Below are 57,671 nucleotides of genomic sequence, written 5' to 3' on the forward strand. Positions count from 1 at the left end.
CAAAAACAAAGATTAGTAACATAAAGATGATAAAGAAAACAACAAAAGTCATACTCATTTTATACTCCTTTTTAAATTGGTTAGAAAGCAAGGACATTTCACCACCCTTACTTCTGATTGATGTTCTTAGTTACGGTAAAACTGGTTATCTTTGTCGCTTACAGATTGACCGATAGACAAGACATCTTGGCTACCGTCTGTACCTGTCACTTCGTTTTGGACTCCGGCTGGGGTAAAGATCAGTCGTGCCCCTTGTCCACCACCGACAAGATGAATACCTGTTGAGTAGTAGCCATCTTTTTCCTCTACTTGACCCATCTCGTATTTAAAGGTTCCATTTGCACTTTGGATTGTTACAATTCCATCTGCTGTGACTGTTGCAGTTGTTCCCGCGTAGTTTTCCCAAGTTCCTACAAATTTAGCGTAAGCCTCTAGTGATTTTTGCTTATCTTCCTTTTGTTCTGCTTGAGTACTTGTAGCTTCTGTCGCACTATTTGTTTCTGACTTCTGCTCCTCTTTTTGGCTTGCTTCAGTTTTACTTGCGGACTCTGTAGTCACCTTGCTTGTTGTTTCCTTTTGGTTTGAAGCTGAAGTGTTCTTGTTAGTCTTTCCACCACAGGCAGACAAAGTCAAGGCAGCCAATAAGGTTAGGACTGATAGGCTCGTATAGCGCAATGTTTTGTTTTTCATAAAAATCTCCTTTGAAATAGACACAGATAAAAGTAGCTCGTCAGATTTTGCATATATTTGACGGCTATCTCGTAGTCTTCAGTGTATCATTTATTCGGCTTTAATTCAATAGCTATCTGATATCAAAAAAAAAGGCTAATCCAATCAGGAATTAGCCCTTTTATTTCTAGTTTTGATTTGCTCGTTTTTTAGTAGATAAACATGGCATCGCCAAAGCTAAAGAAACGGTATTTTTGATCGATAGCATGCTGGTAGGCTTGGAGGACCAATTCACGGCCTGCAAAAGCTGAGACAAGCATGACCAAGGTAGACTTCGGTAGGTGGAAATTAGTAGAAAAAGCATCCACCACTTTCCAGTCATAGCCTGGCTTGATAAAGATATTGGTCCAGCCAGAATCGGCTTGAATTTGCCCGTCAAACTTGCTTCCGATGGTTTCGAGCGTACGGATAGAGGTAGTTCCCACAGCAATCACGCGACCACCATTTTCCTTGACCTGACGCAAGGTCGCTGCGGCTTCCTCAGACAATTGGTAAAACTCAGAGTGCATCTCATGTTCATCTAGATTATCGACTGAAACAGGTCTAAAGGTTCCAAGACCAACGTGCAAGGTCAAGTAGACTAGGTGAACTCCTTTTTGCTGGATCTCTTCTAGTAGTTCTTTTGTAAAATGCAGACCAGCAGTTGGTGCTGCAGCTGAGCCACTCTCCTTGGCATAGACGGTCTGGTAACGTTCACGGTCATCCAACTTTTCGTGGATATAAGGAGGCAAAGGCATTTCTCCCAGGCTTTCAAGCACTTCTAGGAAAATCCCCTCATACTCAAAGCGAACAATACGGCCACCATGGGTTAATTCCTCGGTAACGACTGCGCTTAGGCGACCATCCCCAAAGACAACACGGGTACCAACCTTGAGACGCTTAGCTGGCTTTGCCAAGACTTCCCATTCGTCTCCTGCTATATTTTTCAAAAGTAAGAGTTCAACGTGACCCCCTGTTTCTTCCTTTTGGCCATGAAGTCGAGCTGGCAAAACGCGGGTATCATTCATAACCAGGGCATCCCCTGGCTCTAGCATTTCAATAATAGAGTGAAAATGGCGATCTTGAAATTCCCCTGTTTTGCGATTGACCATCAAGAGTTTAGAGGCATCGCGCTTTTCCAGAGGTGTTTGTGCAATCAATTCCTCTGGCAAGTGGAAATCAAAATCATTGGTATTCATTGGTGTCATTTTTCCTTTTCTTTTCTAATAGAATTCATTAGCTGTCAAAGCGAACTTCTTCAAGTAGGTACTCGATGAAACGCTCACCCATCTTAGACAAGCTAGTCTTTTCATGCTGGATATAAACCAACTCAATCGGATCATCAATATCAAGTGGAATCGAAACGATATTGTCCCCATTAAGATTACTATTGAGGATACCAGTCGCGATGGTATAGCCATCCAAACCAATCAAGAGATTGAACAAGGTTGCACGGTCACTAACAACGATGGATTTCTTGTGGTGTTCCTGTGACAAGATTTCTTCTGAGAAGTAGAAGGAATTATGGGTCCCTTGGTCATAGCTCAAATATGGGAAGTCTTCTAGATCTGCCAACTGCACCTTGTCTCTTTTGGCAAGAGGGTTGGACTTGCTGACAAAGATATGGGGTTGGGCTGTAAAGAGATGGTGGGCAACGAGATGGTTGTCATCCAACATCTTCGAAAGTACGTCCCGGTTATAGCTATTTAAAAAGAGGACTCCGACTTCACTGCGGAAGTTCTTGACGTCGTCAATGATTTCCCAGGTTCTGGTTTCACGCAAAAAAAGCTCGTACTTTTCCATATCGCTCTTCTTGAGCAAGGAAACAAAGGCATTAACTACGAAGGCATAGTGTTGCGAAGACACACTAAAAAGCTCGCGATGTGCAATGGGATTTTTATAGCGTTCTTCTAGGAGTTGGGTTTGTTCGACAACCTGACGGGCATAGGACAAAAACTCCATCCCATCACGTGTGAGGGTAATTCCCTTAGGATTTCGGATAAAAATCTCAATTCCCATCTCATTTTCTAGGTCACGAACTGCATTTGATAGACTCGGTTGCGTAATGAAGAGTTGTTTGGCAGCCTCATTCATGGAACCAGTCTCTACAATTTTGATAATATAGTGTAATTGTTGAATTCTCATGCTTTTATTGTACCATACTTGACGCAATATAAAAAGAACCAGTCACTGCAAGTCCCATTATCCTCTGTAAATGTTAAAAGAGGTTGGAACTCTTCCAACCTCTTTTTATCTTTATTGTTAAACAAGCTTTTAAATCGAAACTTAGCTTCCTCTTTTCCAGAAGATGGCTAACAAAATCATGGCACCGAGAACTGATGGGATAATGGCTGTACCGTTTAGGCTTGGTCCCCAAGCACCAAAGAGTAATTGTCCTAAAAAGGCACCAATCCAGCCAAGAAACATTTTCCCGAAGCATCCCATATGTTCTCCACGATTGGTGATAGCTCCTGCCAGTAGTCCGATTAAAAGTCCGACAAACATACTTCCAATCATAGCTTCTCCTTAAATTGCCCAATCTCCATTGCGGAAGAGTGGAACGCGTGTTCCATCCTCACGGATACCATCGATATCCATTTGGTTAGAACCAATCATAAAGTCAACGTGAACATCGGAACGGTTAAGCCCTGCAGCTTCAAGTTCTTCTTCGCTCATCTCTGCTCCACCAACAACGCTAGTTGCATAGGCTGCACCAATAGCCAAGTGGTTTGAAGCATTTTCATCAAAAAGAGTATTAAAGAAGGTAATACCTGACTGAGAAATTGGGCTTGGATCTGGTACCAAGGCACATTCACCCAAGGCACGCGCACCAGCATTCTTAAAGACAAGGTCCTTCATAACTTGATCACCCTTTTCAGCTGTGATATCAACGATTTGACCATTTTCAAAGGTTACCTTGATACCTTCGATGATGTTTCCATTATAGCTAAGTGGTTTTGTAGATGTTACATAACCATCTGCACGACGGAAGTCAGGTGCTGTAAAGACTTCTTCTGTTGGCATATTTGGCAAGAATCCTTCACCTTGGGCATTAACTGCACCAGCTGATTCCCAAACGTGGTTCTTAGGCAAGCCAAGTGTCAAATCAGTTCCAGGCGCTGTGTAGTGAAGGGCTGAGAATTGTTCTTTGTTCAGCATTTCCGCCTTGCTCTTCAAGATAGCTGCATGTTCTTCCCAAGCCTTAACTGGATCTTCTTCGTAGATACGGCAAGTCTTGAAGATTTGGTCCCAAAGGAGGTCCACTGCTTCTTCATCGCTCGCCGCATTTGGAAAGACCTTCTTAGCCCACTCGAGTCCAGCTGCAGCAGCAACTGTCCAGCTAACCTTGTTAGATTGAGTTGCGATACGCATCGGCTTCATGGCGATTCCCATCGCTTTTGCAGAAGCAGAAAGTTTTTCAGCGTCCACTCCGTTCAAGGCACCTGGGTCAGAAGAACGGACACCGAGACGACTTGCTTTGTTTTCAAGGAGGTAGTTCATCTCAGCAATCTTGTATTCAGGCACATTGCCCAAACGCTCCATCGGCGCGTGAAGGAATTTCTCACGGTTTACAAAGTCGTCAGCCCATTGAACGATAACTTCGTGGGCTCCAAGTGCATAGGCTTCTTTGACGATTAAGTGAGCCAACTCGTGTTGCTCCACATCGATAGAGAGAGCCAAAGTGTGACCAGGTTGCACGTTAACTCCGTTTGCAACCAAAAGCTTAGCGTATTTTTCTAGATTTTCTTTAAAATTTGGTAAAACCATTTGTGTTTCCCTTTTCTATTTTTATTTTTCTTTCAAAGCAGAAAATAATCCTGCTAAAGCAATAGCACCAGACAAGAGTGCTGTCGATAGAAGAATTGTCTGATCAGCAAGCTCTAATTGATACTCAAACACCTTCTCAGCCGGCTTGTCTTCCGCAAAAATTCTGAGTTTCATCAAATGTCCCCCGTTACTAGTCCCTAAAATAAATCATCAAACAAACTCAACTGATTATCCTCTGGCATATTGCCGAGAATACCCATTTCATCCATCTTTTCAACCAAGGTTGATGAGAGTCCACCACGCTTGCGGAGTTCTGTTTTAGAGAGAAACTCACCTTCTTGACGAGCTCGCACCAATTGCTTGGCAACGTTCTCTCCTAGACCATCCATAGCGACAAATGGTGGGATGAGGGTGTCTCCGTCAATGATAAATTCAGTCGCATCACTGCGATAGAGGTCCAACTTGCCAAATTTGAAGCCACGTTCCCACATCTCATTAACGATTTCAAGCGTTGTATAGAGGTCAATTTCTACGTTGGAAGCTTCATTATTCTTGCGCTTCTCAGCAATTTCTTGCATCTTGCGTTTGATAGCATCCAAGCCTGCACCCATGGTCTTGATATCAAAGGCCTTGGCACGGATGGAGAAGTAAGCACAGTAATAATAAATCGGATGGTGAACCTTGAAGTAGGCCACACGAAGGGCCATCATAACGTAGGCAGCCGCGTGGGCTTTAGGGAACATGTACTTGATTTTCCCACAAGATTCGATATACCATTCAGGGACATTATTAGCCTTCATGGCTTCGATATAACCGTTACGCTCTTCTTCAGAGATTTTGAGCCACATTCCCTTACGTACACGTTCCATGATGGTAAAGGCCATCTTTGGATCTAGGCCAGCGTGCATGAGGTAAACCATGATATCATCCCGACATCCGATAACGGTTGACAGGTCCGCAATTCCAGCCTTAATCAAGTCCTGGGCATTCCCCAACCATACGTCGGTACCGTGAGACAATCCAGAAAGCTGTAGCAACTCGGCAAAGGTCGTCGGATGGGTTTCATCCACCATTCCGCGAACAAAGTTGGTCCCAAACTCTGGAATTCCAAGCATACCAGTTGAAGTCCCGATTTGTTCAGGTGTCACTCCCAGGATATCTGTACCCGAGAAGAGGGCCATGACACCAGGATCATCCATAGGGATATCATTTGGATCAATGCCTGATAAGTCCTGGAGCTTGCGAATCATGGTCGGATCATCATGACCAAGAACATCGAGCTTGAGGACGTTCTCATCGATATCGTGGAAGTTAAAGTGAGTGGTTTGCCATTCAGCAGTCACATCATCTGCAGGATACTGCACTGGAGTAAAGTCATAGACATCCATATAGTTTGGGATAACAACGATTCCCCCTGGGTGCTGACCAGTCGTCCGTTTAACACCGGCAGCTCCTTGGGCTAGGCGCTCTACTTCGGCTTCACGGTAGAACTTGCCATAGTCACGCTCGTAACCCTTGACAAATCCATAGGCTGTTTTAGCAGCCACCGTACCAACCGTTCCTGCACGGAAGGCATATTCTTCCCCAAAGATATCACGAACATCCAAGTGGGCACTCGGCTGATCCTCCCCTGAGAAGTTCAAATCGATATCAGGTACCTTATCCCCATCAAAACCAAGGAAGGTCTCGAAAGGAATATCCTGTCCATTCTTGCTGAGCTTGTGGCCACAGTTTGGACAGTCTTTATCTGGCATATCAAAACCTGAACCGTAGGAACCATCCGTGATAAATTCACTGTACTGACACTGACCACAGACATAGTGAGGAGAGAGAGGATTGACCTCGGTAATTCCAATCATGGTCGCAACGAAACTGGATCCAACAGACCCACGGGAACCGACCAAATAGCCTCGTTCATTGGAGCGCTGCACTAGCATTTGCGAAGCCAGATAAATCACGGCGAACCCATTCCCCAAGATAGAGGTTAGTTCCTTTTCAATCCGTAAATCAACGATATCAGGGAGTGGATTTCCATAGATTTCAAAAGCTTTTTTATAGGTCAACTCGGCGACCGTTTCCTCGGCCTTGTTAATGAAAGGTGTATACAAGTCGCCTTTAACGACCTCAACAGGCTCAAAGATTTCTGCCAAGGCATTGGTATTTTCAATGACAATCTTGCGAGCCAAGCCTTCTCCTAGAAAAGCAAATTCATCCAACATTTCATTAGTTGTTCTAAAGTGTGCCTTTGGTAGCGGAGCAGGCTGGGCAGCTTCTCCATGGCCGATAGTTCGGTTAATCATGGCACCCTGACCGAGACTTCGCACGATGATCTCCCGATAAATCTCATCCTCAGGTTCGATATAGTGGACGTTTCCTGTCGCAAGAACTGGCTTACCGAGACGGTCTCCGACCTCAATCAAGCTCTTGATAATGGTCTGAAGCTCCTCCATGTCCTTAACCTGCTCTTTGGCAATCAGAGGTGCATAGATAGCCGGAGGCATGACCTCGATAAAGTCATAGTATTTAGCTACTTCGACTGCCGCATCTACACCTTGTGATACGACTGCATCAAAGACTTCCCCTTCTGTACAAGCCGAGCCCAAGATCAAACCTTCTCGATGGGCATCTAGTACCGTACGTGGAATCCGTGGAACTCCTTCAAAATACTGGGTATTAGAGAGAGATACCAGCTTAAAGATATTTTTTAAGCCCACTTGATTTTTCACATAGATGGTCGCATGCTTGACACGAGCTTTTTTATATGAATCTGGACTGATTAAATCAAGGTTTAATCGTGCTAAGTCCGTCACACCATGTTTTTCTGCTACTTCTTTGATAAAGATAAAGAGCAGACGGCCAGTTGCTTCCGCATCATAGTTGGCCATATGGTGGTGTTCTAGAGCTACACCAAAACGTTTGGTCAAGGGTCCCAAACCATGTCGCTTGTACTCTGGATAGAGATTTCTAGCGAACTCTAGCGTATCGATGACAGGTTGAGTAATTTTTGGAAGACCGTGACGCTCATAGTTGGCATTCATAAAACCAACGTCAAAGCTTGCATTATGGGCTACAAGAACTGTATCTTTGCAGAATTCTTGGAATTCTTTCAGAACTTGAATCAAGGGTTTAGCGTTTTTTACATGATCATCAGTAATCCCTGTCAATTCAGTTGTAAAGGCTGATAAGGGGTGCCCAGGATTGATAAATTCATCAAACTCAGCAATGATATTGCCCTTATACATCTTGGAAGCCGCCACCTGAATCAAGTCATTATAGATAGCTGATAGACCTGTCGTTTCCACGTCAAAGACTACATAGGTTGCTTCAGAAAGATCCTTCTCCACTTCGTTATAGACGATAGGAACACGGTCTTCTACGATATTGGCTTCCATTCCATAAATGAGCTGAATACCAGCTTTCTTGGCTGCCTTATATCCATGAGGGAAAGACTGAACATTTCCATGGTCTGTGATTGCCACTGCTTTGTGGCCCCATTTTGCTGCTGTTCCAACGATTTCCTCAACCTCAGGAAGAGCATCCATAGTCGACATGTTGGTATGGGCATGAAACTCAACGCGACGCTCACCTTCTGGCATCAGATCCTTACGCTCATAGTGGACAACTTCCTGCACATCTTGCACATTCATGGTCAAGTCTCTCGTGAAATTATTCATTTCAACATTCCCACGAACACGAAGCCAAGAGTTTTTCTTGATCATGTCAAACTTCTGAGCTTCCTCTTCATTTTTGACCCATTTTTGCATGGAGAAACTAGACGTATAGTCCGTCATCTTAAAATTAATCAAGACACGACCCGTTCTAGTCACTTTATGCTCCACATCAAAGACAACCCCTTCAAATACCAAACGGTTCTCCTCAGTATTGACCTCAATCATTGGAGTAATTTCTGCCTTGTCTAGTTTTGGCTTGGCAGCTGCCTTCTTAGCTTGAAAATCAAAGACAGGCTTGTCCTCTACTGGAGGTGGTGGCGCCATCTGTTCCAACTGTTCCATAGTCCGAAGAGTTTCTTCATTGGCAGCCTGAACAATCATTTGATTTTCCAAATGGAAAGCTTCTTGCTCTTCCTTGGTCAAATCTTCATTTTTCTCTAAAACACAAGTGAATTTAGGAAAGCCAAAAAGTTCCAGCTGTTTACTGAGATTTGGTAGGTGGTTTTTTCTAAAATGTTCTGTATCTGCTGCTTCAGAAGCTTCAATAATCAACTGATCATTCTCAACTCGAACCTGACAGTTTTGATACATGGAACGAAATCCCTGACTAGCACAAGGTCCACCTGAAAAAACTTCTTGATAGTAGGCTTGTAGAAGCTCTTTTGTAAAGTCTTGATGGCGAGTTTTTATCTCAAAGGTTGCTTGATTTCCTGTTTTTGAAAACTCTTCTTTCAGACCTTTCTTCAACGCTAAAAAGAGTTCAAAAGGCAGGATATTCTCAAAGACAAAGCGAAACTCCCAAATTTTACTTTGTTTGTGTACAATAACTTGTTCAATTTCTGCCTGGGAGAAGGCTTCATGATTTCTTATCTCAGCGGGGATTCCCAACTGATTCATTAAAATTTCAAAAGTGGTTGACATCCATTTTCCTCACAATATACTCCTTCTATTTTACCATATTTGAAGCAATTTTAGCTATTTCTACCAAACAGAAAAAGAAGCCACAAAGTGACTTCTTTTTAGTGTGACGGTGAATTAATCTTCACCTTTGTTTTTCTTAATGATTTCTTCTTGTACTGACTTAGGTACATCTTCGTAGTGGTCGAATACCATCATGAATGTACCACGTCCTTGTGATGCAGAACGAAGAACTGTTGCGTAACCGAACATTTCAGCAAGTGGAACGTAAGCACGAACGATTTGGCTGTTACCGTGTGCTTCCATACCATCTACACGTCCACGACGAGCAGTTACGTGACCCATAACATCACCAAGGTTTTCTTCTGGAACAGTGATTGTTACAAGCATCATTGGTTCAAGGATAGCTGGTTGTGCAGTCTTAGCAGCTTCTTTAAGTGCAAGAGATGCAGCGATCTTGAAGGCAGTTTCAGATGAGTCGACATCGTGGTATGAACCATCGTAAAGCTTAGCTTTAACGTCAACCATTGGGTAACCAGCAAGAACACCGTTAGCCATAGATTCTACTAAACCTTTTTCAACCGCTGGGATAAATTCACGAGGAACCACACCACCGACGATTGCGTTTTCGAATTCGAATCCTTTACCTTCTTCGTTTGGAGTAAATTCAATCCATACATCACCGAATTGACCTTTACCACCAGACTGACGTTTGAAGAATCCACGTGCTTGAGTAGGAGCGCGGAATGTTTCACGGTAAGATACTTGAGGAGCACCTACATTCGCTTCAACTTTGAATTCACGACGCATACGGTCAACAAGGACGTCAAGGTGAAGCTCACCCATACCAGAGATAACTGTTTCACCAGTTTCAACGTTTGTTTCAACGCGGAATGTTGGATCTTCTTCAGCCAATTTTTGAAGGGCGATACCCATCTTGTCTTGGTCTGCTTTAGATTTTGGCTCAACCATCAATTGGATAACTGGTTCTGGAACGTTGATTGACTCAAGGATGATTTTCGCTTTTTCATCTGTCAATGAGTCACCAGTTGTAGTATCTTTCAAACCAACGGCAGCAGCGATGTCACCTGAGTAAACAGTGTCGATTTCTTGACGGCTGTTAGCATGCATTTGAAGGATACGTCCGATACGTTCACGTTTACCTTTAGAAGTGTTCAATACGTAAGAACCTGATTGAAGAACACCTGAGTAAACACGGAAGAATGTCAAACGACCTACGAATGGGTCAGTCATGATCTTGAAGGCAAGAGCTGCAAATGGCTCTTCGTCAGATGCTGGACGAGTTTCTTCTTCATCTGTATCTGGGTTGATACCTTTAATTGCTGGGATATCAAGTGGGCTTGGAAGGTAGTCGATAACCGCATCAAGCATCAATTGAACACCTTTGTTCTTGAAGGCAGAACCACACAATACTGGGAAGAATTCAACGTTGATAGTTGCTTTACGGATAGCAGCTTTCAATTCTTCGTTAGTGATTTCTTCACCTTCAAGGTATTTCATCATCAAGTCTTCGTCAGTTTCAGCAACTGCTTCAACCAATTTTTCACGGTATTCTTGAGCTTGGTCAAGGTATTCAGCTGGAATATCTTCTTCAAGGATATCTGTACCAAGGTCGTTAGTATAGATTTCAGCTTTCATCTTGATCAAGTCGATGATACCACGGAAGTCATCTTCAGATCCGATTGGCAATTGAATTGGGTGTGCGTTCGCTTGAAGACGATCGTGAAGTGTGCTTACTGAGTAAAGGAAGTCAGCACCGATTTTGTCCATTTTGTTGGCAAATACGATACGTGGAACTCCGTACTCAGTTGCTTGACGCCAAACTGTTTCAGTTTGAGGCTCAACACCTGATTGTGAGTCAAGAACTGTAACCGCACCGTCCAATACACGAAGAGAACGTTGTACTTCGATTGTGAAGTCCACGTGTCCTGGTGTGTCGATGATGTTTACGCGGTGGTTGTTCCATTGAGCTGTTGTCGCAGCAGATGTGATAGTGATACCACGTTCTTGCTCTTGCTCCATCCAGTCCATTTGTGACGCACCTTCGTGAGTTTCACCGATTTTGTGGATTTTACCAGTGTAGTAAAGGATACGCTCAGTTGTAGTTGTTTTACCAGCATCGACGTGAGCCATGATACCGATATTACGAGTTTTTTCAAGTGAAAATTCGCGTGCCATGAGGTTTGTTTCTCCTATTATTTTTTATTTCTATTCTATTATAACACGATTTAATAAAAACGGATAGGCAGGACCTACCCGTTCTCAGTGTTTATCTTGTTTTTTGTTGGTTCCAACTTGTAGATAAGTTGAGTTGAACTTGAGCTAAAAGCTCGAGTTAACTGATTTGAACCCGAGCGAGGCCCGGTGCAAAAAAGATAAACTGCTTTGTGTTCACGGAACACTGCATCAGTTTCCTATTTTTGCCTTGGGCCTTTACCGCTCTTGGTATCATTTTATTACCAACGGAAGTGTGCGAAGGCACGGTTAGCTTCAGCCATACGGTGAGTGTCTTCACGTTTCTTAACTGCTGCACCAGTGTTGTTAGCAGCATCCAAGATTTCTTTTGCAAGACGGTCTTGCATTGTGTGTTCACCACGAAGACGAGCGATTGTTACCAACCAACGAAGTCCAAGTGTTGTACGACGTTCTGGACGAACTTCAACTGGGACTTGGTAGTTTGATCCACCAACACGACGTGCACGTACTTCAAGTACAGGCATGATGTTTTCCATAGCTGTTTCAAATACTTCAAGTGCATCGTTACCAGTAGCTTCTTTGATTTGCTCAAAAGCACCGTAAACGATTGAAGCAGCTGTACCACGTTTACCATCAAGCATAACGCGGTTGATAAGACGAGTAACTAATTGTGAATTGTAAAGCGGATCTGGCAATACGTCACGTTTTGGAGCTCTATTTTTACGACTCATTTCTCTTTATCCCCTTTCCTTATGCTTTTGGACGTTTAGTACCGTATTTAGAACGGCCTTGTTTACGATCGTTAACACCTGCAGTATCAAGTGCACCACGGACGATATGGTAACGTACCCCTGGAAGGTCTTTTACACGTCCACCGCGAAGAAGTACCACGCTGTGCTCTTGCAAGTTGTGTCCGATACCTGGGATGTAGGCAGTAACTTCGATAAGGTTGCTCAAACGTACACGAGCAAATTTACGAAGGGCAGAGTTAGGTTTTTTAGGTGTCATTGTTCCAACACGAGTTGCAACACCACGTTTTTGTGGTGAAGAAACGTTTGTTTGAACTTTTTTATGACTGTTGTAACCAACGTTCAAAGCTGGTGATTTAGATTTTTCTACTTTTGATTTACGCGGTTTGCGAACCAATTGGTTAATTGTAGGCATCTACATTCTCCTGTGTTTTTTTATTTTTGGTGATGATACACTTGGTGACAGCTATCATCTGTGTGTACTTTTGCAACATTTGTCAGCACGTCCCTGTACACTTTTGAGAGACCAAAAGTAAAAAGTACCGTCTATTATTGTACCACGATTTTTCTATCTTTGTCAATACATTTCTTCTTATTTTTCGACTTCCTTCATCTTTGTTTTATTACAAACCACATAGACTCTGTATCCGACCATATAGTCAAATCACCTTGTAATTGTCTAGAAAATGGTGTTTAATAGATTTGTAAGTAAGAGATCTCTATTACAACTTGATAAAGGAGAAATTATGAAAGTCAGACTTGATATTGATCAGCAATACACCGAAGAACAAATCATCATAGAGGCACCAACCTTGTCTCCAAGAGTTCAAAAAGTTCAAGACTTTGTTCAATCGCTGGATCAAAAAGAAACTCTTAAAGGAAAATTTCAAGATCAGGTTTTTCTTATCGAAATTCAAAAGATTCAACGGATTTACATTGAAAACCGTAAAGTGATAGCTGAAACGGGTAATCGAACCTATGCACTCGACATTCGCCTCTACCAAGCAGTTGAAATTTTACCTGCTTCCTTTATCCAAATTTCCCAATCGGAAATTGTCAACATTGATGCTATCAGTCATCTTAAACTAACCTCTAACGGCTTGATTGAAATTTATCTCAAAAACGACAGTTTTACCTACTCATCTCGCCGTTACCTCAAAGCTATTAAGGAGAAATTAGAATTATGAAAAAACAAGTATTTCACGATGCCACAACTGGTATCCTCATCGGCCTCATCCTATCTATTATCTTCTCGTTTATCCACTCACCAAATAACTACGCACCTCTCAGCCCCAACTCTTTGACCGGTCAATTCATGACCCAACATCAGGTTCATGGGTCACTCGTCCTACTTTACTGTCTGCTTATTTGGGCAGCAATTGGAGTCCTCTTTAGTTTTGGCGGTCGTCTCTTTGCCCAAGACTGGAGTCTCCTTCGAGCTACTGTCACTCACTTCTTCCTTATGTTGCTAGGTTTCGTCCCTCTAGCAATCTTAGCTGGTTGGTTCCCGCTTCACTGGACTTTCATCCTTCAGCTCATCCCAGAGTTTGCAATCGTCTACCTCATCATCTGGATTGTTCTCTACAAGAGAGAATCTAAAAAAGTTGCAGACATCAATCAACTATTGGCTCATAAAAAATAATAGCTAAAAACCCACTCACAGGACTGAGTGGGTTTTTGCTTATAATTTTTGTTTCAGCTCTAACAAGAGATTCATGGCTTGCATAGGTGTTATATTGTAAACATCTATATTCGCCAATTCTGTCAGGATTGGATTTTCTTCTTTTTCATCAAAGAGTGACATTTGTTCATTGACAGTATTTTGTTTGGTAGGAATTGGACTTTCCTGACCTTGGCTTTCTAGTTGAGTTAAAATAGCATCCGCTCTTTTTAGCAAGTCTGCTGGCAAACCTGCAATCTTGGCAACATGAATACCGTATGATTTGTCTGCTGGACCTAGTTCAATCTTATGAAGGAAAGTAACTTGGCCATTTTGCTCAAGCGTAGCCACGTGAACGTTTACCAGTTGTTTCAAACTAGCTTCCAGACTGGTTAATTCATGGTAGTGCGTCGCAAAGAGAGTCTTGGCACCGATATGTTCATGGATGTACTCGATGATAGACTGGGCTAAAGCCATCCCATCATAAGTTGCGGTTCCCCGACCAAGTTCATCAAAGAGAATCAAGGAATCCTTTGTCGCATGAGAAATGGCATTATTGGCTTCCATCATCTCTACCATAAAGGTAGATTGGCCTGAAACCAAGTCATCTGCCGCCCCAATACGGGTAAAAATTGCATCAAAGATTGGCAAGCGGGCACTTTCTGCCGGGACATAAGAACCCATCTGTGCCATGACCGCTGTTATCGCCAACTGGCGCATATAGGTTGACTTCCCGCTCATATTAGGTCCTGTGATCAGTTGGATGCTGGTGTCTTCATCCATCTGGATACTATTAGGAATATAGGTTTGGGCTCCCATGACCTTTTCAACGACGGCATGACGACCTTTTTGGATATCTATGCTAGAGTCTTGCCCAAACTCTGGGCGAATCAGGTGTTGATTTTCAGCTACCACTGCTAGTCCTTGTAAGGCATCAACAGTCGCAATCCCTTGGGCTAGGGCTTGCAGACGTTGAATATACTTACCAACCTCTTCACGGATACGCATAAAAATTTCATATTCAAGATTAGCCGATTTCTCACGCGCCTCTAGCATTTCACCCTCGATACGCGCCAACTCCTCTGTTCCAAAACGCTCAGAGTTTTTCAGCGTAGCCTTGCGGAAAAAGTGGACCGGAACATTACCTAGCTGCGAATTGGTCACATGGAAATAGTAGCCGTCCTTTTTATTGTAATCAATCTTGAGCGTATGGATACCAGAATTTTCTCTTTCCTTGGCCTCAATCTCAGCAATCCAACTAGTCCCTTCTCTGAGAACACGACGGTATTTGTCCAAGGTCTCGTCAAAGCCAGTTCGAATAATGCCACCCTCGGTAATGACATGAGGAGCTTCCGGAGCAATGGCTGCGCTTATAAGACTCTCCAACTCAGGAATAGCGTCCAGCTGTTCAATTAGATAGGCTAGAGCTGGTTGCTCCATTCCCTCCAAAATCGCTCGAATCCGAGGAACACTGGCTAGAGTAGTCGCTAATTGCAAGAGATCTTTGGGGTTGCTTTTCCCAAAAGAAACACGACTAGCCAAACGCTCGATATCGTAGACTCCCTTGAGGCTTTCTGTCAAATCACTGCGCTCAAAGAAATAATCCAGAAACACTTGCACAACTTCCTGACGTTCAAGGATACGTTCCTTATCAATCAAAGGACGTTGAATCCAAGAACGTAGAAGACGCATCCCCATGGCAGTCTTGGTTTCATCTAACAACCAGAAAAGACTGCCTTGTTTCTTACCTGAGCGAGCATTTTCAACCAGATCCAGACTAGCCTTGGTCGCATAATCCATCTGCAAGAAATCCTTGATTTCATAGCGGATAACAGATTTTAAGTGATTCAACTCTCGCATCTGAGTCCGATGAACATATTGGAGGAGTTTACTGCTAGCTGCTTGCTCAACAGGAGCCAATCCTGAATCTAATAGATGTTCATCTTCATAAGTTTCCTGTTCGTAGGAAAGAACTAGATTCATTTGACGACTGAGAATCTGCTCTTCTACTTCAGGCAAGTCATAACCAATCACCACTTCTCTCGCTTTTAGATTGCGGATTTCACCACAGACTAGAGAAAAATCTGATAGCCCCGTTACATAAAAATCACCTGTCACTAGGTCCATATAGGCTAGTCCATACTGGGAACCTTCACGATCAATAGCCACTAAAAAGTTATTGTGACTATCTGGCTTACTACTATCAACCACCGTCCCTGGTGTAATGACCTGAACAACCTCACGCTTAACAACACCAACAGCTTGCTTAGGATCTTCCATCTGCTCGGCGATGGCAACCTTGTAGCCACGCTCAACGAGGACATCGATATACTGTTGGGCAGAATGATAAGGAACTCCAGCCATGGGAATCGGATTTTCAGCATTTTTATTGCGACTGGTTAGTGAGATTTCTAGTATCTGTGCAGCATTGACTGCATCTTCATAAAACAACTCATAAAAATCACCCATACGAAAAAGCAAAAAAGCATCTGGATATTGTTTTTTGATATCCACATACTGTTGCATACCAGGTGATAATTTTTCAGTAGTCATTTACTCTCTCCTTGTAAAAACAGTCCTGAGAGAAGCTCTCAAGACCTTATCTATCTTCCATTAACTCTAGCAAGCGTTCTTCCATGACTTTAGCTGCATGTTGATCCTTACAGATAACCAACAAGGTATTCGCTCCGGCAACCGTTCCTAAAATCCATTCATCTTTATTTGAATCTACTACATTGGCTAAAACGGATGCTTCTCCAAGTTTAGTGTGGAGAACTAAGGTGAATTCGGCTCTTGCAACACCCTCCAAGTGATGTGACAAAAATTCGACCAAATCAATCTTTTCTGTCTCATTTGCTAATACATAATAGACAACATCGTTTTTCTTAACTTTAGTTAAGCCAAGCTCTCGCAAATCACGAGATAAGGTCGTCTGCGTCACAAAGACATTACAAGCTTCCAATCGATCCTGAATTTCTTTTTGAGTGCCTAATTTTTCTTCTGTAATCATTCGCTTAATAAGCTGATGACGTTCTCTTTTTCTCATATGTTCCTCTCGAGTGCATATTTATAACATTTTACATTTTTTTAGTAAGAACATTATATCAAAAAAACTGGATATTTCAAAAAATATCTCTTCTTTCAAAAAAAATGTAGTAAATTGTGATAAAATAGTAGAAAAGCCCTAAAGGAGCCCTAAATGAATACAAAAGAATTGATTGCTAGCGAGTTGGCTAGCGTCATTGATAGCCTGGACCAAGAGGCTATTTTAAATTTACTAGAAACACCTAAAAACTCAGATATGGGAGATATCGCCTTCCCTGCTTTCTCCCTCGCTAAAGTCGAGCGTAAAGCTCCCCAAATGATTGCTGCTGACATCGCCGAAAAAATTAATAGCCAAGCCTTTGAAAAGGTAGTAGCGACAGGACCTTATGTCAACTTTTTCCTGGACAAAGCTGCTATTTCTGCACAAGTACTACAAGACGTTATCACTGAAAAAGAGCACTACGCTGACCAAGAGATCGGTAAGCAAGAAAATGTCGTGATCGACATGTCTAGCCCTAACATCGCTAAACCATTTTCAATCGGTCACCTTCGTTCAACAGTTATCGGAGATAGCTTGTCACATATCTTCCAAAAAATCGGCTATAAAACTGTCAAGGTCAACCATTTGGGAGACTGGGGTAAACAGTTTGGGATGTTGATTGTTGCCTACAAGAAATGGGGTAACGAAGAAGCTGTCAAAGCTCATCCAATCGATGAACTCCTCAAGCTCTATGTCCGCATCAATGCTGAAGCTGATAAAGATCCAAGTTTGGATGAAGAAGCACGCGAATGGTTCCGCAAACTTGAAAACGGTGATGAGGAAGCTCTCGCTCTTTGGCAATGGTTCCGCGATGAAAGCTTGGTAGAATTTAACCGTCTTTACAATGAGCTACAAGTCGAATTCGACAGCTATAACGGGGAAGCCTTCTACAATGACAAAATGGATGCAGTTGTAGATATCCTCGCTGAAAAAGGACTGCTTGTTGAGTCAGAAGGTGCTCAAGTTGTTAACCTTGAAAAATATGGAATCGAACATCCAGCTCTGATCAAAAAATCTGACGGTGCAACTCTCTACATCACACGTGACTTGGCTGCGGCCCTCTACCGTAAAAACGAGTACCAATTTGCCAAATCTATCTATGTCGTTGGTCAAGAACAATCTGCTCACTTCAAACAACTCAAGGCTGTCTTGCAAGAGATGGGTTACGATTGGAGCCAAGATATTGTCCATGTTCCGTTTGGCTTGGTTACAAAAGAAGGGAAAAAACTTTCTACTCGTAAAGGGAATGTTATCTTACTAGAGCCAACTGTAGCAGAAGCCATCAGTCGTGCTAAAGCGCAGATTGAAGCCAAAAATCCAGAACTTGAAAACAAAGACCAGGTCGCTCATGCTGTTGGAGTTGGGGCCATTAAATTCTATGACCTTAAAACTGACCGTACAAATGGATATGACTTCGACCTTGAAGCTATGGTATCCTTCGAAGGGGAGACTGGTCCTTATGTTCAATACGCTTACGCTCGTATCCAATCAATCTTGCGTAAAGCCGATTTCAAACCTGAAGCAGATGCCAACTATAGCTTGAACGATGCTGAAAGCTGGGAAATCATTAAGCTAATCCAAGACTTCCCACGTATTATTAAACGTGCAGCTGATAATTACGAACCTTCGATCATCGCTAAATTTGCGATTAGCTTGGCCCAAGCCTTTAACAAATACTATGCCCACACTCGTATCTTGGATGAAAGTCCAGAACGTGACAGTCGTCTAGCCCTCAGCTACGCAACTGCAGTCGTCCTCAAAGAAGCCCTTCGTTTGCTGGGTGTAGAGGCGCCAGAGAAGATGTAAATCGTTACAAGAGACTGGAACTAAAGTTCCTAGTCTCTTGACGGCAATCGCTATCGGGCGATTTGCCTAAACACTTCACTAGTCGTGGCTCCTAAATATAATCAATTCAGGGACCACGACGTCGTAAATGAGGCGATTTGCCTAAACGCCTTACAGTATTACCAGTCGAAAGGCGAAGGAGTTTCGCTTTTCTCTTACCACCTACTTCTTTATCACTTAGGGAGAATTTTTATGAGCCAGTATGCTTATATTCTAGTTGTTATCAGTCTTCTTTTTCTCTTTCTTGTCAATAAATACGAAAAAGAAAAACTTCAAAGACTGCTTCAGGACCAACTATTAAAGGACCAAGCTTTTCGTGCAACTATCGAAGAGAAAATCCAAATGATAGAAAATATCAATGATGTCATTGACTACATCAATAAAAACTACCGTTTAGGAATTCCTATTTCAAAAGAAATCGTTGACGAAATCCGCAACTAACAAAAAGACTCGAGAATTTTCGTCTCGAGTCTTTTTTTATTTTCTCCTGATTGCTAAGATCCCCACCAAGATAACAATTCCTAGTGATGCCATGGTTCCATAAGTTGACAAACTTTCATCAAGAAATTTCTCAGAGAACAGTATCAGACTAATTGCCAAGAGCAACAAGGTACTGCATATCATAATATTTTTAAAGCTTGGTTTACCTTTCTTATGATAGAAAAATCTAAGGAATTTACTCATTTGAATTGTTCTCTTTTAAAATAATTCTATGATTCATGAGCTAATACTCTAGCTCAGAAAATCTGTCCTCTTACAAGGATTCAAGTTCATAGAGTTCTGCAATAATAGCTGCAACCTTTTTGATGTCTCCCAGCATGCCACGCATCTCAAAATCAGCTAAAACAGGGAAACCAAAACGTTGGCTGTATTGCTTGGCTGTCAAACAGTATTGATTGTTAAAATTGCGGTTGCCTGATCCTACAACACCAAAACACTTGCTAGCATTATCACCATATGCAATAAAGTCACCTACTGGAGTGGTCAAGATTTCCACATCTCCATTATCAACGCCATTGCCACCTTCTAGGTAAGTCGGTAGAAAAGCCACATATTGGTTGGTCATCTCAAAGAAGTCTTCTCCATCTTTGACCAAGTCTTTAATATGAATTTTTTCCACATCAATATTCGCATACTGCTCCAACAAATAAGCTTTCAAACGTGTCACAAAACTCTCCGTGTTCCCGCTAAGGCTGATATAAACTAAGGAAATTTTTTTCATCTTTTCCTCCCTCTTTCTCGAATCCAAAAAAATAACTACCAAGATTGTATCTTGATAGTTATCCTTTGTCAACTCTTAGGCGAGTTCTTCCTCTTGAGATTCTGTTAGTTCTTTTTGCTGACGCCATATTTTATAAAAGACGATTCCCAAAAAGATAACATTGATGACGATGAATATGATAGTGGTTACTTTTGACATGACTTCCATTCCTAAACGAAGGGTGTCATCTTTAATCAATTGCATAGCATCTTGGATATTCATATTGTCATAGACTAGCCCAATAATGGATAGTAAAACATATCCAACATAAGTATAGTTTGCCAACTGTAATTTCTTACGAACTAGGAAAATAAAGGCTACTACAACTAGGATAGCAGACAAAAGAATTAGTATCACGTTAACAATAGAGTGAGATGACTCTGACACTTGGTAGGCATAGTTAACAGCGTCATCTATTTGTTGAGCATTAAGCGTCCCAACATTTTCTTGGCTAGCACGAAGGGCTTCCTTATTAGGGACTGGAGTGAAAATTCCAACTACTGCCAAGAATGAGCTAATCGCTGATAAGACTAATAAAATCCATAGATAGATTGGTTTCTTTTTCATAAAAGTAACCTCCTCATATTTTTGAATTTATTATAGCATATTTTAAGATGGATAACAAAAGTTAGAGGGTTACATCAATCTGCTTGCGATAAGCCTTAGGAGACTTTCCACATAGTTTTCGAAAAACCTTGTAGAAGTACCCTACATTACTATACCCAACTGTATAGCAGATATCCTCAATACTATCGTTTGTAGATAGCAAGAGTTGCTGGGCAGCCTTGATGCGTTGCTTATTGAGAAGTTCCGCAAAGGTTGAATTGGTTTCCTTCTTGATTAACTGACCTAAGTAAACAGGATTGATAAAGAGATCCTTGCTGATATCCTTGAGAGACAGCTCTTTTTTATAGTCTCTACCAATGACTTCGAGTACACTGACGACATTTTCATTCATGCGGTATTGGCCAAAGAAGGAAGTCAGGGTTTCTTTTGTATAAGACACTAAGTCTTCAAAGTTTGTGATGGCATGAATATTCTTGACGATATCTGTCATATCATCTGCTTTCAGATGCTCGAAGAGATGGAAGACATCCATAACAAACTGAGTAAAGAGTTGCTTGGTGATGGATACCCTCGGTGTGTTTTCTAAGACAATCTTCTCAAGCAAATTCAACTCCTCGATAATCTGTTGAAGATTGCCCTGGATAATAACTCGATAGATGGGTTCATAATATGAGAAGAGACTTTCAGACTGATCTAGATTAACAGTTCCATAAAAAAGTGCTTTTTCAACGTCAAACTTCCATTTTTCAAAGTTTATCTGATAAGGTGACTCAAAAGGCAGAACGAGTAAACCATCGAATTTCTGATCTGCAAGAACAATCTGCCAGTCCTGACCTAAAACGTAGTAAGGAATAACAAAATCTCCTTGTTTTTCTTTTGAAAGACCAATCCACCAGCTTTCTTTTTGGGAAAGATGCGCCTTAAATGCTTCTTCATCTAATTTTTGGCTTAACATCTCTGGTCCATGCACCTTCTCACGAAGCTGACCAAGGATTTTCTCAAGTAAATGCTCCAGTTCAACCTTATCAACTGGTTTGACAAGATAATCTACAACATTGAGGTTCATGGCTTTCTTGACATAGTCAAATTCTTGATAGCCCGAGAGAAGGATATAGTAAGCCTCTGGCAAGAGTTCCTTCATCTCTCCAATCATTTCAAGACCTGTCTTGTCGGGCATGTTGACATCAGAAATGACGACATCTACAGGGTGCTCACGAACATAGTCCAGAGCGTCATCAGCATGATTAGCCGTCGCGACGACTTCCATATCCCATTTTTCAAAAGGGATCAAACGCTTAAGTCCTTCTGTAATCATGTACTCATCATCAACTAATAGTACTTTATACATGTTTATCCTTTCTCTTCATCCTGAATGGTAATTCGATATTGAACACCTTTTTGTTCAGCAGATTCTATACTAATGTTATAGCGGTCTCCAAAGTAGAGCACAAAGCGTTCGTGGATATTCACAATCCCAATAGACTGTTGTTCCCCCTTATAATCTGCTGTGTGTTCAAAGGTTCTTTGAGTTAATTTAGCTTGGATTTCTGCTAGTTTTTCAGCAGACATCCCCCGACCATTATCTGTTACCAAGATTTCGACATAGCCATCTTTTTTCAAAGCCTTGATACTGATTACATTATCTGTTCTTCTGTGATCAACTCCATGGGCAAAATAATTTTCTACCAAGGGTTGGAGGGTGAACTTTGGAATACGCATTTCTTCCAATTCAGGGTCAATCTTAAATCCGTATGCAATGGATTTTGGATAGCGAACCATACAGAGATAACTGTACTTCCGACAAAACTCCACTTCTTGCTTGAGTGTCGTTTCTCGCTCGTCGGAAATATTATTGCGTAGGAGACTACTGAACTCATAGATGATATCTGCTAATTCATTTTGATTCTCCATCACAGCATACATCCGCAAAAACTCCAGAGTATTATACATGAAATGCGGATTAATTTGAGCTTGTAGCGCACGCATGTTGGCATCTTTTTGATTGAGTTCCAGTTGATAAATATCGTGAATATTACTTTCCAACCGGTCCAACATATCGTTTGTCGTTTCAGCAATCAAAAGCAATTCTTGATCCTTTTTGTCGGTATTAATCCTCTTGGTTTTCTCTCCCTTAGTAATGGCTTGGATAGAATCCACCAAGTCCACAACCTGATGTTGATAATCAGAGAAGGTTCTTCTTAAGGTGATATATAAGATGATGATAAAGAGAGCACTCAAACCAATGATGAGAGTTGAACTCGCTAAACTACCATTTAAAACATAGTTCTGAGGCACGGCCACTTGAACCTGATAGCCGTGTGCTGTTGAACCTACCATCCAAGAACCTCTAGTCCCTTTTTCACCCAGATGAAACATGTCCGTTTCATAGGGCGTAATAACAGAAACAGCGACTGGGACGACTCCTCTGGTATTATCAATTGCCTTGTGGAGAACCTCTGGTGGCACCGAGATATAGATAACTCCCAAAGCCTGGTCCGATACTGGATCGGATACTGGAACAGCGAAACTATTAGCATCTGGTTTAAAGTTTTCAGCTGGAATCTTCTGCCCACTACGATTATCTCTCTTGGAAACAAAGACGTCCGTTGAATCCTGTAGAACAATCGCAACACCACTCACAAAATCATTTCGGACGTAGATATCATCAATATTTTCATAAATTGAGACCGAAATATAAGGAGACGCCTTTCGTTCTAGTTGCCAATAGAAATAGTCTGGTGTACTGAGACTGAAATACTTATAAATCCCTTCAATCCGAGCTTGATTATCCACTAAACTCTGGGCTAGGCGGGTTGACTCTCGATAATAATACTCAACTTCATCGATAGTACGGGCTAGGACACGCTGGCCAACACGATTGGCTTCCCTTTCACGCATATCCCAGTCTGCATAAGAAATCAAAAGAGCAAAGCAGGAAATGATGATAATCATTACCAGGCTATAGAGTCTAAGAAGTGAGTGGAGACGAAACTGTTTGGTATTATCTTGTTGCCAATTTTTCATGAATACTCTCATAAACAGGCTCCAACAAATCGCTAATAAAGAAGTGCCACATTCCAACACCTACAAAAATAAGGAGGGCTGGCATGTAGAAACCAATAATAATCAACAAGACACTACCAAGAAGAACCTTGGCCATAGCTGATAGGCTCATAAATATTCCGATAAAAGCAAGCTTTAGAGTGTTTTTATAGGATAATTCAAAGTAAACCTGCAGTTTTAAAGACACTGCATAGCCTAGAAATACCAAGGCTACTAAAAAGATATTTAGAAAGGTTGCTGCCAAGTGAATAATAGTCTGGTTTGGCAATTGAATCATCAGATACAAACCATAAATCAAGATGAAGTCAATCCCTATAAAGGTGTAGAAACTAAGATTGCTTTTGATAAAATTGCTCTTAAACAAAGCCCAAGCTTCCTTGAAACGATATTCACGATAAGAATAACCGTGTTCTGCATATAAACTCATGAGAGTTGTACTAGCGGGTGCTATACCAAAAACCACTCCTCCTGCTAGTGTCAATAACCAAAAATAAGCCGTCGCAATCATCCCCAAAAAGAAACGATGAAAGACTAGCTCAATGAAATTTCCCACGGTTTGCCTCCTATAAATTAATCTAGTTTTATTATAACATATTTCAAGCGCTCTCAAAAATAGGAGCAGTAAAAAGGGCAAGAGAATTTAACTCATTACTTTTTTAGTAGTAAGCTTGGAGTAGGGGCTATCCTTGTTAAAAGTGTACAAACACCAAACTATAAAAAATTACATTTATTGGTTTAACAATGATGTTTGTGCTATAATAAAGATAGAAAGAGATACCGATTAATAATCAGAGAACAAAGGCTTTACCAGGGCAGATGGATATGTTTGAAAATTAGATAATTACTATTCAACTTAATTATTGGTTTGACAAAATAACGAAAGGGGTACAAGACATGACTATTTTTATTTTAAGAACTACCGTGTTTTGGATTGCTCTTATTTTGAGTCTTTTCTCTGATAAATTGTTCAAACAACAATATGTAAAAATCCGAAAAATAATTTGCGCTATAATCATGTTAGTCGTATCATTATCATATCTGTTCTAAGTTATTTTAGAAGCTTGATTAACAAAATAACGAAAGGAGTATGTACCATGACTACTCAAACTTTAAGCACTGCGTTGATGGGTGTTGCGCTTATATTGACTCTTTTCTCTGAAAAATTGTTCAAGCAACATGAAAAAATCGGAAAAATAATTTGCACTATAATCATATTAGTCGCTGTTTTGTTAAAGCTGCTCTAAGTTATTTTAAGAATACAGGAATTTGTTTGTCCTGTATTCTTTTTTCTCTATAAAATGTGCATTGATAACATTTATATTTATTTTAAAAACAACAAAAAAACTCTCTAGACAATTTGACTAGAGCGTTTTTCTTATGTATTGATTCATATTGAATGCTTAATTCACTTCTCAATAACAGAAGCTCCGAAAACGAATTTTTGGTAATCTACTGATAATCCATTGTTTGTAAGATTAGGTTATAAGTGTTTATTTCCAACGAAAATGAAGTTTGAATGCTTAATTTAATAGGCTTTTACAGATATTTGATTTTTGTTACCCAAAACCAGGCTTGAAAAAAGCTCGTAAAGCATCACAATTAATAAACGTTAATTCGAAAGAATTACTATATTTTAAAAGAGTACATTTTCAAAAGATTTTTCTTTTGGCTTCAATTCCTAATTAATCAATGAACTTAATGCTAGGTCTCGAAAAGAATTATGCTTCCTCTTTCCGTCTGAGTTCAAAGAGGTCTTCTACTTTCAAATCAAAAACTTGAGCAATTTTAAGAGCCATTTCCAGCGAAGGATTGTAACGGTTATTTTCCAGGTGCAGAATTGTCTCGCGTCGCATGCCGATGAGGTCGGCTAACTCCTGCTGGGTCATGCCTGTGGACTCACGAATAGATTTGAGATTAGTAATAATCTTGCTTTCTTTGGCCATGCTTATCCTCTCCGTTCCAAGATAAAATAGACAACCGCAAAAATGAAAATCAAGGCAGCTATGCTAATAAAGATCTGGCCCATGTAAAGAGTGAGGGACCCCATATACCCAATGATAACTGCTAGGATTATCAGTGCACCTAGAATAAAAACAAACATCAAGCTAGCTGCCTTGGCTAAATTAGCATAAAAGCGTTCGTCTGGAGTTTCCTTGACATTTTTCAAACAGAAAAAACCAAATACAATCACTTCAATAACGAGGCCAATTCCCAAAATCCATTCTTTAATACCAGAACTTTCGCTTGGGGTCGCAACCCAAATCCCTACTGTATAAAAAATGCTTGCTGCAAACAAAAGTATCGTGTAAAGCTTAGCAGACAAGTCAAAAATAGTCTTCCCCTTACCTTTCTGAATCTTATGAGGCCGTGGTTTCATATGTAGCCAACTCCAAATAGCTATAATTTGACCGAACACTGAAATACCAGCAATAACTAACTTGGGTCCCCAACTAAGATTAGAACCAAATAAAACAGTAAAATCAATAAAGAGAGCTACGGCAATCATTGCAATGAGGCCACGCATTTTTTGACTTTTTTTCATGATAGACTCCTTTTTTGTGTTATAAATATATCACACTTAAATTTATGTTATAAATATATCACACTTAAATTTAGAAAGCAAGAATTCATGTGTCAATGTGGCAATTATTTGAAAAATTTTTTTAATTAAAGACCTCGCTAGTCAAACAACTAAAGAATTCTTTGAAGCAATGCATCGGATTTGGTTTGGATAGTTTCGTTAATAGCATTTGATGATAAAGAACTTTTGGAAAATCTAGATACTGTATGAAGCTTTACTTTTTTCTTAGACAGTTATAAAGTCGATCAGAATGAACCTTGTAAATGTATAAGTTAATTCTTACAGACCTAAACTATTCTCCTGTTTAGAATCTATACTTTCCAAACCAGGTCTTGAGAAAAAAAGTAGAGATTGAACTGAAATATAGTGCAATGTATTGAAATTGAAAAAAAGAAAAAACGCTTAAAATCAGCGTTTTTCTTATGTATTGATTCGTATTGAATGCTTACTTCACTTCTGTAAAGGTTGTTAATGTTATTTTAGCACCCTTTAAACGCTGTCATATCAACGTTTCTAGATTGTTCTATAGAAAATGTAGTCATAAATGTAGTCATTTTGCTATGTTGTCAATTTTGCAATTTCTTTGAGGTAGATTTCAACTGCTTCTGCCTTCTTTTTCGGTGCCAATTCAGCATAAGTGTCCATTGTCGTTTTGATTGACTTATGGCCCATTCTTATCTGGAGTTCTTTCCAGTTAGCACCAGCATTCAGCATCAAAGAAGCATGTGTATGACGGAAAAGGTGAAAACCATAGTTTGGTAGTCCCAACTCAGTCAAACGCTTTTTAAGTGTTGCACGTTCATTTCTATCACACATATAGTTCCCGTAAATTGTCGGGAAAATTAGATCCACAGTTGGTAAATCATGACTCACAAAGTAATCACTCATCTCAGCATAAAAAGCTTTCAAGTCATCTAAGACTTGTCTCGGGACTGCAACTCTTCTGTTGCCAGAATCAGTTTTGGCACTGTTCTTACAAACAATCTCACCCTTAATCCCAAGTTTCTTATTTCCAACTTTCCACATCAGCGTCTTGTTAACGACGATTTCATTGGAATCAAAATCGAGATCATGAATCGATAAAGCAAGAAGCTCATTGATTCGAAGCGCAGAAGCTAACAGCGTATCGCAGATAACTTTGAATCTTCGATTTGCTCGAGTATCAGGAAGAGTATCAAGATAGTTCAGCCAAGTGCCCAAATCCTCTCCGTGCAATACCATAATTCTCTCCTTTACCACCTTTGGTTTTGGAGGGATTTTTACTGTCTGAGCTGGGTTATGAGAAAGTTCAAAATTTGTAATCCCATAATCGAAAATATCACTGAGCTTATAGATAACTGCACCGAAATCTTTTGCGTGTCCCTTTTTGGATTTTTTAACACCTGATTCAACAGACTTTTTAGATTGCTGAGCTAGTTTGTTAACCCAAATCTGAATATCTGCAGATTTTATCTCTTCAGGCCTATATTCTCCAAACTTAGGAATGATATAGGTGTCAAGATAGCTTCGAACTCGGTTAATCGTATTCTGAGAAGTCACCCAAGTTACAAAACTGACAAACCAGGCTTCTGCTAACTCCTCGAAGTTATTAATCAACAAAGTCTCTTTTAGAGTTGAACCCTTCGCTTCAAATTCAAGTCGAGCTTGAATGATTTTCCTATCAAGACTTTTTAGAGTTTTAGCAGTTATAGATGATGTAACTTTTTTTCCAGTCTTAACATCTACACCAATATACACACCACGTTGCGTATAGCTAATAGTTCCATTATTCTTGATAGTTTTAATGACTTTTCGATTGTTGTGAATGATAGTTTCTTTCTGCATAGTAGCCTTTCACGTTCGGATATATAAAAGGCTAAAATAACAACCTCACATTATTCTATGTGATATTACTATTTTAGCACATTTCTTAGAATTAAGGAGTTAAATAGGTCAGCACATCCTCCATTCTATAGTAGACAGTTCTAGCTCCCTCAATCGGTGGTTCTAGGCGCCTTAGTCCAGTTTTCTCCCAAGACTTCAACGTGTTAGGAGATATCTTAAGTATCGAAAGCAGTTCCTTCTGTGTAAGTATACTTACATGCTTTTGAGTAGCTTCTTGCTTCTGCATCAAAGCTAGTAAACAATTCAAAATCTGTTCAATTTGATTCAACTTTATGAGTTCATTATTCGTCATTTTTCACTCTCCTTTCTTTTTTCTGAGTATCGACGCGAATCCAGATACTTTGCGAAAAAGTACGTCTTATTAATGATGAGATTCAACAGTGACGGATTCTCAACTCGTGCATATCTAACAAGATTGTTAAACTCAGTAAAATTGTGTTCGTCGATAATATCAATTACCGTTGAAAGAAATTGTTCATTATTGCTACTTATCAGAAATTTATTCAAGTCAAAACCACAACCAGACTCAATTTCATCAATATTGTAGAGTGTTTTATCAGGATTCTCAGCGTGTATAAAATAATCGTACATGCCTTTTGGAGACATGACTATCTCTACATGCGAAGGTGTATTAAGCCTTTCAGTTAGTAACTCTGATACCTGAGTATAGCTTTTTAGTGATTCGAAAAATAGAACTCCATGTTTGTGTGATTTCTTAAATTCTCCAGTTTCTTTGTTAACGTCTTTATCATGCCAAGGGCTCAAGACAAATGGGATATGCATCTCCTCAAGAATATCTAAATAATTTTCTGGTGCACTTTCTTGATAAATCAGGAATGCCCATTTGTTGGAACGTTTATCTTTAGCCATAAATACCTCTCCTCAATTCATAAATTCATATTTTAAGGTTCTCGCAATTTGTGTGATTATGTATTATTGGACATATTGGGAGTCGTAGTATTCCCAATATGTCATCTAAACAATTTTTTGAGAAAGGCAGCAACTCTGGCCCTCACTACGTGAGCCGAGTACTGCCAACTTATTATCTCTTAGTTCCTGTAAACCAAATTTTATTACCTTTTCGATATGGTGAAGAAAAATAATAGTTTGGATTCCTATTTGAAATTTCTTCCTTGATATCATCTTCCATTTCTTTTAGAAGTTTTTGAGCTTGTTGAGTACGAGGAACACGAAGTAAGACAGTGACGGTTTCTTTTCTTACATCTACTGTACACCCTAAGACAGAGTTATTGAAAGTTTTTAAAATGGGATTGACTCGAGTAATGGTCTGACTCTCAATTGTACTCATTGGTTCTGAATGCACATCTTGCTTCAGAAATTGTCTCATTTGAAAAGTTTGGTAGATAGACTTGAAATAATTCCACAATGAGTCGTTTGATAATCTTTGAACTAACTCAATGATAACCAAAAGAGCAGGAACGAGAATGAGAAAGAACGATAGTAATTGAATGTAATATTCACAAATAGTCAATATATCTAGTATTTTTGTAAAAACTCCTTGCATTCCATGTATCTTAATATTTTCTAATGCTTGGATAAATAAATTGATTCCAATCTTAAAGAGGAAGCTAAAAATTGCAAGGCCAATAAGATTTATATTGAGGTTATAAGTTCTTTGAAAAAAAGTTTTTTTCATGAGTTACAGGATACCTTTCTTTGTATAATACGTGGGACATAGTAGAGGCAAAACTTGATAAGGATGTTCATTATCTATAATTTGAATTAAGCCCGTCCCTTTTCCAATTGGGATAACAATTCCCTCAGGATCTAAGTCAGGGAACAGAAACTGTGTTGTCTTCTTGTTGATATTACCAATTTGAATTAACACATTTAATTGCTCCCTAACAGATATAGGTATAGTATTATAGTCATACCGCTGGCTAACCAGCAACAAGTGGATAGATGTCGCACGCCCCAAAAGAGAAACTTGTGCTAAGAGAGAGAAGAATGAATCTTTAATAGTTTTATTGACTCCTTCGGATAACGCCAACACTTCATCAATGACAATCGTCAAATGTTCAAATTTATGTTCTGGATTATCATAGAGAGTCTCCTGTCTCTGTTGTATTAGATTCAAACAGGTACTCAAATTCTCGTTGATTTCTGAAACAAAGTCTGACTTGGATCGATTCTTTTGAGGATGTAGAACCGGAATGCCATGTGCACGAGCCCATCGACTGGGTGTATCAAATTTGGGATCTACAATTATTAAGTCTGAAATGTTTTTTAGTAGACTAAGAAAATAGGTAAGAGCGTAAGACTTACCAGAACCGCTATTCCCTGCGATAGCCATTGAAGTTACTTTGTTGTAGTCAAGAGTAAGGTTTTTCATTATGGGAATCAGATGTCCTTTTTGATTTTCTGAGAATTCTTCCAAATCAGAAATTACTAATCGTTCAGAGATACCTACTCTCCAAGGGAAGAAGAGGCCACGCTGAATGTGAATATCCTCTGTTTCAAGAGCAAGAAAGTAAGCGGAATTCTGTTTAAGTACTGTGTATCGTGGATAAAGCGCAGCATTAGCGATCAGAAAAATCTTATGATAAAGTTCATCGTCAATGATATATCCTGCCGGTAATCGTGGGATAAATAGAAAACCATCTTGCATAATTCGGATATCAAAGCTGTTGCAATAGCTAGTCTCTCCGTGCATAATGCTACCAAGCCCCATATTCAGGGCTTGGAGCAAGTATTTAGCAAGCTCTTCATAAGTCATTATTTAACCTCTTTAAGATTATTAGCACGGAAATAGACATTGTAGCCAACCTCGCAAGCTTCGAGATTATCAAAAACAACCATTGCTAAATATGCTGGAAGATTAACTTCAGATTCAAATTTCACTTGAAACGGTGGCAGACCTTTCTGAGAGAACCAGGCTTTATAAGCAATGATTTCACCCGTTAGTTGACCGTCTTCAAATTTAATTTGTGTCTCTAATTCTGTACTTAAGCAATAAATACCTTGCTTGTTATCAATATATTCATTGGCAGTATTGGCTGAGTAGCCACCTTTACGATTCCTTGTTTTCATTAGTTTTACCTCGTGTTTGATTATTTGTCTTAGCTAAGAACAATCTTAGTTTAACGTAATTTCATGAAGTAGACTGTCAGTTTTCCTGACAGTCTATCTTTAAAATTGTGATATGAGACAGGCAAATTCGGATAACCAATCAGTTAATTTTTCAGCTATTTGATGCGAAGTTTCTTCCTCTGGAAAATCTGAAATAAAGTTTGATAAAGAACATAGAAAAATTTCTTTGTTTTTTTCTATGAATTGAGATACTTCTTTTTGTGAGATATTAGAAATTTTTTTTGCTAATATCTGCTTTAGAAGCGTGTCTTCAAATATAGGATCAATTAAAATTGTAGATATTATATTCTTAATCAGCAGTAATTCAAATTTCTTACTCGGAAAAAATAATTCTCTTGGATTTTTATAATGCAAACTAGATTGAAAAGCTAACGAAGCGCTGAAGCTAATATTCCTTTTTCCTTTTAGTATTTGTCCGACAGTTGTTTCGGATAATAATTCAACTTCCCCTTCTTCTGTTTCATATCCAATTTGATTTTGTAACATTTCTAGCTCGTTTATCTTTTTCTTGAGTTCTTCGCCTATCAACTTGCAATACAATTCTGCTAACACTTTTCTATATGATGTCATTTTACTTCCTTTGCGCCCGAAGACGGAAAGAAACTAAATAATTCCCGACCGATAGATGTAAAAAAGCACACTAAATCAACGGCGAAACCTTACAAGATATAGACAACTAATATAGATGTCTATTTTTTAGTTTCAATCCGTCCTTCAGTGCACTTTTGGACTTTATATTCTCCATTTAAATGGGGTAATTACATTATAAAATATAAAAAGTGGTATAATTAGGGTGATTTTTTTAAAAAAATTAGAAAAAAACACCACATTTCCGAGAGAGGATTTATGATTTTCAAAAGAACAAAGAAATATTTAATGGATTGTGCTTCGATAAGGCTTGATTCCAAAATTAACATTATAAATGAGGAGCGAAAATCAAGAGCTTCCATAGAGCATTTCTGGCATACTGGACAAAATAAGAATAAAAACAACAAGTATAATAAGCTCACGAATCAAGAGATTTCTCCAAGTAATCCCCCGTTAATTAGCTTAATTAGGAGAGGGATGGTAACCTCAAAAAACCCATTCTTATATACTCCTAATTCAATAGAAGATGTTTTTAATAATTGTAAATTGGAACAATATGGTACAAAACTAGGATTAAATATTGATGAAGAAAAGCAATATTTAAGACGCAATATAATGTTTGAATCTTACGATGAGATTTGTTTTGGTAATTCTTCTGAGCATTGGGAGCTGAAATCTTTTCTATCGTCTAGTATCATTTTAGATATTCTTTTTGAGTCTTATGACGAAAATCTATGGAGAATAGTTTTAGGATACATGCCACTTAATATTGAATTTGAGAAAATAAGATTAGATGTAGTTGACGTTCAAAAGGTATACAATATCTTGTTTGAAGAGCATTACCAATTATTTATGACTGGGATTTTTCGAGCTTCAGAAGTAGTGGTAAATACTAGTTCTTTATTTTGGGAATATTATGAAGAACGAAAAAAGAACGACTCGACAATCAATAATAAGTTAGCCCTCATTGATACTTATTTGAATGATTTCTATCATGAAATTTTAAAAAAAAGATTTGATAAATTTATTAACGATACAAGTTACTATGGATATGAAGGGAAAGCTATCCAAGAGAATAGTACTTATCAAAGTTTAGAGTCAATTATTTCAATCCAAAAAGAGATGCGAATGTATCAAAGTGGAGAAGATTCGGAAGGCATCAAGAAAAAATATAATAAAAGAATTTGGGATCATGATTTTATATGTGCACTCAATAAATATAATTATAGTGATAAGCTGTTTGAATGCACGGGTCTTTATTTAGATGATGAGGACATGGAAACGATATATGCTACATATATTTTAGATTTATCAGAAAAGCTACTTAATTCTTTAAGTAGTTTCCAAAGTTTTCGAGAGGATAATTCACATTGGCAAGGCAATTATTTGGGTTATGTCAAAAAATATCAATTCGGTAATGAGATTTTAAAATATTTAATATCGGGAGATAAAGAAATCTTAAGACCGTTGATCAGCAATCGCTTACGAATAGACAACAATCGACGTGCAAGAGAACGGTATTTTATGAAAAAACATCCTGATAGCGATTTAGCAAAAGAAACAAAAAAATTATATGAAGATCTAAAACGTCGCTGATTAAAGAAAATAATAAACTGAGAAGAAAACTCCGTTCATGGCAAATTTTTTTGATATAATAATTTCGTAATATTTTGAGTATGAAGAAATGGAGAAGTATGTTATTTTGGATTAATTTAGTAGTCACATTAATTGTGGCATATAGCCTTGGCACAAAACAATCAGGAAATAAAGTATTAAATTATTTTCTCTTGTTATTAATGATTTTAAATATTTATTTTGTTGGAAAATACATAATTGAGAAAACGCCTATTTTTGTTGACAGTATAATTAAGTATTTACAAAATATGACAACCAGTTTAGATGCCGTAATTTTAGTTGCGTTAATTACTGGTTCAATTTCACTTTTAAATTCTTTCTATTCGAGATACTCAGATAATAAAACTAAACGAAGAGAATACCTATCTGCAAAAAGAGAGAAACCATATGCTGAATTTATAGAACTTGTCTATAAAATAACTCAAAATGGGAGAAATGGATTTACATACTCCCAGAAGGATATGATTAATGACATAAGTAGTTTTAATAGTAAACTATCACTTTGGGGCTCTCCAAAAGTAGTGAAAAAGTGGAATGCTTTTAGAAAAAGTTCATTAGAGATTAAATCTAAGAGTGATACTGAACTTCTTATTTTGATGGAAGAAGTAATGAACGAGATGAGAAAAGATTTAGGAGTTAAGTCGGTTGGTCAAGGTAATTTACTATCTTTTTTTATAAATGATATTGAAAATGTGATAAAAAAGTAAATACTTCGATCTTTTATTCGATAGTATTAGACTAGTCTATAATTTTAATCATAGAAATTAAGTTCGAATTCAATCATAATTTCAACTATTGAAATTATGGAATTATGCAAAATATATCAATAGGAAAAAATATACATGAACATTAGGGAACAGAAAAAGAAAGCTCGATCTTTCGTTGAGAGATGGACTGATCGAGGAAACGAAAGACAAGATAGTCAATCCTTTTGGTTAGATTTACTAGGGACAGTCTATGGAATTGAAAATCCCACTACCTATATTACTTTTGAAGATAAAGTCATGCTCGACCACACCAGTTTTATCGATGGTTATATTGATAAAACTAAGGTTATGATTGAGCAAAAAGGATCAAATAAAGATTTGAATAAAGCTATTAAACAATCTGATGGCTCGTATTTGACACCTTTTCAACAAGCTAAACGCTATTCTGCTAACTTACCTTATTCACAGCGACCTAGATGGATAGTGACTTCCAATTTCAAAGAATTTTTCGTGTATGACATGGAGCAACCAAATGCTGAAGCTACTGTTATTAAACTAGAAGATTTAGAAGAAGAATTTTATCGTCTTGAATTTCTAGTTGACAAAACAAATGAGCATCTTGAGCGGGAAATGAAAATTTCAATGCAGGCTGGTGAGATTGTTGCTGAGCTTTATGATGGATTACTTAAACAATATATCAACCCTAATAACCCTGATACTTTGCATGCTATCAACCAATTGATAGTGAGATTAGTTTTCTGTTTTTACGCTGAAGATTCAGGTTTGTTTGGTCATAAGCTAGCTTTCCATGATTATATGGCTAGATTTTCTAATCGTGATTTTCGTCGAGGATTAATGGATCTATTCGATGTATTAGATACAAACTATTCTGAACGTGATCCATACCTGGACGATGAATTATCCAATTTCCCATATGTAAACGGGGGAATGTTTTCAGAAAGACGTGTTGAAATCCCTAACTTTACAGAAGAATTGCGGGAATTAATTCTTGAGCATGCCTCATCCAGCTTTGATTGGTCTGCTATTAGCCCTACTATTTTTGGTGCAGTTTTCGAATCTACGTTGAATCCTGAGACTCGTCGTTCAGGTGGAATGCACTATACTTCTATTGATAACATTCATAAAGTGATTGATCCTCTTTTTCTTGATGAATTGAAGGATGAGCTCAATGAAATTCGTCAACTTAAGCAACCTAAAGTTATAGAACAAAAGGCAAAGCAATTTCAATCTAAATTAGCTGATTTAACCTTCTTCGACCCTGCTTGTGGTTCAGGGAATTTTCTTACCGAAACTTACATCTCCATTCGCAAATTGGAAAATGAAGCTATAAAGCTTTATATGGGAGATACTGTCAAGTTAGACGTTGAAGATCTAGATCTTGTTAAGGTAAAACTCAATCAATTTTATGGGATTGAAATCAATGATTTTGCTGTATCCGTTGCCAAAACAGCTCTTTGGATTGCAGAAAGTCAGATGTTAGAACAAACTAAAGAAATTGTGTTTGCAAACATTGATTTCCTACCTTTAAAATCCTACACACATATCATCCATGGGAATGCTCTAACTATCAATTGGGAAAGCGTTGTTCCTAAGAAAACTTTGAACTATATTATTGGAAATCCACCATTCGTAGGACATCAATGGCAGACAAAAGAACAAAAAGAGGGAATGGCTGTTGCTTTTTCTGACTTGAAGAAACACGGTAAGTTGGATTTTGTGTCTTCATGGTTTGCCAAGGCAACGCAACTCATGCAAGATTCCAGTATTTCCACTGCACTAGTTGCAACAAATTCAATTGTACAGGGCGAGGCTGTACGTACTTTATGGGAATATCTTTTTGGAAAAGGTGTCGAGATTCAATTTGCATACCAATCTTTTAAATGGACGAGCGAAGCTAAAGATAGAGCCGGAGTTTCAGTTGTCATTGTAGGGTTCACAGCGTTTAAGACTCAAAAACCTAAACTCCTGTTCAATGGAGATAGTAAAGAGATTTGTAACAATATTAACGCTTATCTTGTTAAGGGAGATAATTACTTTATTCAATCTCGAGGGAAACCACTTAATTCTAATATGCCGATTATGACAAAAGGAAGTCAACCAACCGACGGGGGAAATCTTATTCTCTCACCTGAGGAAAAAGCTGAACTCTTAGTCAAATATCCTTCTCTATCATCAGTTATTAAGCCTTATATCGGTAGTAACGAACTCATCAATAATAAGGAACGTTACTGTCTTTGGTTAGTAAATCTTGATCCTATCCTTATAAGGGAGATTCCTGAACTGCGAGAGCGTTTGGAGGCTGTTCGTGAGATTCGTTTGACTAGTCCGACTAAGTCAGTACAACAACAAGCCTGGACTCCTCAGCTTTTTACTCAAATTCGTCAACCCAATGTTGATTATATCGTTGTGCCTGAGGTTTCATCTGAGCGACGTCGTTATATACCTATTGGTTTTTTGGATAAGGAAACAATTGTTAGTAATCTCCTTTATATGATTCCTGAAAAATCACTTTATATTTTCGGTGTTTTAAATTCTAATGTTCATATGGCGTGGACTCGTGTAGTAGCTGGTCGTTTAGAAGATAGATATCGTTACACTCCAGCAGTTTACAATAATTTCCCATGGCTGGACTTGACAGAAGAGGCCAGAAAAACCATAGAAAAGACAGCTCAAGGTATTTTAGATGCCCGATCTCAGTTTCCAAATAATAGCCTTGCTGAACTCTATGATGATATTTCAATGCCACCAGCCTTAGTAAAAGCGCATCAAGAAAATGATAAAGCGGTCATGAAAGCCTATAATATGGTAAAACTTGTAGACAATAAAAAAACTTGGCTGACTGAAAGTGAGACAGTTGCTAGATTATTTGAGATGTACGAAAAAATGACCGTAGAAAACTAAATTTAATTTTTTAATAGTAATATATGCGCTCATACGTTATAAATATCTTAATCAACTATATAATATCTCTTCTTTAAAATTCCGTAGAAAATAAAAAGACAGCAGAATCCAAAGCTGCTGTCTTTTATATATCCGAACATCTATTTTATTTCACAAAAAATGTAGTCAAAAATGTAGTCATTCGGTTGATTTTTATTGCAATACATTGAAATTCGAAAATTCAAGAATCGCGTTAAATCAAGGTTTTTTCGTTTCTACTGAAACGTAATGACCTATTATTTAACTTCTGTAAACACAACGTGTTTGCGAAGTTTTGGTGAGTATTTCTTCAATTGAAGACGGTCTGGAGTGTTACGTTTGTTTTTAGAAGTAAGGTACAAGCGTTCACCAGATTCTTTGTGTTCAAGTGTAATATTTACGCGCATGGTATCTCCCTTCTATTATTCAGCTGATGCAGCTTTAGCGATCTTACGTCCTTTGTAGTATCCTTTAAGTGATACGCGGTGAGAACGTGAGTAATCTCCAGTAGTTTCGTCAAAGTTTACAGATGGAGCTGTTACTTTGTAGTGAGTACGACGTTTATTTTTCTTCGCTTTTGATGTGCGACGTGCAGGTACTGCCATTTCGTTTTTCTCCTTTTAAGATATAAATTCAATTAGGTTTGATTTTCATCAACTTTAATAGTATATCAAAACTTTTTTGTAAAGTAAAGTTACTTGACAAAAAAAGTTGTATTTTTTTATCGTACACTGTTGAATTGTCTGAAAATTTAAAAATTTTCTTCTGTTATTCATATGAAAATTGTGCTATAATGGAACAAACTGAAATGGGAGGGAACAAATGACAGAATTAGACAAACGTCACCGCAGTAGCATTTATGACAGTATGGTAAAATCACCAAACCGTGCTATGATGCGTGCGACTGGTATGACAGATAAAGACTTTGAAACACCGATTGTAGGGGTCATTTCAACCTGGGCAGAAAACACTCCATGTAACATTCACTTGCATGACTTTGGTAAGCTTGCAAAAGAAGGTGTCAAATCAGCTGGTGCTTGGCCGGTTCAATTTGGAACCATTACGGTAGCCGACGGTATTGCCATGGGAACACCGGGTATGCGCTTCTCCCTAACGTCTCGTGATATCATCGCGGACTCTATTGAAGCAGCTATGGGTGGTCATAACGTCGATGCATTTGTAGCTATCGGTGGTTGTGACAAGAACATGCCTGGTTCCATGATTGCCATTGCCAATATGGATATCCCAGCTATTTTCGCTTACGGTGGTACTATCGCCCCTGGAAAACTGGATGGCAAAGACATCGACTTGGTTTCTGTATTTGAAGGAATTGGTAAGTGGAATCACGGCGATATGACAGCGGAGGACGTGAAACGTCTGGAATGTAATGCCTGCCCTGGCCCTGGTGGTTGTGGTGGTATGTATACTGCCAATACTATGGCTACTGCTATCGAAGTTTTGGGGATGAGTTTGCCAGGTTCTTCTTCACACCCAGCCGAATCTGCTGATAAGAAAGAAGACATCGAAGCAGCTGGACGCGCTGTCGTCAAAATGCTTGAATTGGGAATCAAACCTTCAGATATCTTGACTCGTGAAGCCTTTGAAGATGCCATTACTGTTACAATGGCTCTAGGTGGTTCTACTAACGCCACTCTTCACTTGCTCGCCATTGCCCACGCGGCTAATGTTGACTTGTCACTTGAGGACTTCAATACCATCCAAGAGCGTGTGCCTCACTTAGCCGACCTGAAACCTTCTGGTCAGTATGTCTTCCAAGACCTCTACGAAGTTGGTGGTGTACCAGCGGTTATGAAGTACTTGTTGGCAAACGGATTCCTTCACGGAGACCGTATCACATGTACTGGTAAGACAGTTGCTGAAAACTTGGCTGATTTTGCAGACCTGACACCAGGTCAAAAAGTCATTATGCCACTTGAAAATCCTAAACGTGCGGACGGTCCATTGATCATCTTGAACGGTAATCTTGCTCCTGATGGTGCCGTTGCCAAGGTATCTGGTGTGAAAGTTCGTCGTCACGTTGGTCCAGCCAAGGTATTTGATTCTGAAGAAGATGCTATCCAAGCTGTCTTGTCTGATGAAATCGTTGATGGCGACGTTGTCGTTGTTCGTTTCGTTGGACCTAAGGGTGGTCCTGGTATGCCTGAGATGCTGTCCCTTTCTTCTATGATTGTTGGTAAAGGTCAAGGAGACAAGGTGGCCCTCTTGACGGATGGCCGTTTCTCTGGTGGTACTTATGGTCTGGTTGTTGGACATATCGCACCTGAAGCTCAGGATGGTGGACCAATTGCCTACCTCCGCACTGGCGATATCGTCACCGTTGACCAAGATACAAAAGAAATTTCCATGGCCGTATCCGAAGAAGAACTTGAAAAACGTAAGGCAGAAACAACCTTGCCACCACTCTATAGCCGTGGTGTCCTCGGTAAGTACGCCCATACTGTATCTTCTGCATCACGTGGTGCTGTTACAGACTTCTGGAATATGGAACAGTCTGGTAAAAAATAAGCAAATCAAAAGCAAGCCTAAATGGCTTGCTTTTTTTGTAATTTCAAAATAGATAACTATCGTGGAGGCAATCCCAGAGCTATACGCCCATAACGACTAATACGTGTAATCTTCCAGGCTGGAGACCAAGTAACTTCAACCTTGACATCTTCAATGCCATCAATTTGTTTTAAACCTGCTACGATCTCAATCGGCAAACTTTCTGCACAATCACAGGCAGTATCAGTGAAGGTCATGACAACTGTACAAAGACCAGCCTCATCTAAATGAATCTCATAAATCAGCCCAAGATTGTATACATCTAGCTCTACATCTGTATCATAAACTTTCTCGAGTACTTCAATGATTTGGTCTTCTAATGCTAGAGCACGGTCATTAATCTTGATGTCTTCTCTCATTGTATTCCCTCCATTTTTTGACTGTTCCTATTTTCTCATAATTCTGACAATTTGGCAAGTTTTTCCCAATCCTGTTTAAAGCAAAAAAGTAGAGATAGAATCTCTACTTTTCATTGATTATTTTGATTTGACAGGTTTATCTGCAAGAGATTTAACAGCTGCGTTAATCGTTTCTGCATATAGTTTAGCACCTTCATCCTGCTTAGTAGTATCACTACCAAAGTGAACTTGGTCTGTCCCTTTCCAAATATCTGGATGGTCTTTGGCTACTTGATTCCAATCTGCAAGTGCAATATATGGATATTTTTGTGCCAATTCACGCGCATAGCTTGCATACTGTTCTACGTAAGGTTGTGTTTCCTGTGTTGTGTCACCCTCATATGGAGTTACAAGAACAAGCTGATGTCCCTTAGGTAGATTTGTTATCAGTAGATCAAGATCTTCCTTATAATTTTCAGGGTTATTGACACCAGTCGCGATGACTACAATTTTAGGCAAGGCTTTATTCTGACTGTAATTCAGCATCAATGCATTTGCTTGTTTAGTATTTCGACTGATCTGGCCATCAATCTGAGCGTCTGGTAAGAGCTCTTTCAGTCCAGCTGAAGCACGTAAGGTTACAGAATCTCCAATGATAGATACACCATCAGCTATGTTGTAGCGACTTGCTTCTGCTTGTTCTGCCATAGTTTTTGTTCGAGTGATATTAGTTTGAGCTTGATTAAGGCCAGTAAGCATCAAATCCGTTTCAAAAGCACCTACTTGTGGAGCTATCAGTATCACGACAAGGGTAATCAGACCAAGTACTCCTGCACTACCTGCAAAGATTGGGTTGATGTGCGGAATTTCTTTTGCCATTCGCAACAATTTGCTGGACTTTCCTGCAATCAAAGGTTCGAACACATAGAAAGAAAGGGTTGCGAAAAGATAAGAAAAGATAGTCGTTAAAATCACTGCTAGCAGGTTGCCCATCAATTGAGAAAAGATAATATAAAACGGCCAGTGGAATAGATAAACAGCATAGCTAGTATCTGCTAAAAAACCGATAACCTTTGGTTCTTCGATTGTCGGAGTTTTCTCGTGCAACAGTCGTGCTGCAACAATCATCAGAAGCGCAGCTAAGCTTGCCAACAAGAAACCAAATAAATAAGCAAAAAGATAATTAAATTTTACAAAGAAGGTCAATAAGAGCAAGACTCCTAGACCCGCCCCAAAGACTAGTAAGGTTTGTCTCAAATCCAAGATTCTATTCAAACGTTTGAGAAGAGGCGTTACATGACGAACACCTACCAAGGTCGCAAGCACACTTCCTAAGAAGAATGGATAAACATGAGTCAAAGTTGAGAAGTAGAGTGTTGAGTAGGAGCTAACGATAAAGCTACCAATAAACATAGAAAGGAAGCTAACCATAAAGGTCGCTGAAGAAAGTAGGAAAATCATTCCTCGTAGTTGTCCACTTGTTTTTGCTCGCTTGGCCAAGAACCAAACTGCCAAGCCCCACAAAACATAATAATGAACTTCAACAGCTAAGCTCCAGTTGTGAACAAAGAGATGGGGGATAAACTGGGACTCATAACTTCCTCCTGTCAACATTTCATAGAAGTTTGTCATAAATCCAAGAACACCAGCAATCTGGCCACCGATACCTGCCACATAATCTTGACGAACCAAGAAAGTGAAGGGCATAACGACGAGGACCATCAAAACAACCGGCGGAAAAATCCGATAGAAGCGTCGTCTAAAAAATCCTAGGATATCAATTTTACTTTTTTGTTCAAATTCTTCTAATAAGAGAGATGTAATTAGAAAACCTGAGAAGGTGAAGAAGACGTCAACCCCGAAGAAACCTCCTGGGAAAACCGTCTGAAAGAAATGGTACAAGAGTACCAAAAGCAAACCTGTAATCCTAATCAAGGAAAACCATTTAATACGCATACGAGTTTATTCTCCATTCATTAGATTAGCAAAAAAAGCCATCTAATTTTCAATCCATAGTACCTTTATTTTATCAAAAAAAACAGAAAAATCCTAAGATAAAACTTAGGATTTTTAGCTGATATTAAGCAAAATTTAGAAATTTCTCCCAGACTTGTTATATCCATATTTTTCAACAAAATGCTCACGGAATTCCAAGAGATTGTCATCCATAATCGCCTGACGAACCTGCTTCATGAGATTGAGCAAGAAGTAGAGATTATGGTAACTTGTCAAGCGGATACCAAAGGTTTCATCGGCCTTGAGCAAGTGGCGAAGATAGGCACGAGTGTAGTTCTTACAAGTGTAGCAATCACACTCAGGATCAAGCGGTGTAAAGTCCTCTGCAAACTGAGCATTCTTCACAACCAAACGACCTTGACTGGTCATACAAGTACCGTTACGAGCAATACGTGTCGGCAAGACACAGTCAAACATATCTACCCCACGAATCACCCCATCAATCAAGCTATCTGGCGCTCCCACTCCCATCAAGTAGCGAGGTTTATTCTCAGGAAGCAGCTGAGTGGTGAAATCCAAAACAGCGTTCATCTCCTCATGAGTTTCTCCAACTGCTAAGCCCCCGATAGAGTAGCCTGGGAAGTCCATGCTGACAAGATCCTGAGCTGATTGACGACGAAGGTCTTCAAAGCCTGCACCCTGTACAATCCCAAATAAACCTTGGTCATGTGGACGACGATGAGCTTTTAAGCCACGTTCAGCCCAACGGCTGGTACGTTCGATTGATTTTTTCACATAATCATAGGGTTGATAAAATTGAGGGCATTCATCAAAGGACATCATGATGTCTGAACCTAGATTATTTTGTATTGAGATGGCCTTTTCAGGTGAAAGGAACATCTTAGAACCATTAAGGTGATTCTTGAAGGTTACTCCTTCCTCTGTGATATTACGGCTATCCGCTAGAGAATACACTTGAAAACCACCGCTATCTGTCAAGATTGGTTGGTCCCAGTTCATAAACTTATGAAGCCCACCAGCGCGGGCAATGAGTTCATCACCTGGACGAAGCCACAAGTGATAGGTGTTGGATAGGATTATTCCTGACCCCATCTCTTTTAATTCTTCTGGTGACTGAGTCTTGACCGTTGCTTGAGTCCCTACTGGCATAAACATAGGGGTTGGGAAGGTCCCATGTGGTGTGATAATTTCACCCAGACGAGCTCCCGTGTGTTTTTCTTTTTTGATCAAGCGGTATTTGATTGGCGAATCTGACATTTTTTACCTCCGAAGCTGGGAAAGACAGTCCCAGTTCATACTTTGTGCCCAAGGGCATACTGTATGATTCTATCAAAAAAAACAGGAACTGTCACGAACTATGGTATAATGAAAGAATGAAGTACCCAAAAATTAAATTAAAAGAAGTTCGCCAGCAGGCTAGACAATTTCAAGCTGAGCATCCTCGTCTGCTGCTTGTCTTTTTATTGCCAAGTATTCTCTTGATTCTATCGAGCTTCATCAGGCCTTTATCCCTGCTCGACGAGGGCATTCTTGAGCAGTCCTTCTTGAGTTTTCTAGGCATCACAATCCAGTCTGCTCTCTTTCCGATTGCCGTTGGATTTACAAGCTCCATTATCCTAGCTGGTGCTCTCTTTACTACCATTAATCTTTACAGAATTTCTGAGATAGAGCTTTCCTTTAAAGATAGCCTGTCCTTGCTTGACAACCGCTTCTTTACCCAGACTTTTCTAACTCTCTTACTCAAGCGTTTCTATCTCTTTTTATGGAGCATCCCTAGTCTTTTTGGAGTTTACTTGCTCTTTTATAGCAGTGCCATGGCTCGTAAATTTGTGGAACTTCATCCCGAATTTCCATCTGTCGACGTGACAAATCCAGATATCGAACACTTCCTGCTTACTTTCGCACTCTACTTCTTTGGTAGTGTCCTTGTAATGATTTTGGGAACCATTCTCTATCTTCCGCAATACTACGCTTATTCCCAAGTTGAGCTACTCCTATGTGACACCCTTGCTATCGGAATTGCTAAACCAAGTCGTGTGCTACATACCAGCCGCTTTCTCATGAAAGGCTATAAGTTTCAACGCTTCGTCCTTGATTTACAGCTACTTCCATGGTATCTCCTTATCTGGATAAGCTTTGGAATTGCAAGTATCTCTATCTTCCCTTATATCTATAGTAGCCAGATTTTCTTCTATCAAAGGTTACTTGAAATCAAACGCAGAAAAGTTTAATACTAGTTATTAAAAACCAGCACCTTCTATGGAGAGTGCTGGTTGTTTTTATTTAAAGAAAAGGATACTTAAGATCGTTAAGATTGCCGCTCCACCTTGCTTGAGAATGATTTTTTTATCTGCAGTTAAGGCACCATAGGTCGCTGCTCCTATGACAAATAAAACAAAGATTGTTACGATTTCTAAGCTATGTGAGAAATAAATTCCGTAAATAAGAAACACCCCAATCAAGGCATTGTAAATTCCTTGGTTTTTAAACAGTGAGGTGACAGATGGTCGTGCTAATTCTTCCTTGTTCATATTAAAGACACGGCTGGTTGCGTCTGATTGGGTTGCGATACTTTCCAAATAAAAAATATAAAAATGCTCGAGGGCAACGATAGTTGCTAAGATAGTAGTAATGATTGACATCGTTTTCTCCTTAAAATTCTATTTTTTCTAAACCTGAGACTAGTTTCGTCAGTAAAGCCGTCAGTTTTTTCTGTTCGGCTGTCGATAAGATGCTCTCCATCTGCTCCTTCACTTTCAAGTGATGTCTAGGTGGACTAAGCAAGAGTTGATTCTTGGCTTCTTGGGTTAATTCAACTAAAACTTCCCGCTGATTGACCGGATTACGCTTACGACTGACATAGCCTTCTGACTCCAGTATCTTAAAATGGCGGGTCAAGGCTGCTTGGTCAATCCGTAACTTCTCCTGAACAGCAATTTGGGTACAAGGTGATTTTTGTAGTAAAAACTGCAGGATTTGATAGCGGGTCAAACTAATTCCCAATTGTTTTTCAAAAAGTTGAGTGATGGTCTGATCTGTTAAATGGAGCTGGTACAGTAATTCATGTATTTCTGACATTGTTTCCTCCTTGTCAATGATTGATTTATCAATAGTTGACTTATCAAGCGTAATACAAATAAATTGACTTTGCAAGTATTTTGCTTACTCCGTTAAATTAGTCTCCTAGTCATAATCTCTCAAGGCTATGTTTTTCTATTTTATACCTGGAGTTGATTTACGCTATCTAAGAGTTTGAAAACAAAAAAAGAAGCAGAGACTGAATTAGTTTCCGCTTCTTTTTAATCATTAGTTCATAGATACGTGAACGTGGTCATAGTGGTTTTCTGTAACACTACCACGGTCTGGCATTGGATTCCATGTGTAGGCTGGTCCATATTTGCTATCGAATGGTGCATAGAAACGTTGTTTCCAGATGATGTAGCTGATGCCACGGCTAGCCATATTTTGGATAGCATAATCCGCAATTTGGTCTCCGAGAGCTGAGCTTACTGGAACCATAAAGTCAATGGCAAGACCTTTTCCGTGGTCTCCACTATCACCAGGACGGTAGCCGCTAAATGATGTAATACCAAACAAGTTCGCAACTTCTTCTTTAAAGGCAGCCGTTTGTGGTTGAAGACCTGCATTTTCTGATTTCGTAGCTGCGATACTTGCATAATCAGGTGCTGCTGGTGCTGCATAAGTTGTTGATGCACCTTGGCTTGCTTCAGCTTGGTAAGTTGATGGTGCTGATTGTACTTCTGTTACAGCTTCTGTTGTTGCTTCCGTAGTTGCTTCAGCAACTGTTGTGGTTGTTTCTTCCACTACAGGTGTTTCTGTTACTGGTGCTGCAGCCTCAGTAGTAGCTTCTGTTGTTGCTTCTGCTACAGGCTCTGCTACTGGTGTTGCTACTTCGGTAGTAGCTTCTACAGCTGGTGCTGCAGTTTCTGTTACAGCTTCTTCATTAGCTTGTGAATCTGTTGTTTCTGCTACAACTTCTGTTTCTTCAACTGGTTGAGTTAAATCTTCAACTTTTACAGTTTGGTCATCTACGATTACTTGGTTCTTTTTCAAATCTGCTGTTGCACTTGCTACATCAGAACCTACTTCTTCAGGTGTGTATACCTCAACACCTGTTACTTCTTCTTGTTCATTAACGATTGTAGTCAATACAGTATCTGGGAAAATCAAGTCAATATTCGTAATCTTGTTCAAGTTAGCAAGGACATTTAAGTCAACTCCCAAAGCTTCCGCAATCGTGCTTAAGGTATCTCCATACTTAATTGTATAACTTGTTTTATTCTCACTTTTAGCAACATCGTTTTGAATTTGCTCAACTGTACGTGGTGACCATGCAACTTCCTCTGCTTGAGCTGCCAAGGCAGGGGCAATTGATAAAGCTACCGTTGATGCTAAAATAATTCTTTTCTTCATACTATTCAAACTCCTTCTTCAAATGTAGTACCTGTCTATCATAACATAAAGAAAAAAGAAAAAAAGCCCTTTTGGGGCTATTTAACAGAACTGTACATTCGTTGTAACAAATCACATTACTTGAAATAGTTTGTTAGTTTCTTGTCATCAAGCTGACACATTCTTCCTAAAATACTCTAGAAAGAAAGCGAGCTAATATCTTCTAATTGCTCTATCTGTTGATTACAAGCTGCGGGAGAGGCAAGGAAATTGATACTCTGGATGCCACTGTTTTGAGCAAATTCGATATCCAAGGTTCTGTCGCCTATATAATAGGTACGATCTGGGTTTAAATGGTATTTATTGATAAGGTAGGTGGCTGCTTCTGGACTTGGTTTGCGGGCAAATCCGCTCTGGCTAGTCAAGATTTCTGTAAAATAAGAATCCAATCCTAGAGCACGTAAAATGGTAAAGGCATTTTCTCCTTTATGAGTATAGACAAATTGCTGAATTCCTCGCTGATCTGCCCAAGCTAGAACCTCACGTGCACCTGACATCAAGACGACTTGGGCATTCTTTTCGGACAAACTCCGAGCTCGAACTTGATTGAGAAGCCCTACATCTAGTCCTCGTTCTTTTGCCACTTGCTCCAATAAATCCTGGACAGAATATTTCAAGATAAAAGCTCGAACTTCTTTCTTGTTATAAGGAAGAGAAAACCGACGATAGGTTTCTTCAATCCCTGCTAAGATGGCTTCATAAGAATCCAACAAGGTTCCATCCAAATCCCAAATAAAAGCTGTTTTTTGCATTTCTTATCCTTTCGATATCATATAAACTTGGTAACGATAACGTAGGAAAATCCAACGGAAACTATTATCCAAAAGCGTTCCTGCCCAAATACCAGGCAAGCCCCAACCAAGAACAATTCCCATCAAGTAACCTGTTCCGATACGGATACACCACATCCCGATACTTGTTGCATAAAAGGGAAGGCGGGCATTTCCCAAACCCTGCCAGACAGCTGTATAAATGACTGTCCCCGTCGTCATAGGAGTCCCTAGTAGAGAGAACAGCGTCACTAAAACACTGGCTTTAATAACCGCAGAATCACTGGTGTAGAGGTAACTTAGTGGTGTTCCGAGAGCATAGATACTAAGCGTCAAGGGCAACATGAGAAAGAGGGATAGCCAAAAAGTTTGCCTACTGAGCTTGTCCACCCTTGCCCAATCATTCTCCCCTACTGCTCGTGCCACCTGCATGACTGTTGCCGTGGCAACACCGAAAACAGGCATGTAGTTAAATTGAGTCAAAACTTCACCGATAGCATTTCCCGCGACTGCCTCCGTCCCAAAGGAAACAACCAAGGCAATAATGACTACATCACCAGCCCTCATCATGAGACGTTCTCCCGCTGCAGGTAAAGCCAGAGTCAGCAAGTCTTTGTCCAGTCCAAACCTTGGTCTCGTATATGGAAGTTTTAATTGCGACCATAAAATCACAACCCCAACCAAACGAGATAGGATGGTTCCCCAGGCTACACCAGCTATCCCCATATCAAGGATAAAAATAGCCATACTTGAAAAGACAATATTCAAGGCATTGGATAATAGACTCACATAGAGAGGAAGTCGAGGATTATGAGTAGCACGAATCAAGGCACCCAAACTAGTCATCAAACCCAGAAGAACAATTGTCCCACCAACTAATGCTAGGTAAAGTCCGCCACTTTCAGCGACCGCTTCTTCTGTCCCCAAAAGACCTATCATCTCTTGTCCTGCAAAGATGGACAAGGCTCCTAAAAATAAACTCAGTAGCAGAGTAATCTTGAGAGCTTCTGTCACATGGTAGGCCAGTCTAGACTGGTCCTTCTGCCCCAGACTTTTTGAAATGACGCTTGAAATCGCAGCTCCTAGAGCAATAAAAATTGCCTGGTAAATGGTGATAATATTGCCCGCTACAGATACACCCGAAATGGCTATCAAACCTAGATGGGCCACCAGATAACTATCCACCATTCCCATGAGCATCTGCAAGAAATTCTCACCCATGGCAGGTAAAGCTATGTTGAGAATATCCTTATTTTTCTTAAACAATCCTTCCTCCTGATGAAAAGAAACTCAGTTAGTTGCCCAACCGAGTTTACTTCCTCTGTTTTAAATCCCTAGATAAGATTCTACTGCAGCCTGCATATCTGCTGCTGCAACAGTTGTCTTGTGACGAACCGGAGCTGTTTCGAGACCATCAACTGCTGGTGGCACTGCTACTCCTGAGATTTCATGTAATTGAGCCAAGGCCTCAAAGTCACTAAGACCTGATTGTCCAGTCACAGCTTCTACTGCAACGACTGGGAATTTGTATGGACTAGCTGTTGAAGCAATCACAGTCTTAGTCGCATCACCTGTCGCTGCTTGGTATTTTTTATAAACAGCTGAGGCAACCGCTGTATGAGGATCCTCAATATAAGAATCTGATTCGTAAACACGCTTGATTTCTGCAGCTGTTTCTGCTTCTGTCGCATATTCTGCTGCAAAGAGGTCAAGGATCTCTGCATCAAAGTCTGTCAATTCATACTGACCTTGAGTGTTCAAGGCATTCATAAGTTCAGCGGTCTTTTTAGCACCATTTCCCAAAAGGTGGAAAATCAAACGCTCCAAGTTTGAAGAGACCAAGATATCCATAGACGGGCTAGTGGTTACCTTAAACTCACGCTTCTTGTCATATACACGAGTTTTGAAGAAGTCTGTCAAGACATTGTTGTCATTTGAAGCGCAGATCAACTTACCAACTGGCAAACCGATTTGCTTAGCGTAAAAGGCAGCTAGGATATTTCCAAAGTTTCCTGTCGGTACAGTGAAGTTAACCTTGTCACCAGCTTTAATCTCACCAGTTTTTACCAACTGAGCGTAGGCATAAACATAATAAACAATCTGTGGTACCAAACGGCCGATATTCATAGAGTTGGCTGATGAGAACTGGAGCTTATTAGCTGCCAATTTTTCACGAAGAGCCACATCGTTGAACATATGCTTGACGTTGGTTTGGGCATCATCAAAGTTTCCATCAATGGCGATGACATGAGTATTATCACCAGTCTGAGTGGTCATTTGCAATTCTTGCACCTTGCTGACACCGTCTTTTGGATAAAAGACGATAATTTCAGTTCCAGGTACATCCGCAAATCCAGCCATGGCAGCTTTTCCAGTGTCTCCAGATGTTGCTGTCAAGATGACAATCTTGTTTTCCAAGCCATGTTTCTTAGCAGCTGTTGTCATAAAGTATGGCAAGATAGACAAGGCCATGTCTTTAAAGGCAATGGTTGATCCATGGAAGAGTTCCAAGTTGTATTGACCATCAAGTTTGACAAGAGGAGCAATAGCTGGAGTATCAAACTTGCTATCGTAGGCATTGTTGATACAGTAGTCCAACTCTTCTGCTGTAAAGTCATCCAAGAAGGCTGACAAGACAAGTTTGGCCACTTCTTGGTAAGAAGCGTCTTTTAATGTATCAAAATCCAAATCTACCTTTGGATAGCTAACTGGAGTAAATAAACCTCCATCTGTTGCCAAACCTTGCAAAATCGCTTGGCTGGCTGTTACGGTATTTTTCGCATCACGCGTTGATTGATAAACTAATGTCATAAATCTCTATCCTTTATCTATAGTCTCATCCATTATAACATGATTTTTCAGAAAATTCTCCCTTTATAAGAAAATTATAGAGTCATTTCTTCTTTTAAAGGCTCTAAATAAGTCATTTCTCTCAGACCTCTACTCTCAAGTCCTTGCTCTGCTATAGCCAGCAAGTCTTTGGAGAACTGGACAACACCAGCTTTTTCCTCATCTGTGAGTTGTTTCTTAGAAAACTGTCGTCTCAAAGACTTGTAGTCACGGCCAAAGTTCTCAAAGAAAGGAGCGGTTTCGAGATAAGTTTCAAGCTTGTCTAGATTTACCAACAAACCTAGATGAAAGGCTGCTGAAGCAAAGGTGCGGTCTAGCGGTTGCGTACAAACACTACGGAATTCAATCGTCCCTCGAGTTGTTAAGTCTTGATATTGGTAACTACGGTGCGTCTGGAAATCCTTCTCTTGAGGAACCAGAAGAGTTTCTTTTCCATTTAGAGTATAGGCAGGAATTTCATCAGTAGCTAGGTAATCTCTAGCCCGAATTGGAGAAAAATAGTAGGTTTCCCCATCTCGTTCTGCTGTAAAAATCGCAGAGCGGTCTAGATAATCAAAGAAATCATCCTCATCTTTGAAGAGTTTTGCATTGACACCGACATTCTCTGGATAAATTCCATGCATGGATTCTTCCCAAAAGATATCTCGTGAAATCCGAGTATCCCAGTCTGCTCCCGAAAACTCAGAATTGGCAAATAAGTAAGCTTTTGCTGCTTCAATCTGAGTGAAAGCATTAATGACACGTAAGTAGTTAGCAGTCGATACATCCAACTGAACTTGACTCCCACAGATAAAGGCTCCATATTGTGGGAAGTCATGCAAATTAACTCTCTCTTGGCGACTTCCCATATGTAGGTAATCCATCAGCATCTGGTAGCGTGGATAAGCCACCGGTCGATTGTCATTCTGATCCCAGTTTGGATGAATCCCCCAACCCTGAATAGCATGATCCTTTTCGCTTAGCTTTTCCTGAATGACCTTCATATAAGCTTGAAATCGTCCTTCGACCTCTTGGATTTTCTGGGCTCTACCAAAGGCAAACTCCAAGGTCGTATAAGAAACCTCAAACAAAATCCGATCCTGACTCGCAGGTTCTACAAGTTGAATCGGATTTCCGTCCTCGTCCTCTTTCTCAACTTCCAAGCTGAGAGCATCCACCAAAAAGCGCAGTAAGTCCTTACTGACTTCAATATCTGTGGGTTTCCCTTTCGTGTGTACGATAGGAAACTCCAACTCAATCCCGATGTAGAGTTCTGGATTTTCTTTGATATTTTTTGAATAACGGCTTTTCAATATCTGAATAGAAGGGGACATACTTACCTCTCACTCTAAATTCTCTTACTAGAAACATCAATTGCTTTCTATATTATACCAAAAAACTCTATGAGAACTTGACCGAAAAACGACTTTCTACAAATTAGTGATTACTTTGAAGGTTTATACTAATTTTCCATGCAAGATTTTATGAAGTCTCGAAAAGTATTGATATATCAATATCTTCAAAAACAAACTTTCCCCTTACATTCTTAGGATTTATTATAAGTAGTTGATTTTTTGCTGAAAACGGTTTATACTTAAAGAGTCTTAAAGTTTTCTTAAACTACAAGTCAAACATTTTATAAGGAGGAATGACAATAATGAGTATCGGAATCATTATTGCGAGCCACGGTGAATTTGCCGCGGGTATTCATCAGTCAGGATCTATGATCTTTGGTGAACAAGAAAAGGTTCAAGTTGTAACCTTTATGCCAAACGAAGGTCCAGATGATTTATACGCCAAATTCAACAATGCTGTGGCTGCATTTGACGCAGAAGATGAGGTTCTAGTCTTGGCTGACCTTTGGAGTGGTTCTCCATTTAACCAAGCTAGTCGCGTAATGGGAGAAAATCCTGAGCGTAAATTTGCCATCATCACTGGACTTAACTTGCCGATGTTGATTCAAGCCTACACAGAGCGCCTCATGGATGCTAATGCTGGAGTGGATAAAGTCGCTGCGAACATCATTAAAGAAGCCAAAGATGGCATCAAGGCTCTTCCAGAAGAGCTAAACCCAGCTGAGGAAGTTGCAACTGCTGCAGCTGCTCCTGTAGCCCAAGCTGCTATCCCAGAAGGAACTGTTATCGGAGACGGTAAATTGAAAATCAATCTTGCTCGTCTTGACACACGTCTTCTTCACGGACAAGTCGCAACTGCTTGGACACCAGATTCAAAAGCAGACCGTATCATCGTTGCTTCAGATAACGTTGCAAACGACGATCTTCGTAAAGAGTTGATCAAACAAGCTGCTCCTAACGGAGTAAAAGCTAACGTTGTACCAATCAAAAAATTGATTGAGGTTGCAAAAGATCCTCGTTTTGGTGAAACACACGCCCTTATCTTGTTTGAAACACCTCAAGATGCCCTTCGTGCTATCGAAGGCGGTGTGCCAATCAAGACTCTTAACGTTGGTTCAATGGCTCACTCAACTGGTAAAACAATGGTCAATAACGTATTGTCAATGGACAAAGACGACGTTGCTACATTTGAAAAAATGCGTGATCTCGGTGTTGAATTTGACGTACGTAAAGTTCCAAACGACACTAAAAAAGATTTGTTTGACTTGATTAGCAAAGCTAACATTCAATAATTAACATTAAATAGAAAAGGAATAAAACCATGTCAGATATTTCAATCATTTCTGCTATCTTGGTTGTAGTTGTTGCCTTCTTCGCAGGTCTTGAAGGTATCCTCGACCAATTCCAATTCCATCAACCAATCGTAGCATGTACCCTTATCGGTCTTGTAACTGGTAACCTCGAAGCAGGGGTTATGCTTGGTGGATCACTTCAAATGATCGCCCTTGGTTGGGCTAACATCGGAGCTGCCGTAGCTCCTGACGCGGCTCTTGCTTCTGTTGCAGCAGCAATCATCATGATTAAGGGTGGTAACTTTACTACTGAAGGTATCGCAGTCGCAACTGCAACTGCAATCCCTCTTGCCGTAGCTGGACTTTTCTTGACTATGATCGTTCGTACAATCTCAGTTGGTTTGGTTCACACTGCAGATGCTGCTGCTAAAGAAGGAAACATTGCAGCTGTTGAACGCGCTCACTACTTTGCCCTTATTCTTCAAGGTCTTCGTATCGCTGTTCCTGCAGCCTTCCTTATCGCTATCCCTGCTTCTGCTGTTCAAGATGCTCTTAAATTGATGCCAGACTGGTTGAACGGTGGTATGGCTGTCGGTGGTGCCATGGTCGTTGCCGTTGGTTACGCTTTGGTTATCAACATGATGGCTACTCGTGAAGTATGGCCATTCTTTGCTATCGGTTTTGCTCTTGCAGCAATTTCTCAATTGACTTTGATTGCCCTTGGTGTCATCGGTGTTGCCCTTGCCTTCATCTACCTCAACCTTTCTAAACAAGGCGGAAACGGTGGCGGAGGAACTGCAACTTCTAACGATCCAATCGGTGATATCCTAGAAGACTACTAGAAAGGGGAACAATCATGGCTGAAAAAATTCAATTATCAAAATCAGATCGCCAAAAAGTTTGGTGGCGTTCACAATTCCTTCAAGGTTCTTGGAACTACGAACGTATGCAAAACTTGGGTTGGGCTTACTCTTTGATCCCAGCTATCAAGAAACTTTACACTAAAAAAGAAGACCAAGCAGCTGCTCTTGAGCGTCACCTTGAATTCTTCAACACTCACCCATACGTAGCTGCTCCAATCATGGGGGTTACTCTTGCACTTGAAGAAGAACGCGCTAACGGTACTGAAATCGATGACGCTGCTATCCAAGGTGTTAAGATCGGTATGATGGGACCTCTTGCTGGTATCGGTGACCCAGTCTTCTGGTTTACAGTTCGTCCGATCCTTGGTGCCCTTGGTGCATCACTTGCTGCAACTGGTAATATCGTTGGACCACTTCTCTTCTTCTTTGGATGGAATGCAATCCGTATGTCTTTCCTATGGTACACACAAGAGTTTGGTTACAAGGCTGGATCTGAAATCACCAAAGACATGTCAGGTGGTATCTTGAAAGACATCACTAAAGGAGCTTCTATCCTTGGTATGTTCATCCTTGCCGTTCTTGTACAACGTTGGGTATCCATCAACTTCACTATCAACCTTCCAGGTAAACAATTATCAGAAGGTGCCTACATCAACTTCCCAGAAGGTGCTGTTACAGGTGGAGAATTGAAGGGTATTCTTGGTCAAGCACTTAGTGGTATGAGCTTGGATAGCGTTCAACCACAAACCCTTCAAGGTCAGTTGAACTCATTGATTCCAGGATTGATGGGACTTCTCCTTACTTTCCTTTGCATGTGGTTGCTTAAGAAAAAAGTATCTCCAATCACAATCATCCTTGCCCTCTTTGCAGTTGGTATCGCAGCTCGTTTCTTCGGTATCATGTAATCTCGACGAGAATGTATAAACAAAAAAAGAATCAGGTTTATCATCTGATTCTTTTTTATTTTCAATTATTCTGCCAAGGCACCCATTGGATCCCAAGGTGCAAGAACGATTGGTTCTGCTTCATAAGCAGCTCGTTCTTCTGCTGTTAGCAATTCTTTACGGACAACAATTTGGTAAGTGTATTCGTCCATCCAAGCATCTGAGGCAACAAAGTAACCATCTGTACCTACTTTATCTCCCCATGAGTTTTCAACTTTCCACTTAGTTGATTTACCATTTTCATCCAAATCAACACCTGTCAAGACCATAGCGTGAGTCATCAAGCTTTCGCTGTAGTCCAAACGTCCAGCCTTGTCTTGAGTGAGTTGAATATCCATGCTTGATTCAAAGTCATAAACGTCTGTCGCAAGAATCCCTGCTTTACGGTTGCTGAGCTGGCCGACATCTGAACCAAACCAAACAGTTTCTCCTGTTTGCATTTGGGCAATCGCCAATTCTTTCAAGCGTTCCATGGGTACGTTAATGTAGCGAACTGCACGGCTACCAACAACATTTCCCAACATCTCAACTGTGTATGATTTACCGTAAGGTTTATCAGCAGTTGGAGCATTGATTACAGAAACATAGTCTTCTAGTGGAAGGTCGACATATTTCTTGTAAAACTCTTGTGGAGTGATACCTTTTTCGCTTTGGTAGTTGTTATCCTTATCGCGATAAGCAAAGTCAAATTGACGTGGTGGGAGACCTAGTGACATGGCAAGGAAATTAAAGATTTCTTGCAAGAGGTCTTCTTTCTTGGCCTGAACAGTCGCTTGGTCAGCGCCAGAAGCCAAGAGGTCACGCAAGATTTGAGCATCTTGACGAAGCAATTTGTTAAGGATTGCATTGAGCTCACGGCTGCTACTAGATGAAACAGACTCTGGATAAACAGACTTAGGAACGACACCGTATTTCTCAAAGAGAGAAACGACCATATCCCACTGACCACCATCTTGTTGTGGAGTTTGGAGTAGGAAGCTAACCTTGCGGCTTGTCAATTCTTGGTCTGCAGTCGCAATCACTTGCTCCAAGAACCAGTTAGATTTTTCATACTTGTCCCAGAAGAAGGTGTGGGCTTGTGACAATTCAAAGTTTTCCAGTTTGTATTGAGAGATGAGTTTGTGGCGGAAAGTATTAAGTGCCGCAAACATCCAGCAACGACCAGATGCTTTCTGGTTAGTGACCTTGTCCTTAGTCAAGTCAAGTGAGAAAACAGGTGTGTTGTCTACATGGCTTTGGCGACGCTCAAGGGCTGCAAAAATTCCATTGTGACTGGCAGCATTTTCGATAGCTTGGTATTTTACATTTGCTTCATAGTTGGCAAATAATTTATCTGTAAATGATTCTTGAATCGCGTTCATAAAATCCTCCTTTTTTCTTACTGTCTATTATAACTCTTTTCACAAAGGAAGCAACCAAAAACTGAAAAAGGTAGGGATATTTCCCCTACCTTTTCCGATTATCCAGTTTATTGAACACTCTCAAGCAAGCCTTCTAGTTCTTCCTTGCTTAAGCGACGCCATTCTCCACGTTTCAAATCCTCATCCAAGGTCAGAGTTCCCATGGTCAGACGTTGCAAGTCCACCACTTCCTTGCCACAGTATGCTACCATCCGTTTGACCTGGTGAAATTTCCCTTCTGCAATGGTCACTCGGACCAGGCTTTGATCCTTTTCCGTATCAATAGACACAAGCTCTAGCTTGGCAGGCTGACAGGTAAAGTCCTTGAGCGGAATGCCCTTGGCAAATGTCTCAATGTCTTCATCCGTCATGATTCCATTGACTTGTGCAAAATAGGTTTTATCTACATGGCGTTTAGGTGAAAGGAGAGCATGAGCCAGCTTGCCATCATTGGTCAAGAGCAAGAGTCCATGCGTATCGATGTCCAAACGTCCCACTGGGAAAACTTCCTTGGCACGTGCATAGTCATCCAACAAGTCCAAGACTGTCTTATGTTTAGGATCTTCAGTTGCTGAGATAACTCCTTGAGGCTTGTTCATCATGTAGTAAACAAACTCCTCATAGTCTAGCTTTTGTCCGTCAAAACAAATCTCGTCTGTCTCTTCATCAATTTGTAGCTTGGCAGATTTTTCCTTTTTGCCATTGACCGTCACGCGCCCTGACTTGAGAAAGTTTTTGACCTCAGTCCGACTCCCTACTGCACAGGCAACTAAAAATTTATCTAATCTCATAGGGCTATTATATCACAAAAAGAGAGCGGTTTTCGCTCTCTTTTTCTCGAATTATCTTTCTCCAATTTATTTTTTAATCATACTTTCTATTCCTTTGAAAAGAATTTCTGATATAGCTTCTGGATAACCTTCATAGCCATTCTGTTCTGAAAGGGCATCGATGATATTTCTAATTTGACCATCTAAGATAATGGTTACTGCAGGAACGAGTTCATCTGAACCTTCTTTTTTGAACATTTCTTGCATAATTGATACTTTGCTACTCATATTTACTCCAATCTGATTTCAAATTTTTCTCTTATTTCTTTCCCGATGTGTCATGATATCAGCGAATCGTGTTGTGATTGGTAATCTGCTATCTTTTGTCACAAATTCTAAAACAAATTCCCGGGTTGTTTCCAGATCAATCCAATTTCCACAAGAAATATATATAGGCTTGACATTTTGGTGCGTCCGTAAAACTTGTCCGTAAATTTCACCGTTTTTTACAATATTTGTGTAAGCTCCCTCACGATTTTCAGGGACAGTATATTGCGCCTCATCAATATGGTAATAGTTTTTAGCGACGCCAATCGTCGGCTTATTCAAGTAGAAAGAAGCGTGTGTCGCAATCCCCATATTGCGCGGATGCAAATATCCATTTCCATCAAACATATACAAATCTGGCTTACTATTTAAAAGCTTTACGGCTTCTAAAATCAAAGGCAACTCTCGAAAAGCTAGATAACTTGGAAGATATGGAACTCAGATTTCATCAGAGTAACTCACCTCTTCGAATACTTTCATAGTTTTACGATTGATGACGGCGATACAGGCTACACCGTATTCCTTATCTCCTTCTTTCCAATAGGCAAGGTCCACTCCTGCCACATACTGGATATCAGAAGGCATGAAATGATTCGTTAAATCAATCTGAGATCTCAAGCGATTTTGTTCTACTTCAAAGTCATGTCTCGTTTTGATAAATCAACACCCCAATTCTTTGCTCTTTCAAAATCTACCTCAGTCGGTTCTAATTTTTCATCGATAATATGACCAGCCTCATCGTACTCAATATAAGTTACTCTTGCCCCTAAAACACAATAAGTCTGTGATTTTAATGCGCCGCTTTCATAG

The 57,671-nt window shown here is 39.9% G+C and carries 57 protein-coding genes and 1 pseudogene (2 of these 58 cut by a window edge); 13 read left to right on the forward strand and 45 right to left on the reverse strand.

Annotation, left to right across the window (positions count from 1 at the left end; all coding sequences use genetic code 11):
• The 11 genes from ACXYSN_RS06020 to rpsL all read right to left on the reverse strand — a co-directional run.
• Positions 1–52: the start of a hypothetical protein gene (locus ACXYSN_RS06020; protein ID WP_458636616.1), read on the reverse strand. It extends 503 nt beyond the left edge of the window; only the first 52 of its 555 coding nucleotides appear in the window; it begins with the start codon at positions 50–52; its stop codon lies beyond the left edge, outside the window.
• Positions 53–126: 74 nt separating this feature from the next.
• Positions 127–690 carry an ABC transporter substrate-binding protein gene (locus ACXYSN_RS06025; RefSeq protein WP_458636480.1) on the reverse strand — a complete coding sequence of 188 codons (564 nt, stop codon included), beginning with the start codon at positions 688–690 and terminating at the stop codon, positions 127–129.
• A gap of 188 nt (positions 691–878) precedes the next feature.
• The gene (gene queA, locus ACXYSN_RS06030) at positions 879–1,907 is read right to left on the reverse strand and encodes a tRNA preQ1(34) S-adenosylmethionine ribosyltransferase-isomerase QueA (RefSeq protein ID WP_458636617.1); all 1,029 of its coding nucleotides are present in this window, start codon (positions 1,905–1,907) and stop codon (positions 879–881) included.
• A gap of 37 nt (positions 1,908–1,944) precedes the next feature.
• Entirely contained in the window at positions 1,945–2,853 is a 909-nt protein-coding gene (locus ACXYSN_RS06035) for a LysR family transcriptional regulator (protein ID WP_254726727.1), read from the reverse strand.
• A 141-nt stretch (positions 2,854–2,994) separates the two neighbouring features.
• A complete protein-coding gene (locus ACXYSN_RS06040; protein WP_254726728.1) occupies positions 2,995–3,225 on the reverse strand; it encodes a GlsB/YeaQ/YmgE family stress response membrane protein in 231 nt (76 codons plus the stop codon).
• A gap of 9 nt (positions 3,226–3,234) precedes the next feature.
• Positions 3,235–4,476, reverse strand: a complete 1,242-nt coding sequence (locus ACXYSN_RS06045; protein ID WP_458636481.1) for an aminopeptidase — start codon at positions 4,474–4,476, stop codon at positions 3,235–3,237.
• Positions 4,477–4,497: 21 nt separating this feature from the next.
• Entirely contained in the window at positions 4,498–4,650 is a 153-nt protein-coding gene (locus tag ACXYSN_RS06050; protein WP_000776626.1) for a hypothetical protein, read from the reverse strand.
• A gap of 23 nt (positions 4,651–4,673) precedes the next feature.
• The gene (locus ACXYSN_RS06055) at positions 4,674–9,068 is read right to left on the reverse strand and encodes a PolC-type DNA polymerase III (RefSeq protein WP_458636482.1); all 4,395 of its coding nucleotides are present in this window, start codon (positions 9,066–9,068) and stop codon (positions 4,674–4,676) included.
• 114 nt (positions 9,069–9,182) lie between these two features.
• A complete protein-coding gene (fusA, locus tag ACXYSN_RS06060; RefSeq protein ID WP_006150857.1) occupies positions 9,183–11,264 on the reverse strand; it encodes an elongation factor G in 2,082 nt (693 codons plus the stop codon).
• 278 nt (positions 11,265–11,542) lie between these two features.
• Positions 11,543–12,013: a 30S ribosomal protein S7 gene (rpsG, locus tag ACXYSN_RS06065; protein WP_000087873.1), complete on the reverse strand. Its 471-nt coding sequence runs from the start codon at positions 12,011–12,013 to the stop codon at positions 11,543–11,545.
• 19 nt (positions 12,014–12,032) lie between these two features.
• Positions 12,033–12,446: a 30S ribosomal protein S12 gene (rpsL, locus tag ACXYSN_RS06070; RefSeq protein ID WP_001142332.1), complete on the reverse strand. Its 414-nt coding sequence runs from the start codon at positions 12,444–12,446 to the stop codon at positions 12,033–12,035.
• A 331-nt stretch (positions 12,447–12,777) separates the two neighbouring features.
• Here rpsL and ACXYSN_RS06075 point away from each other — a divergent pair, with 331 nt between their 5' ends.
• Positions 12,778–13,218, forward strand: a complete 441-nt coding sequence (locus ACXYSN_RS06075; RefSeq protein WP_458636483.1) for a LytTR family DNA-binding domain-containing protein — start codon at positions 12,778–12,780, stop codon at positions 13,216–13,218.
• Positions 13,215–13,673 (forward strand): DUF3021 domain-containing protein, encoded by a 459-nt coding sequence (locus ACXYSN_RS06080; protein ID WP_458636484.1) that lies wholly within the window; start codon positions 13,215–13,217, stop codon positions 13,671–13,673. The genes ACXYSN_RS06075 and ACXYSN_RS06080 overlap by 4 nt, the downstream gene beginning before the upstream one ends.
• Before the next feature lie 39 nt (positions 13,674–13,712).
• Here the strand turns inward: ACXYSN_RS06080 and mutS are convergent, their stop codons facing one another.
• Positions 13,713–16,244 carry a DNA mismatch repair protein MutS gene (gene mutS, locus ACXYSN_RS06085; RefSeq protein WP_458636485.1) on the reverse strand — a complete coding sequence of 844 codons (2,532 nt, stop codon included), beginning with the start codon at positions 16,242–16,244 and terminating at the stop codon, positions 13,713–13,715.
• Between the two features lie 46 nt (positions 16,245–16,290).
• Positions 16,291–16,737 carry an arginine repressor gene (gene argR, locus ACXYSN_RS06090; protein ID WP_178894533.1) on the reverse strand — a complete coding sequence of 149 codons (447 nt, stop codon included), beginning with the start codon at positions 16,735–16,737 and terminating at the stop codon, positions 16,291–16,293.
• Positions 16,738–16,890: 153 nt separating this feature from the next.
• Here argR and argS point away from each other — a divergent pair, with 153 nt between their 5' ends.
• Both argS and ACXYSN_RS06100 read left to right on the forward strand, forming a co-directional pair.
• Positions 16,891–18,582 carry an arginine--tRNA ligase gene (gene argS, locus ACXYSN_RS06095; RefSeq protein ID WP_458636486.1) on the forward strand — a complete coding sequence of 564 codons (1,692 nt, stop codon included), beginning with the start codon at positions 16,891–16,893 and terminating at the stop codon, positions 18,580–18,582.
• A 231-nt stretch (positions 18,583–18,813) separates the two neighbouring features.
• Positions 18,814–19,062 carry a hypothetical protein gene (locus ACXYSN_RS06100; RefSeq protein ID WP_006151329.1) on the forward strand — a complete coding sequence of 83 codons (249 nt, stop codon included), beginning with the start codon at positions 18,814–18,816 and terminating at the stop codon, positions 19,060–19,062.
• A gap of 36 nt (positions 19,063–19,098) precedes the next feature.
• On the opposite strand, the gene ACXYSN_RS06105 is transcribed toward ACXYSN_RS06100, so the two are convergent.
• The 6 genes from ACXYSN_RS06105 to ACXYSN_RS06130 form a co-directional block, all read right to left on the reverse strand.
• A complete protein-coding gene (locus ACXYSN_RS06105) occupies positions 19,099–19,305 on the reverse strand; it encodes a hypothetical protein (RefSeq protein WP_458636487.1) in 207 nt (68 codons plus the stop codon).
• 70 nt (positions 19,306–19,375) lie between these two features.
• Positions 19,376–19,843, reverse strand: coding sequence for a class Ib ribonucleoside-diphosphate reductase assembly flavoprotein NrdI (gene nrdI / locus ACXYSN_RS06110; RefSeq protein ID WP_458636488.1), 468 nt, complete (start codon positions 19,841–19,843; stop codon positions 19,376–19,378).
• A 75-nt stretch (positions 19,844–19,918) separates the two neighbouring features.
• Positions 19,919–20,449, reverse strand: coding sequence for an ABC transporter permease (locus tag ACXYSN_RS06115; protein WP_458636489.1), 531 nt, complete (start codon positions 20,447–20,449; stop codon positions 19,919–19,921).
• 61 nt (positions 20,450–20,510) lie between these two features.
• Complete coding sequence (locus tag ACXYSN_RS06120) at positions 20,511–21,797, reverse strand: response regulator transcription factor (RefSeq protein WP_458636490.1); 1,287 nt, start codon at positions 21,795–21,797, stop codon at positions 20,511–20,513.
• 2 nt (positions 21,798–21,799) lie between these two features.
• On the reverse strand, positions 21,800–23,473 hold the full coding sequence (locus ACXYSN_RS06125) for a sensor histidine kinase (protein ID WP_458636491.1): 1,674 nt from the start codon (positions 23,471–23,473) through the stop codon (positions 21,800–21,802).
• Complete coding sequence (locus ACXYSN_RS06130) at positions 23,451–24,065, reverse strand: YesL family protein (RefSeq protein WP_458636492.1); 615 nt, start codon at positions 24,063–24,065, stop codon at positions 23,451–23,453. Before ACXYSN_RS06130 ends, ACXYSN_RS06125 begins: the two co-directional genes overlap by 23 nt.
• Before the next feature lie 541 nt (positions 24,066–24,606).
• On the opposite strand from ACXYSN_RS06130, the gene ACXYSN_RS06135 reads away from it, so the two are divergent.
• Positions 24,607–24,756 carry a hypothetical protein gene (locus ACXYSN_RS06135; RefSeq protein ID WP_195183614.1) on the forward strand — a complete coding sequence of 50 codons (150 nt, stop codon included), beginning with the start codon at positions 24,607–24,609 and terminating at the stop codon, positions 24,754–24,756.
• A 474-nt stretch (positions 24,757–25,230) separates the two neighbouring features.
• Here ACXYSN_RS06135 and ACXYSN_RS06140 read toward each other — a convergent pair whose 3' ends face one another.
• The 9 genes from ACXYSN_RS06140 to ACXYSN_RS06180 all read right to left on the reverse strand — a co-directional run bounded on the left by ACXYSN_RS06140 (position 25,231) and on the right by ACXYSN_RS06180 (position 31,658).
• Positions 25,231–25,455: a helix-turn-helix transcriptional regulator gene (locus ACXYSN_RS06140; protein ID WP_458636493.1), complete on the reverse strand. Its 225-nt coding sequence runs from the start codon at positions 25,453–25,455 to the stop codon at positions 25,231–25,233.
• Positions 25,456–25,457: 2 nt separating this feature from the next.
• Positions 25,458–26,054, reverse strand: a complete 597-nt coding sequence (locus ACXYSN_RS06145) for a DUF3796 domain-containing protein (protein ID WP_458636494.1) — start codon at positions 26,052–26,054, stop codon at positions 25,458–25,460.
• A 597-nt stretch (positions 26,055–26,651) separates the two neighbouring features.
• Positions 26,652–27,917, reverse strand: coding sequence for a tyrosine-type recombinase/integrase (locus ACXYSN_RS06150; protein WP_458636495.1), 1,266 nt, complete (start codon positions 27,915–27,917; stop codon positions 26,652–26,654).
• 91 nt (positions 27,918–28,008) lie between these two features.
• On the reverse strand, positions 28,009–28,269 hold the full coding sequence (locus ACXYSN_RS06155) for a helix-turn-helix transcriptional regulator (RefSeq protein ID WP_458636496.1): 261 nt from the start codon (positions 28,267–28,269) through the stop codon (positions 28,009–28,011).
• Positions 28,266–28,847, reverse strand: coding sequence for a replication protein (locus tag ACXYSN_RS06160; protein ID WP_458636497.1), 582 nt, complete (start codon positions 28,845–28,847; stop codon positions 28,266–28,268). The genes ACXYSN_RS06155 and ACXYSN_RS06160 overlap by 4 nt, the downstream gene beginning before the upstream one ends.
• Positions 28,848–29,019: 172 nt before the next feature.
• Positions 29,020–29,634, reverse strand: a complete 615-nt coding sequence (locus ACXYSN_RS06165; protein WP_458636498.1) for a hypothetical protein — start codon at positions 29,632–29,634, stop codon at positions 29,020–29,022.
• Between the two features lie 3 nt (positions 29,635–29,637).
• The gene (locus tag ACXYSN_RS06170) at positions 29,638–30,714 is read right to left on the reverse strand and encodes a cell division protein FtsK (RefSeq protein ID WP_458636499.1); all 1,077 of its coding nucleotides are present in this window, start codon (positions 30,712–30,714) and stop codon (positions 29,638–29,640) included.
• Positions 30,714–31,028, reverse strand: coding sequence for a hypothetical protein (locus ACXYSN_RS06175; RefSeq protein ID WP_458636500.1), 315 nt, complete (start codon positions 31,026–31,028; stop codon positions 30,714–30,716). Before ACXYSN_RS06175 ends, ACXYSN_RS06170 begins: the two co-directional genes overlap by 1 nt.
• 99 nt (positions 31,029–31,127) lie before the next feature.
• The gene (locus ACXYSN_RS06180; RefSeq protein ID WP_458636501.1) at positions 31,128–31,658 is read right to left on the reverse strand and encodes a hypothetical protein; all 531 of its coding nucleotides are present in this window, start codon (positions 31,656–31,658) and stop codon (positions 31,128–31,130) included.
• A gap of 276 nt (positions 31,659–31,934) precedes the next feature.
• Between ACXYSN_RS06180 and ACXYSN_RS06185 the strand changes: the two genes are divergently transcribed.
• The 3 genes from ACXYSN_RS06185 to ACXYSN_RS06195 all read left to right on the forward strand — a co-directional run bounded on the left by ACXYSN_RS06185 (position 31,935) and on the right by ACXYSN_RS06195 (position 36,940).
• The gene (locus tag ACXYSN_RS06185) at positions 31,935–33,272 is read left to right on the forward strand and encodes a hypothetical protein (protein ID WP_458636502.1); all 1,338 of its coding nucleotides are present in this window, start codon (positions 31,935–31,937) and stop codon (positions 33,270–33,272) included.
• Between the two features lie 98 nt (positions 33,273–33,370).
• Positions 33,371–34,018 (forward strand): hypothetical protein, encoded by a 648-nt coding sequence (locus ACXYSN_RS06190; protein WP_458636503.1) that lies wholly within the window; start codon positions 33,371–33,373, stop codon positions 34,016–34,018.
• Positions 34,019–34,153: 135 nt separating this feature from the next.
• Positions 34,154–36,940 (forward strand): DNA methyltransferase, encoded by a 2,787-nt coding sequence (locus ACXYSN_RS06195; protein WP_458636504.1) that lies wholly within the window; start codon positions 34,154–34,156, stop codon positions 36,938–36,940.
• Positions 36,941–37,215: 275 nt separating this feature from the next.
• Here ACXYSN_RS06195 and rpmG read toward each other — a convergent pair whose 3' ends face one another.
• Both rpmG and rpmF read right to left on the reverse strand, forming a co-directional pair.
• On the reverse strand, positions 37,216–37,365 hold the full coding sequence (gene rpmG / locus ACXYSN_RS06200) for a 50S ribosomal protein L33 (protein WP_001265622.1): 150 nt from the start codon (positions 37,363–37,365) through the stop codon (positions 37,216–37,218).
• A 15-nt stretch (positions 37,366–37,380) separates the two neighbouring features.
• Entirely contained in the window at positions 37,381–37,563 is a 183-nt protein-coding gene (gene rpmF / locus ACXYSN_RS06205; RefSeq protein ID WP_000290417.1) for a 50S ribosomal protein L32, read from the reverse strand.
• 217 nt (positions 37,564–37,780) lie between these two features.
• On the opposite strand from rpmF, the gene ilvD reads away from it, so the two are divergent.
• Entirely contained in the window at positions 37,781–39,484 is a 1,704-nt protein-coding gene (ilvD, locus tag ACXYSN_RS06210) for a dihydroxy-acid dehydratase (RefSeq protein ID WP_049526068.1), read from the forward strand.
• Between the two features lie 56 nt (positions 39,485–39,540).
• On the opposite strand, the gene ACXYSN_RS06215 is transcribed toward ilvD, so the two are convergent.
• The 3 genes from ACXYSN_RS06215 to tgt all read right to left on the reverse strand — a co-directional run bounded on the left by ACXYSN_RS06215 (position 39,541) and on the right by tgt (position 43,095).
• The gene (locus tag ACXYSN_RS06215) at positions 39,541–39,882 is read right to left on the reverse strand and encodes a metal-sulfur cluster assembly factor (RefSeq protein WP_004250665.1); all 342 of its coding nucleotides are present in this window, start codon (positions 39,880–39,882) and stop codon (positions 39,541–39,543) included.
• Positions 39,883–39,999: 117 nt separating this feature from the next.
• Positions 40,000–41,817 (reverse strand): acyltransferase family protein, encoded by a 1,818-nt coding sequence (locus tag ACXYSN_RS06220; protein ID WP_458636505.1) that lies wholly within the window; start codon positions 41,815–41,817, stop codon positions 40,000–40,002.
• Positions 41,818–41,952: 135 nt separating this feature from the next.
• Positions 41,953–43,095 (reverse strand): tRNA guanosine(34) transglycosylase Tgt, encoded by a 1,143-nt coding sequence (gene tgt / locus ACXYSN_RS06225; protein WP_016466286.1) that lies wholly within the window; start codon positions 43,093–43,095, stop codon positions 41,953–41,955.
• Between the two features lie 116 nt (positions 43,096–43,211).
• Here tgt and ACXYSN_RS06230 point away from each other — a divergent pair, with 116 nt between their 5' ends.
• Positions 43,212–44,069, forward strand: a complete 858-nt coding sequence (locus tag ACXYSN_RS06230; RefSeq protein ID WP_458636506.1) for a DUF975 family protein — start codon at positions 43,212–43,214, stop codon at positions 44,067–44,069.
• A gap of 48 nt (positions 44,070–44,117) precedes the next feature.
• Here the strand turns inward: ACXYSN_RS06230 and ACXYSN_RS06235 are convergent, their stop codons facing one another.
• The 7 genes from ACXYSN_RS06235 to ACXYSN_RS06265 all read right to left on the reverse strand — a co-directional run bounded on the left by ACXYSN_RS06235 (position 44,118) and on the right by ACXYSN_RS06265 (position 51,244).
• Positions 44,118–44,480 carry a DUF1304 domain-containing protein gene (locus ACXYSN_RS06235; RefSeq protein ID WP_458636507.1) on the reverse strand — a complete coding sequence of 121 codons (363 nt, stop codon included), beginning with the start codon at positions 44,478–44,480 and terminating at the stop codon, positions 44,118–44,120.
• 10 nt (positions 44,481–44,490) lie between these two features.
• Positions 44,491–44,916, reverse strand: coding sequence for a MarR family winged helix-turn-helix transcriptional regulator (locus ACXYSN_RS06240; protein ID WP_458636508.1), 426 nt, complete (start codon positions 44,914–44,916; stop codon positions 44,491–44,493).
• A gap of 228 nt (positions 44,917–45,144) precedes the next feature.
• Complete coding sequence (locus tag ACXYSN_RS06245) at positions 45,145–46,272, reverse strand: LysM peptidoglycan-binding domain-containing protein (protein ID WP_006151322.1); 1,128 nt, start codon at positions 46,270–46,272, stop codon at positions 45,145–45,147.
• A 176-nt stretch (positions 46,273–46,448) separates the two neighbouring features.
• Positions 46,449–47,063, reverse strand: coding sequence for an HAD family hydrolase (locus tag ACXYSN_RS06250; RefSeq protein ID WP_414331326.1), 615 nt, complete (start codon positions 47,061–47,063; stop codon positions 46,449–46,451).
• 3 nt (positions 47,064–47,066) lie between these two features.
• On the reverse strand, positions 47,067–48,347 hold the full coding sequence (locus ACXYSN_RS06255) for an MATE family efflux transporter (RefSeq protein WP_458636509.1): 1,281 nt from the start codon (positions 48,345–48,347) through the stop codon (positions 47,067–47,069).
• A gap of 60 nt (positions 48,348–48,407) precedes the next feature.
• On the reverse strand, positions 48,408–49,892 hold the full coding sequence (thrC, locus tag ACXYSN_RS06260; RefSeq protein WP_458636510.1) for a threonine synthase: 1,485 nt from the start codon (positions 49,890–49,892) through the stop codon (positions 48,408–48,410).
• Between the two features lie 74 nt (positions 49,893–49,966).
• Positions 49,967–51,244 (reverse strand): gamma-glutamylcysteine synthetase, encoded by a 1,278-nt coding sequence (locus ACXYSN_RS06265; protein ID WP_458636511.1) that lies wholly within the window; start codon positions 51,242–51,244, stop codon positions 49,967–49,969.
• Between the two features lie 323 nt (positions 51,245–51,567).
• On the opposite strand from ACXYSN_RS06265, the gene ACXYSN_RS06270 reads away from it, so the two are divergent.
• The 3 genes from ACXYSN_RS06270 to ACXYSN_RS06280 are packed head-to-tail and all read left to right on the forward strand — an operon-like array spanning position 51,568 to position 54,325.
• Positions 51,568–52,557, forward strand: a complete 990-nt coding sequence (locus tag ACXYSN_RS06270; protein WP_458636512.1) for a PTS sugar transporter subunit IIB — start codon at positions 51,568–51,570, stop codon at positions 52,555–52,557.
• Between the two features lie 29 nt (positions 52,558–52,586).
• Positions 52,587–53,399 (forward strand): PTS mannose/fructose/sorbose transporter subunit IIC, encoded by an 813-nt coding sequence (locus ACXYSN_RS06275; RefSeq protein ID WP_303943287.1) that lies wholly within the window; start codon positions 52,587–52,589, stop codon positions 53,397–53,399.
• A gap of 14 nt (positions 53,400–53,413) precedes the next feature.
• On the forward strand, positions 53,414–54,325 hold the full coding sequence (locus ACXYSN_RS06280) for a PTS system mannose/fructose/sorbose family transporter subunit IID (protein ID WP_006149277.1): 912 nt from the start codon (positions 53,414–53,416) through the stop codon (positions 54,323–54,325).
• A 65-nt stretch (positions 54,326–54,390) separates the two neighbouring features.
• Here ACXYSN_RS06280 and pepC read toward each other — a convergent pair whose 3' ends face one another.
• The 5 genes and pseudogenes from pepC to ACXYSN_RS06305 all read right to left on the reverse strand — a co-directional run.
• Positions 54,391–55,725 carry an aminopeptidase C gene (pepC, locus tag ACXYSN_RS06285; protein WP_006152794.1) on the reverse strand — a complete coding sequence of 445 codons (1,335 nt, stop codon included), beginning with the start codon at positions 55,723–55,725 and terminating at the stop codon, positions 54,391–54,393.
• A 107-nt stretch (positions 55,726–55,832) separates the two neighbouring features.
• Positions 55,833–56,555, reverse strand: a complete 723-nt coding sequence (locus ACXYSN_RS06290; RefSeq protein ID WP_458636513.1) for a pseudouridine synthase — start codon at positions 56,553–56,555, stop codon at positions 55,833–55,835.
• 66 nt (positions 56,556–56,621) lie between these two features.
• Positions 56,622–56,822 (reverse strand): hypothetical protein, encoded by a 201-nt coding sequence (locus tag ACXYSN_RS06295; protein WP_458636514.1) that lies wholly within the window; start codon positions 56,820–56,822, stop codon positions 56,622–56,624.
• Positions 56,823–56,840: 18 nt separating this feature from the next.
• A pseudogene (locus ACXYSN_RS06300) lies at positions 56,841–57,479 on the reverse strand (endonuclease V).
• Between the two features lie 11 nt (positions 57,480–57,490).
• On the reverse strand, positions 57,491–57,671 hold the end of the coding sequence (locus ACXYSN_RS06305) for a toxin-antitoxin system YwqK family antitoxin (protein ID WP_458636515.1). The gene runs 299 nt beyond the window's last position; 181 of the gene's 480 nt are visible here — the last part of the coding sequence; its start codon lies off the right edge, out of view; it ends in the stop codon at positions 57,491–57,493.

The sequence above is a fragment of the Streptococcus sp. V869 genome (assembly GCF_054353515.1).

Coding starts and splice junctions, on each gene's coding strand:
- ACXYSN_RS06295 (WP_458636514.1), bottom strand. CDS start 56,822: ATGAGTAGCAAAGTATCAATTATGCAAGAAATGTTCAAAAAAGAAGGT.
- ACXYSN_RS06220 (WP_458636505.1), bottom strand. CDS start 41,817: ATGCGTATTAAATGGTTTTCCTTGATTAGGATTACAGGTTTGCTTTTG.
- rpsL (WP_001142332.1), bottom strand. CDS start 12,446: ATGCCTACAATTAACCAATTGGTTCGCAAACCGCGTAAATCAAAAGTA.
- ACXYSN_RS06270 (WP_458636512.1), top strand. CDS start 51,568: ATGAGTATCGGAATCATTATTGCGAGCCACGGTGAATTTGCCGCGGGT.
- pepC (WP_006152794.1), bottom strand. CDS start 55,725: ATGAACGCGATTCAAGAATCATTTACAGATAAATTATTTGCCAACTAT.
- ACXYSN_RS06175 (WP_458636500.1), bottom strand. CDS start 31,028: ATGAAAACAAGGAATCGTAAAGGTGGCTACTCAGCCAATACTGCCAAT.
- tgt (WP_016466286.1), bottom strand. CDS start 43,095: ATGTCAGATTCGCCAATCAAATACCGCTTGATCAAAAAAGAAAAACAC.
- ACXYSN_RS06140 (WP_458636493.1), bottom strand. CDS start 25,455: ATGGCCAAAGAAAGCAAGATTATTACTAATCTCAAATCTATTCGTGAG.
- ACXYSN_RS06215 (WP_004250665.1), bottom strand. CDS start 39,882: ATGAGAGAAGACATCAAGATTAATGACCGTGCTCTAGCATTAGAAGAC.
- argR (WP_178894533.1), bottom strand. CDS start 16,737: ATGAGAAAAAGAGAACGTCATCAGCTTATTAAGCGAATGATTACAGAA.
- ACXYSN_RS06115 (WP_458636489.1), bottom strand. CDS start 20,449: ATGAAAAAGAAACCAATCTATCTATGGATTTTATTAGTCTTATCAGCG.
- mutS (WP_458636485.1), bottom strand. CDS start 16,244: ATGACTACTGAAAAATTATCACCTGGTATGCAACAGTATGTGGATATC.
- ACXYSN_RS06275 (WP_303943287.1), top strand. CDS start 52,587: ATGTCAGATATTTCAATCATTTCTGCTATCTTGGTTGTAGTTGTTGCC.
- ACXYSN_RS06055 (WP_458636482.1), bottom strand. CDS start 9,068: ATGTCAACCACTTTTGAAATTTTAATGAATCAGTTGGGAATCCCCGCT.
- ACXYSN_RS06025 (WP_458636480.1), bottom strand. CDS start 690: ATGAAAAACAAAACATTGCGCTATACGAGCCTATCAGTCCTAACCTTA.
- ACXYSN_RS06075 (WP_458636483.1), top strand. CDS start 12,778: ATGAAAGTCAGACTTGATATTGATCAGCAATACACCGAAGAACAAATC.
- thrC (WP_458636510.1), bottom strand. CDS start 49,892: ATGACATTAGTTTATCAATCAACGCGTGATGCGAAAAATACCGTAACA.
- argS (WP_458636486.1), top strand. CDS start 16,891: ATGAATACAAAAGAATTGATTGCTAGCGAGTTGGCTAGCGTCATTGAT.
- ACXYSN_RS06235 (WP_458636507.1), bottom strand. CDS start 44,480: ATGTCAATCATTACTACTATCTTAGCAACTATCGTTGCCCTCGAGCAT.
- ACXYSN_RS06150 (WP_458636495.1), bottom strand. CDS start 27,917: ATGCAGAAAGAAACTATCATTCACAACAATCGAAAAGTCATTAAAACT.
- ACXYSN_RS06290 (WP_458636513.1), bottom strand. CDS start 56,555: ATGAGATTAGATAAATTTTTAGTTGCCTGTGCAGTAGGGAGTCGGACT.
- ACXYSN_RS06105 (WP_458636487.1), bottom strand. CDS start 19,305: ATGAGTAAATTCCTTAGATTTTTCTATCATAAGAAAGGTAAACCAAGC.
- ACXYSN_RS06170 (WP_458636499.1), bottom strand. CDS start 30,714: ATGACTTATGAAGAGCTTGCTAAATACTTGCTCCAAGCCCTGAATATG.
- ACXYSN_RS06230 (WP_458636506.1), top strand. CDS start 43,212: ATGAAGTACCCAAAAATTAAATTAAAAGAAGTTCGCCAGCAGGCTAGA.
- ACXYSN_RS06145 (WP_458636494.1), bottom strand. CDS start 26,054: ATGAAAAAAAGTCAAAAAATGCGTGGCCTCATTGCAATGATTGCCGTA.
- nrdI (WP_458636488.1), bottom strand. CDS start 19,843: ATGAAAAAAATTTCCTTAGTTTATATCAGCCTTAGCGGGAACACGGAG.
- ACXYSN_RS06195 (WP_458636504.1), top strand. CDS start 34,154: ATGAACATTAGGGAACAGAAAAAGAAAGCTCGATCTTTCGTTGAGAGA.
- ACXYSN_RS06035 (WP_254726727.1), bottom strand. CDS start 2,853: ATGAGAATTCAACAATTACACTATATTATCAAAATTGTAGAGACTGGT.
- ACXYSN_RS06120 (WP_458636490.1), bottom strand. CDS start 21,797: ATGTATAAAGTACTATTAGTTGATGATGAGTACATGATTACAGAAGGA.
- ACXYSN_RS06280 (WP_006149277.1), top strand. CDS start 53,414: ATGGCTGAAAAAATTCAATTATCAAAATCAGATCGCCAAAAAGTTTGG.
- ACXYSN_RS06185 (WP_458636502.1), top strand. CDS start 31,935: ATGATTTTCAAAAGAACAAAGAAATATTTAATGGATTGTGCTTCGATA.
- ACXYSN_RS06045 (WP_458636481.1), bottom strand. CDS start 4,476: ATGGTTTTACCAAATTTTAAAGAAAATCTAGAAAAATACGCTAAGCTT.
- ACXYSN_RS06125 (WP_458636491.1), bottom strand. CDS start 23,473: ATGAAAAATTGGCAACAAGATAATACCAAACAGTTTCGTCTCCACTCA.
- ACXYSN_RS06050 (WP_000776626.1), bottom strand. CDS start 4,650: ATGAAACTCAGAATTTTTGCGGAAGACAAGCCGGCTGAGAAGGTGTTT.
- rpmG (WP_001265622.1), bottom strand. CDS start 37,365: ATGCGCGTAAATATTACACTTGAACACAAAGAATCTGGTGAACGCTTG.
- ACXYSN_RS06100 (WP_006151329.1), top strand. CDS start 18,814: ATGAGCCAGTATGCTTATATTCTAGTTGTTATCAGTCTTCTTTTTCTC.
- ACXYSN_RS06155 (WP_458636496.1), bottom strand. CDS start 28,269: ATGACGAATAATGAACTCATAAAGTTGAATCAAATTGAACAGATTTTG.
- ACXYSN_RS06265 (WP_458636511.1), bottom strand. CDS start 51,244: ATGTCCCCTTCTATTCAGATATTGAAAAGCCGTTATTCAAAAAATATC.
- ilvD (WP_049526068.1), top strand. CDS start 37,781: ATGACAGAATTAGACAAACGTCACCGCAGTAGCATTTATGACAGTATG.
- ACXYSN_RS06180 (WP_458636501.1), bottom strand. CDS start 31,658: ATGACATCATATAGAAAAGTGTTAGCAGAATTGTATTGCAAGTTGATA.
- fusA (WP_006150857.1), bottom strand. CDS start 11,264: ATGGCACGCGAATTTTCACTTGAAAAAACTCGTAATATCGGTATCATG.
- ACXYSN_RS06160 (WP_458636497.1), bottom strand. CDS start 28,847: ATGGCTAAAGATAAACGTTCCAACAAATGGGCATTCCTGATTTATCAA.
- ACXYSN_RS06190 (WP_458636503.1), top strand. CDS start 33,371: ATGTTATTTTGGATTAATTTAGTAGTCACATTAATTGTGGCATATAGC.
- rpsG (WP_000087873.1), bottom strand. CDS start 12,013: ATGAGTCGTAAAAATAGAGCTCCAAAACGTGACGTATTGCCAGATCCG.
- ACXYSN_RS06250 (WP_414331326.1), bottom strand. CDS start 47,063: ATGCAAAAAACAGCTTTTATTTGGGATTTGGATGGAACCTTGTTGGAT.
- queA (WP_458636617.1), bottom strand. CDS start 1,907: ATGAATACCAATGATTTTGATTTCCACTTGCCAGAGGAATTGATTGCA.
- rpmF (WP_000290417.1), bottom strand. CDS start 37,563: ATGGCAGTACCTGCACGTCGCACATCAAAAGCGAAGAAAAATAAACGT.
- ACXYSN_RS06080 (WP_458636484.1), top strand. CDS start 13,215: ATGAAAAAACAAGTATTTCACGATGCCACAACTGGTATCCTCATCGGC.
- ACXYSN_RS06040 (WP_254726728.1), bottom strand. CDS start 3,225: ATGATTGGAAGTATGTTTGTCGGACTTTTAATCGGACTACTGGCAGGA.
- ACXYSN_RS06135 (WP_195183614.1), top strand. CDS start 24,607: ATGACTACTCAAACTTTAAGCACTGCGTTGATGGGTGTTGCGCTTATA.
- ACXYSN_RS06245 (WP_006151322.1), bottom strand. CDS start 46,272: ATGAAGAAAAGAATTATTTTAGCATCAACGGTAGCTTTATCAATTGCC.
- ACXYSN_RS06165 (WP_458636498.1), bottom strand. CDS start 29,634: ATGAAAAAAACTTTTTTTCAAAGAACTTATAACCTCAATATAAATCTT.
- ACXYSN_RS06240 (WP_458636508.1), bottom strand. CDS start 44,916: ATGTCAGAAATACATGAATTACTGTACCAGCTCCATTTAACAGATCAG.